Origin of the sequence: Streptomyces flaveolus (assembly GCF_000716535.1) — a bacterium.
GTDB classification, from domain to species: Bacteria; Actinomycetota; Actinomycetes; order Streptomycetales; family Streptomycetaceae; genus Streptomyces; species Streptomyces flaveolus_A.
Genome location: NZ_JNWV01000028.1, coordinates 1 through 57,331, shown reverse-complemented (window position 1 = coordinate 57,331; position 57,331 = coordinate 1). Strand labels below are relative to the sequence as shown.

Sequence of the window (57,331 nt, the reverse complement as noted above, 5' to 3'; positions counted from 1 at the left end):
GCGGGCCTCCTCGGGGGTGGTGGCGGTGACCAGGGTGAAGGTGCCGACGCGGTGGAGCTTGTCGAACACCTCGCGGCGCGGCACGCCGAAGTGGAAGGAGACCACCGGTACCGGGTCGTCGAGCAGGACGGCGAGCTTGGCGTCGTAGCCGTCGTCCCGGCCGCTGTCCGGGTCGCCCAGCTCGGTCTCGTACCAGGCGGCCTCGCCGGCCAGCTGGTGCGCGTACACCTCCACGGCACCGGACTCGGCGTGCTCGGGCTGGGGCATGAACAGGTTCACGCCGAAGGGGCGGCCCGTGAGCCCGCGCAGCTGCTTGATCTCCTGGTACATGCCGTCGGCGGTCTTGTACCCGGCGGCGAGGAACCCGAGGCCACCGGCCTCGGATACGGCGGCGGCGAGCTGCGGGACGGAGACACCGCCCGCCATGGGGGCCTGCACGATCGGGTGGGGGAAGAGATCGGTCAGCGCGGAGGACATGACCGCATGTTGTCACGTCCTCCGGACAAGTCCGAATCCGGGCATCCCCTGGCATAGGCCAACGGCATACGGGGTGCCGAAGCACCCCGTACGTCACCGCTCAGCGACCGTTGAACGCGTCCTTCAGGCGCGAGAACAGCCCCTGCTGACCCGGCTGGAACTGGCCCTGTGGCCGCTCCTCGCCCCGCAGTTTGGCCAGCTCGCGCAGCAGCCGCTCCTGCTCCGGGTCCAGCTTGGTCGGCGTGGTCACCTCGACGTGCACGATCAGGTCGCCCCGGCCGCCGCCGCGCAGGTGCGTGACGCCCCGGCCGTGCAGCGGGATCGACTGGCCGGACTGGGTGCCGGGCCGGATGTCGACCTCCTCCAGGCCGTCCAGCGTCTCCAGCGGCACCTTCGTGCCGAGGGCCGCCGCCGTCATCGGGATCGTGACCGTGCAGTGCAGGTCGTCGCCGCGCCGCTGGAACGTCGGGTGCGGCAGCTCGTGGATCTCGACGTACAGGTCACCGGCCGGGCCGCCGCCGGGGCCGACCTCGCCCTCGCCGGCGAGCTGGATCCGCGTGCCGTTGTCGACACCGGCCGGGATCTTCACGGTCAGCGTCCGCCGCGAGCGCACGCGGCCGTCGCCGGCGCACTCCGGGCACGGGGTCGGGACGACCGTGCCGAAGCCCTGGCACTGGGGGCACGGCCGCGAGGTCATGACCTGGCCCAGGAAGGACCGGGTGACCTGGGAGACCTCACCCCGGCCGCGGCACATGTCACACGTCTGGGCGGACGTGCCGGGCGCCGCGCCCTCGCCGTTGCAGGTGTTGCAGACGACGGCGGTGTCGACCTGGATGTCCTTGGTCGTCCCGAAGGCCGCCTCGTCCAGCTCGACCTCGATCCGGATCATCGCGTCCTGGCCGCGCCGGGTGCGCGAGCGCGGCCCGCGCTGCGACGCCGTACCGAAGAACGCGTCCATGATGTCGGAGAAGTTGCCGAAGCCACCGGCCCCGAAGCCGCCCGCGCCCGCCCCGCCCGACTGGGAGAGCGGGTCACCGCCGAGGTCGTAGACCTGCTTCTTCTGCGGATCCGACAGCACCTCGTAAGCGGCGTTGATCTCCTTGAACCGCTCCTGGGTCTTCGGATCCGGGTTGACGTCCGGATGCAGCTCGCGCGCGAGCCGGCGGAACGCCTTCTTGATCTCATCCTGCGACGCGTCGCGGCGCACGCCGAGAACGGCGTAGTAGTCCGTGGCCACTTACGACTCCGCCAGGATCTGTCCGACGTACCGTGCCACTGCGCGTACCGCTCCCATCGTTCCCGGGTAGTCCATGCGGGTCGGTCCGACCACGCCGAGCTTGGCAACCGCCTCGCCGCCCGAACCGTAGCCGACCGACACGACGGAGGTGGAGTTGAGTCCCTCATGGGCGTTCTCGTGGCCGATGCGCACGGTCACGCCCGGATCCTTGGCCTCGCCGAGGAGCTTGAGGAGCACGACCTGCTCCTCCAGGGCCTCCAGGACGGGCCGGATCGTGAGGGGGAAGTCATGTCCGAAGCGGGTGAGATTGGCGGTGCCGCCGATCATCAACCGCTCCTCGTTCTCCTCCACGAGTGTCTCCAGAAGGGTGGAGAGCACTGTGGAGACCGTACCGCGGTCCTCCGGCTCGAAGGCCTCCGGGAGGTCCTCGACCAGCTTCGGTACGTCCGTGAACCGCCGGCCGGCGACCCGGCTGTTGAGCCGCGCCCGCAGATCCGCCAGCGAGGCCTCGCCGAACGGCGCCGGGCAGTCGACCATCCGCTGCTCGACCCGGCCGGTGTCCGTGATCAGCACCAGCATCACGCGCGCGGGAGCCAGTGACAGCAGCTCCACGTGCCGGACCGTGGACCGGGTCAGGGACGGGTACTGCACGACGGCGACCTGCCGGGTGAGCTGCGCGAGCAGCCGCACGGTCCGCGCCACGACGTCGTCGAGGTCGACGGCGCCCTCCAGGAAGTTCTGGATGGCCCGCCGCTCCGGCCCGGTCATCGGCTTCACGCCCGCGAGCTTGTCCACGAACAGCCGGTAGCCCTTGTCGGTGGGGATCCGCCCCGCGCTGGTGTGCGGCTGGGCGATGTACCCCTCCTCCTCCAGGGCCGCCATGTCGTTGCGGACGGTCGCCGGGGAGACCCCGAGGTTGTGCCGCTCGGTGAGCGCCTTGGAACCGACCGGCTCCTCGGTGCCCACGTAGTCCTGGACGATGGCGCGCAGTACCTGAAGCCTGCGTTCACTCAGCATTCGCGCGCACCTCCAGCACGTCGTCCCCTCGTCCCCGCGGGTCGCCCGCCTGGCACTCTTCCCTTGTGAGTGCCAGCGTTCCCCGGCCCAGTGTACGGCTGCCGGGTACACCCTGGGCAAGGTCGGGCCGCCGTACCGGCTCGTACCGCTAGCGTCGCGGGTATGACCGTGACTTGGGAAGAGCTGGGGTGGGAGCGGCTGGCCGCGGGGGTGGGCCGGTGCCGGCTGCCGGGCTGGGACTGCACGGCCGGACTGGTCCTCGGGGAGGGTACGGCACTGCTCGTGGACGCCGGTTCCAGCCTCGCGGAGGGGGTCCGGCTGCGCGGCCAGGCCGAGGAGCTGGCGGGCGGCCGTGTGACCCATCTCGCGCTCACCCATCCCCACTTCGACCACGTGTTCGGCGCGGCCGTGTTCGCCGGGGCGGAGGTGTACGGGGCGGTGGGCCTGGACGCGGTGTTCGCGTACGAGCGCGCCGACCTGCGGCTGGACGCGATCCGCAACGGGCTGCCGGTGGCCGACGCCGACGAGGCGGTGGACGCGCTGGTCCCGCCCGGCCACGCGGTCTCCGGCGAGTGGACGCTGGACCTCGGCGACGGCCGCCAGGCGCTGCTGGCCAACGTGGGCCCCGGCCACACGGCGCACGATCTGGCCGTGCTGGTCCCCGGCGATCCGGAGGTGGTGTTCTGCGGCGACCTGGTGGAGGAGTCCGGCGAACCCCAGGCCGGCCCGGACGCGGTGCCGGCCCGCTGGCCGGACGCGCTGGACCGGCTGCTGGCGCTCGGCGGCGAGGACGCGCTGTACGTGCCCGGTCACGGAGCGGTGGTGGACGCGGCCTTCGTCCGCCGCCAACGGAACGCCCTGGCAACGCGGTTCGGCGTGATCTGAACGGCTCTTCCCGGCGGTTCGCGGCGTGTCGTGGGCCTCACCGCACGGCTTCTCCTATCGTCATCCGAATGCGCCAGTACTCTTCCGATCTGACCCCACCCTGGAAGAAGCCCAAGCCCGTGCCGGAGGTCCCGGCCGAGCCGGGCCTGGTGGTGGAGGAGCCCGGCACCGGGTTCTGCGGCGCGGTGATCCGCTGCGAGGCGGGCACGGTGACCCTGGAGGACCGCTTCGGCAAGCACCGGGTGTTCCCGCTGGAGCCGCGCGGCTTCCTGCTGGAGGGCCGCGTGGTGACGCTCGTCCGCCCCGCCTCCTCGGCGCCGGCGCGTCCCACCCGTACGGCGTCCGGCTCGGTCGCCGTCCCGCAGGCACGCGCGCGCGTGGCCCGCGCCGGCCGCATCTACGTGGAGGGCCGGCACGACGCCGAGCTGGTCGAGAAGGTGTGGGGCGACGACCTGCGGATCGAGGGGGTGGTCGTGGAGTACCTGGAGGGCGTGGACGACCTGCCGTCGATCGTGGAGTCCTTCGCCCCGGGCCCGGACGCGCGCCTGGGCGTCCTGGTGGACCACCTGGTGCCGGGGACCAAGGAGTGGCGGATCGCCGAGTCGGTGACGAGCGAGCACGCGCTGGTGGTCGGCCATCCGTACATCGACATCTGGCAGGCGGTGAAGCCGGCGTCGCTGGGCATCGAGGCGTGGCCGGCGGTGCCGAAGGGGCAGGACTGGAAGACGGGCGTGTGCCGGGCCCTGGGCTGGCCGGCGGAGAACACCGGGGCGGTGTGGCAGGCGATCCTGAAGCGGGTGGGCTCCTACAAGGATCTGGAGCCGGAGCTGCTGGGGCGCGTGGAGGAGCTGATCGACTTCGTCACGGGTAGCGGTGGGGCCTGACGTCGGGGGAGGTGCCGAACTCGCTGGTGTCCAGTTCGGCCCCGAGAACCTCCAGGGGCACCGGATCGCCGAACTTGACGATCTCCTGGCTGAGATAGTCGGCGTCCTCCCCCTGGCCCGCCGGCTTCGTCAGCAGAACGCACTGGGCCATGATCGGGTCGACGACGAGGTAGGCAGGGATCTTCCCCGCCGCGTAGATCGAGCGCTTGACCACGTAATCCTGGTGGACGCTGTACTTCGAGACGACCTCCAGCACCATCGTGATCAGCCGACTGGGCAACAGCCGCCCCGAACTCGGCAGGACGTCGGGCGAGAGGACCACCAGGTCCGGCACCGGCTCGCTCGACTCACCGGCGATGTCGACGTCCTGGGTCTGGAGGGGATACCACCGCTCAAGGGGCATCTGCCGCTGTGTGTGCAGCACGATCAGGTTGTGCACCAGATCAGGACTGGCCATCATCACGATGACTCCTCGGAGAAGCTCAGCCTTGACGCCCTCGGGAGGCTCGAACTCGTCGAGGTACCTGGCCATTCCACGCTCGTCCACAGCGGTCATCTCCGTGGCCTCCACATCCGCCGCGTCCCATCGGCGGCAGCCTACGAACCAGGTTAGGGACCGAACCGGCGTTCCGGGGGGATTCAGCCGCCGGGCTGATCAGTCCACCAGGTCCCGCACCACCGCGTCCGCCAGCAGCCGCCCGCGCAGGGTCAGCACGGCCCGCCCCTCCTCGTACGGGCCCTGCTGGAGGAGTCCGTCCGCCAGCGCGCGCCGGGAAGCCGCCAGCCCTTCCTCCTTCAGCAGGGACAGCGGGACCCCTTCCCGCAGCCGGAGCTCCAGCAGGACGCGCTCCACGCGCCGGTCCTCCTCCGACAGCAGCTCCCGGCCCGCGCCCGGGGAGCGGCCCGAGGCCAGGGCCGCCGCGTACGCGCCCGGATGCTTCACGTTCCACCAGCGGACCCCGCCCACGTGCGAGTGCGCGCCCGGCCCGGCGCCCCACCAGTCCGCGCCCCGCCAGTACAGCTCGTTGTGCAGGCAGCGGCCCGCCTCGGAGGTGGCCCAGTTGGAGACCTCGTACCAGTCGAAGCCCGCCGCGCCCAGCATCTCCTCGGTGATCAGGTACCGGTCGGCGTGGACGTCGTCGTCGGTCATCGGGATCTCGCCACGGCGGATGCGGCGGGCGAGCTGGGTGCCCTCCTCCACGATGAGGGCGTAGGCACTGATGTGGTCGGGGCCGGCGCCGAGGGCGGCCTCCAGGGAGGCCCGCCAGTCGTCGTCGCTCTCGCCCGGGGTGCCGTAGATCAGATCAAGGTTGACGTGCTCGAAGCCCGCCGCCCGCGCCTCCGCCACGCAACGCTCGGGGCGGCCCGGGGTGTGGGTGCGGTCGAGGATCTTCAGCACGTGCTGCTTCGCGCTCTGCATGCCGAAGGAGATCCGGTTGAAGCCGCCCTCGCGGAGCGTGGCCAGGTACGCGGGGTCGACGGACTCCGGGTTCGCCTCCGTCGTGATCTCCGCGTCCGCCGCCAGCCCGAACTCGTCCCGGATCGCCCCCAGCATCCGTACCAGATCGTCGGCGGCCAGCAGCGTCGGCGTACCGCCGCCGACGAACACCGTGCGGACCTCACGCGGGTCGTCGCCCAGCACCTTCCGGGCCAGGCGGACCTCGTCGGTCAGCGTGTCCGCGTAGTTGTCGCGGGAGGCCAGCACCCCGCCCGTGCCGCGCAGCTCGGTGGCGGTGTAGGTGTTGAAGTCGCAGTAGCCGCAGCGGGTCGCGCAGTACGGGACGTGCAGGTAGAAACCGAGCGGGCGGTCGGCGGCCCCGGCGAGCGCGTGCGCGGGCAGCGCGCCGTCGGCGGGGACGGGCTCGCCGTCGGGGAGTGCGGAAGGCATGCCTTCCATTGTCCAGCACCGTGGGCGTTGCTCCGCCTGGAGCGACCGTGGGGGTCACTCCGCCTGGAGCACCAGCAGGGCCAGGTCGTCCTCGGGCAGGCCGCCGCCGAAGTCGTGGACCAGGCGGCGGATCCTTTCAGCGATCCGCTCGGCGCCGAGCCCGGCGCAGCCGGACAGGGCGCGGGCGAGGCCGTCGCCGTCGTCGAACTGCCGGGTGCCGGAGCGCCGCTCGGTCACGCCGTCGGTGACGCAGAGCAGGCTGTCGCCGGGGCGCAGGTCGAAGGTCTCGCTGGTGTAGGTCTCGTCCTCGACGACGCCGAGGAGGGTCTGCGGGCGGGCGGCGGTGCGCACGGTGCCGTCGGGGCTGAGGACGAGCGGCAGCGGGTGGCCGGCGGAGGCGAGGGTGCAGCGGATCCCGCCGTCGTACGGCGTCAGCTCGCCGTAGAGGAGGGAGAGGAAGCGCGTCTGCGGGCCCTCCCCGGTGGCCAGCGGCCGCCCGCCGACGGCGACCAGGGCGCGGGCGGCGGCGTCGGCGGCCTCGGTGGCGTCGTCCAGGAGGAGCTGGTTGAGGCGGTCCAGGACGTCGGCGACCCGGTAGCCCTCGCGGGCCAGGAGGCGCAGCCAGGGGCGGGCGAGGCCGATCACCACGGCGGCCTCCGGGCCCTTGCCCTGGACGTCGCCGACGGCGAAGCACCAGCGGCCGTCGCCCGCCGGGAACAGGTCGTAGAAGTCGCCGCTGGGGCCGCCCTTGTCGCAGGGCTCGTAGACGAGCGCGCTGCGCACGCCGGGGATCTCGGCGACGGCGCCGGGCAGCAGGCCGCGCTGGAGGACGGCGCTGATGGTGGCCTGGCGGGCGTACTGGCGGGCCGCGCCGATGGCCAGGGCCACCCTGCGGCTGAGGTCCTCGACCAGTCCGGTGATCTCGTCCGGGAAGCCCATCAGCCCGCACCGGCCGATGACCAGCGTGCCGAGCGGCCGGCCGCCCGCGATGAGCCGGTACGACAGCGCCGTCCCGTGGGCGCCCTGCGGGCCGAGCGCGTGGCCGGGCCAGGGGTAGGGCTCGGGGCCGGAGCGCAGCCCGCCCGGCGGGCACGGCGGCTCCTTCTCCAGGGCGCAGCGCAGCTCCTCGATGCGGGCCTCGCTGGCGTGCCAGACCCGGGCCGGTCCGCCGCCGGCGCCGCCGCGGACGGTCGCCTCGTCCTCCAGCCAGACCGCGCACCAGTCGGCGAGCCGGGGCACGATCAGCTGGCCGGTGAGCGCGGCGACCAGGTTCTCGTCCAGTTGTCCGGCGAGCAGGTCGGAGGCCTCGGCGAGGAAGGACAGGGCGCCCCGGCCGAGCCAGTCGCGGTCGCCCTCGGCACGGTGCGGCTGCGGGGCGAGGTCCTCGGCGACCTCCAGGGCCGGGTCGGGGCCGGGTCCGTCCAGGGCCTCGCTGCCGCCCGGGGGCAGCCGCGCCCAGACGGTCTTGGCACCGGTGCGGTAGGTGACGCCCCAGGACTCGGCGAGCGTGGCGACGAGGCGCAGGCCGCGCCCGTACTCGAGGGTGTCGTACGGCCCCTCGCCGCTCGTGGCGTCCCGCGGGGCACGGGACGGGTGCTGGTCGCGCACCTCGACCACGAGCGCGCCGGTGTCCTCCAGCCGCCACTCGACCTGCACCTCGGTGCCGGCGTGCACGACTGCGTTGGTGACCAGCTCGCTGACGACGGCCATGGCGTCGTCGGCGAGCCGCGCGCAGACCCCGGGCATCCCGTCCAGCGCGGCCCGCACGAGCGCGCGGGCCGAGCCCGGGGCGAGAGGGCTTCCGGGCAGCGTGGCCCGCCCCCGCGTCTCACCGGGCTGCGTGCCGCTGTCCCGTTGCGTGGGTATGGCCGCCATATCCATGCGGTCAGGGTGACAGACCGGGGGCACCCATAAGCGTGCAGTTACTGAAGTGGCCGGAATGCGGACACTTTCGAGCACCGCTGAGCACAAACTCCCCAAGGGGCGCGGGGCTGTGTCGGTACGACGGCTCCGCCACGCGGGGCGCGACGAGCCACGGACGACCCGCGGCCGGCCGCGGCCCCCGCCGCCCCTCCGGGCGCGCTACGCCTCCTTGGCCCCCGCGTACATCTCCTCGATGAGGTGCTTGTACTCCCGCTCCACCACGGGCCGCTTCAGCTTCAGGCTCGGCGTGATCTCGCCGTGCTCCACATCGAGGTCCCGCGGCAGCAGCCGGAACTTCTTGATGGTCTGCCAGCGCTGGAGCCCGGCGTTGAGCTGCCGCACGTACCCGTCGACCATCTCCACCGTCTGCGGCGCGGCGACGATCTCGGCGTACGACTTCCCCTCCAGCCCGTTCTCCTTCGCCCACTCCTGGATCGCGATCTCGTCCAGGGCGATGAGGGCGGTGCAGTAGTTCCGGTCGGCCCCGTGCACGAGGATGTTGGACACGTACGGGCACACCGCCTTGAACTGCCCCTCGACCTCGGCCGGAGCGACGTACTTGCCGCCGGACGTCTTGATGAGGTCCTTCTTGCGGTCGGTGATGCGCAGATAGCCGTCGGGCGACAGCTCGCCGATGTCCCCGGTGTGGAACCAGCCGTCGGACTCCAGCACCTCGGCGGTCTTCTCGGGCAGCTCGTGGTAGCCCTCCATGACGCCGGGACCGCGCAGCAGGATCTCGCCGTCGTCGGCGATGCGGACCTCGGTGCCGGGCAACGGCTTGCCGACCGTGCCGGTCCGGTAGGCCTCGCCGGGGTTGACGAAGGAGGCCGCGGAGGTCTCGGTGAGGCCGTAGCCCTCCAGGATGTGGATGCCGGCGCCGGCGAAGAAGTAGCCGATCTCCGGGGAGAGCGCGGAGGCGCCGGAGACACAGGCCCGCAGCCGGCCGCCGAAGGCCTCGCGGAGCTTGGCGTAGACGAGGGTGTCGGCGACCTTGTGCTTGGCGGCGAGCCCGAACGGCACGGAGGCGGTGCCGGTGCGCCGGAAGTTGTCCTGGCTGGCCTTGGCGTACTCGCGGGCGACCTCGGCGGCCCACTGGAAGATCTTGTACTTGGCTGCGCCGCCCTCGCGGGCCTTGGCCGCGACACCGTTGTAGACCTTCTCGAAGATGCGCGGCACGGCCGCCATGTACGTCGGCTGCACCACCGGGAGGTTCTCGATGATCTTGTCGACCCGGCCGTCCACGGCGGTGACGTGCCCGACCTCGATCTGTCCGGAGGTGAGCACCTTGCCGAAGACGTGCGCGAGCGGCAGCCACAGGTACTGCACGTCGTCCATGGTCACCAGGCCGGTCGCGGCGATGGCCTTCGCCATGTAGGCCCAGTTGTCGTGCGGCAGTCGCACGCCCTTGGGGCGGCCGGTGGTGCCCGAGGTGTAGATGAGGGTGGCGAGCTGGTCCTTGCTGATCGCGCCGACCCGCTCCTTGATCAACTGGGGGTGCTGCTCCAGGTAGGCGGCACCGCGCCGCTCCAGGTCGGCGAGGGTGATCACCCAGTCGTCCGTCTCGACGCCCGCCGGGTCGATGACGACGACCTTGACCAGATCCGGCAGCTCGGCGCGCTTCTCGACGGCCTTGGCGAGCTGGGCCGCGTCCTCGGCGATCAGTACCCGGCTCTGGGAGTCGGAGAGGATGAACGCGGACTCGTCGGCGTTGGTCTGCGGGTAGACGGTGGTGGTGGCACCGCCGGCGCACATGATGCCGAGGTCGGCGAGGATCCACTCGACGCGGGTGGAGGAGGCGAGCGCCACCCGCTGCTCGGGCTCGACGCCCAGGTCGATGAGCCCGGCAGCGATCGCGTACACCCGGTCGGCCGCCTGCGCCCAGCTGAGTGACTTCCAGTCGTCGGGGCCCTGCCCGGCGGACGGCGGGACCGGGTAGCGGTACGCCTCGGCGTCGGGTGTCGCCGCCACGCGCTCCAGGAAGAGGGCCGCCACGGACGGCGGACGGTTCTCGATCAGGGTCTGTGTGTCGCTCACGACATCCTCCGGGGGCCCGCGACGGTGCGGCTGACTCGGTGCGGCTGGGTTAACTCACGGTGGGGATTCAGGCTGTTGTTTAACTCGCGAGTAACTATCGAGCAGGGATCAGAGTAAGGGGCGACCGCCCGCTGCGTAAGGGGCCTCGGCCTGTCACTTTCCACTCAGAGCGACGTTACGCACGCGTAGGGGCCCGCCGCACTTTCGCACGACGGGCCCCCACATGCCCGGTTTACGGGCATCACCAGTTGTTACCTCTGGTTACTTCTTGCCCTTGGCCGATCCCGCAGCGTCATCGCTGGACAGCACGGCGATGAAGGCTTCCTGCGGAACCTCCACGGAACCCACCATCTTCATCCGCTTCTTGCCTTCCTTCTGCTTCTCCAGCAGCTTCCGCTTACGGGAGATGTCACCGCCGTAGCACTTGGCGAGGACGTCCTTGCGGATGGCGCGGATGGTCTCGCGGGCGATCACCCGGGAGCCGATGGCGGCCTGCACCGGCACCTCGAAGGCCTGCCGCGGGATCAGCTCCTTGAGCTTGGCGACGAGCCGCACGCCGTACGCGTACGCCTGGTCCTTGTGGGTGATCGCGGAGAACGCGTCCACCTTGTCGCCGTGCAGCAGGATGTCGACCTTGACCAGGCTCGACGTCTGCTCGCCGGTGGGCTCGTAGTCCAGCGAGGCGTAACCGCGGGTCTTGGACTTCAGCTGGTCGAAGAAGTCGAACACGATCTCCGCGAGCGGCAGCGTGTAGCGGATCTCGACCCGGTCCTCGGAGAGGTAGTCCATGCCGAGCAGGGTGCCGCGCCGGGTCTGGCACAGCTCCATGATCGAGCCGATGAACTCGGTGGGCGCGAGGATGGTGGCGCGTACGACCGGCTCGAAGACCTCGTTGATCTTGCCCTCGGGGAACTCGCTCGGGTTGGTGACCGTGTGCTCGCTGCCGTCCTCCATGACCACGCGGTAGACCACGTTGGGGGCGGTGGCGATCAGGTCGAGGCCGAACTCGCGCTCCAGGCGCTCCCGGATCACGTCCAGGTGCAGCAGGCCGAGGAAGCCGACGCGGAAACCGAAGCCGAGGGCGGCGGAGGTCTCCGGCTCGTAGACCAGCGCGGCGTCGTTGAGCTGAAGCTTGTCCAGGGCCTCGCGCAGCTCCGGGTAGTCGGAGCCGTCCAGCGGGTACAGACCCGAGAAGACCATCGGCTTCGGGTCCTTGTAACCGCCGAGCGCCTCGGTCGCGCCCTTCTGCTGGCTGGTGACGGTGTCACCGACCTTGGACTGCCTAACGTCCTTCACACCGGTGATGAGGTATCCCACCTCACCCACGCCGAGGCCGTCCGCCGGCAGCATCTCGGGCGAGCTGACGCCGATCTCCAGCAGCTCGTGCGTGGCGCCGGTCGACATCATCTTGATGCGCTCGCGCTTGTTGAGCTGGCCGTCGATGACACGGACGTACGTCACGACACCCCGGTAGGAGTCGTAGACCGAGTCGAAGATCATCGCGCGGGCGGGGGCGTCGGCGACCCCGACCGGCGCCGGGATCTCCTTGACGACCTTGTTCAGCAGCGCGTCCACGCCGAGCCCGGTCTTCGCGGAGACCTTGAGCACGTCCTCCGGGTCGCAGCCGACCAGGTTCGCCAGCTCCTCGGCGAACTTCTCCGGCTGGGCGGCCGGCAGGTCGATCTTGTTCAGCACCGGGATGATCGTGAGGTCGTTCTCCATCGCCAGGTAGAGGTTGGCGAGGGTCTGCGCCTCGATGCCCTGGGCGGCGTCGACGAGGAGGATGGTCCCCTCGCAGGCGGCGAGCGACCGCGAGACCTCGTAGGTGAAGTCGACGTGCCCCGGGGTGTCGATCATGTTGAGGATGTGGGTCGTGCCCTGGTCGGGGCCCTCGGTCGGGGCCCAGGGCAGACGCACCGCCTGGGACTTGATCGTGATGCCGCGCTCGCGCTCGATGTCCATCCGGTCGAGGTACTGAGCACGCATCTGCCGCTGCTCGACCACACCGGTCAACTGGAGCATCCGGTCGGCGAGCGTGGACTTGCCGTGGTCGATGTGCGCGATGATGCAGAAATTGCGGATCAGAGCCGGGGCGGTACGGCTCGGCTCGGGCACATGGTTAGGGGTCGCGGGCACGCAGGGTCCTGTCTCTTGAGGCGCCTTATGCCTCGGGTCGGATCGTTACGTAGTCTCCATGGTCCCACGCGGAGGGACCGGGGGCCGTTTTGGGCCGTCCGGAGGGCCACTGGTACTGTAGATGGCTGTGCCTCATGCCCTCTCAGCGCGAGGCACGACAGGTAATTTTGGATCACCGGTACGGGACCCACGCGGTCCCGCTCCTGAACCTGAAAAGGCTCCTTCGTGGCGAACATCAAGTCCCAGATCAAGCGGATCAAGACCAACGAGAAGGCTCGGCTGCGCAACAAGGCCGTCAAGTCCTCCCTGAAGACCGCGATCCGCAAGGCCCGTGAGGCCGCTGCCGCGGGTGACGTCGAGAAGGCCACTGAGCTGCAGCGCGCTGCCGCGCGTGCGCTCGACAAGGCCGTCTCGAAGGGCGTCATCCACAAGAACCAGGCCGCCAACAAGAAGTCGGCGCTTGCTTCCAAGGTCGCGTCCCTCAAGGGCTGAACTCCTTTCTGATCTGATCGCCGGAAGGACCCAGAGCGGGCCCTCTCTCATCCGCTCCCGTCCGGCACCCCCGAGCCTGTTCGCGGCCTGCGTTCGCCACGCGGGAACGGGCTCACCAGCTTGAATCCGAGGACCCCGGTCCCCTCGCCCTTCCCCAGGGCGGGGACCGGGGTTTTTGGTTGCGGTGCGGGTCCAAGGGGTGGTTGCGCTTCCCACGGCTGGGGCTAGGGGTTTGGCAGGCCTCCGGGACGGCCTTCGCCTGACGCCGGCCCCAGTAGGGCGCGGCCAAGCCCCTGGGTCCCGGCTCCGGAGGGGTCCCGGCTTCGGAGGGTGCGAGCGAAGCTCCTGAGGCCCGGGCCTCCTCCATACCCCTCTTCCGGGGCCGAGACCCGGCGGCGTCTAACCGCGTCCGCGGGAGCGGGCGGCCCGGGCGATCGTCACGACCGCCTTCTCCAGCGCGTACTCGGGATCGTCCCCGCCTCCCTTCACACCGGCGTCCGCCTCGGCGACCGCCCTGAGGGCCACCGCCACACCGTCCGGCGTCCAGCCCCGCATCTGCTGCCGGACCCGGTCGATCTTCCACGGCGGCATGCCCAGCTCACGCGCCAGATCGGCCGGCCGTCCGCCCCGGGCCGAGGACAGCTTCCCGATCGCCCGCACGCCCTGCGCCAGCGCACTGGTGATCATCACCGGCGCCACGCCCGTCGCCAGCGACCATCTGAGCGCCTCCAGCGCCTCCGCCGTGCGGCCCTCCACGGCCCGGTCGGCGACCGTGAAGCTGGACGCCTCGGCACGCCCCGTGTAGTACCGCCTGACGACCGCCTCGTCGATCGTCCCTTCCACGTCGGCGACCAATTGCGAGACCGCCGAGGCCAGCTCCCGCAGATCGCTCCCGATGGCGTCGCAGAGCGTCTGGCACGCCTCGGGTGTGGCCGACCGCCCGAACGAACGGAACTCCCCCCGCACGAAGGCCAGCCGGTCCGCCGGCTTGGTCATCTTCGGGCAGGCCACCTCCCGCGCTCCCGCCTTGCGCGCGGCGTCCAGCAGCCCTTTGCCCTTGGCGCCGCCGGCGTGCAGCAGCACCAGCGTGATCTCCTCGGCGGGCGAACCGAGGTACGCCTTCACGTCCTTGACCGTGTCGGCGGACAGGTCCTGCGCGTTGCGTACGACCACGACCTTGCGCTCGGCGAAGAGCGACGGGCTGGTCAGCTCGGCGAGCGTGCCGGGCTGCAGCTGGTCCGGGGTCAGGTCACGTACGTCCGTGTCGGCGTCGGCGGCCTTGGCGGCGGCCACCACCTCCTGCACGGCACGGTCGAGCAGGAGGTCCTCCTGGCCCACGGCGAGGGTCACCGGGGCGAGAGGGTCGTCATTCGCAGTCTTCCTGGCCATCGCTTACAGCATCCCACGCGGCACTGACAACGAAGCGCTCCCGGCACCCTGACCGGACCCGGAGCGGGCCCTGAGTGCGGCTCGGGGACCGGCCCCGGCGCGAGCACCGCGCCGGGCCAGGGGTCACGGCTCCTCGCGCCAGCCGTCCCACTCCCCCGCGAACGCGTCCAGCTCGGCGGGGTCTAGCCGCTCGTCCTCGTCCCGCAGCACCACCAGCCACTGGGCGTCCTCGGCGTCGTCCTCGCCGGCCAGCGCGTCCCGGACCAGCCGGGGTTCCTCGTCGAACCCGAACCGCTTCCCGAGCGCCTCGGCCGCCTCCTCTGCTGCGTCGCGATCGGGCAGCACCAGCACATGTCTCACATCACTCACGGGGCCATTCTCCGGCACCGGGGGCGAGGAGAAGGGGCACGTCAGTCTCGGGGAAGGGAGGCGAAGGGACAGGTCACGTCTCGGGAAACAGGTCACGTCTCGGGGAGCGAGGCGTACGACGACGCTTCGGCAGCGCGCTCCGCCCGTCAGCACCTCTGCCCCGGTACTCGGTGTCGAGCGTGACCGTGCGGGTCACGCCGTGCGGCGACAGCGCCCCCGTGACCGCCCACCGGCTGCCGCCCTTGTGCAGGAACCGGTCGCCGTGAAACTCCAGCGTCGGGAACCGCCGCACGTCCGGCGTGCGTTGGATTCCCTTCCTATGGGCCCGTGTCGCCTCGAAAGCCGCATCGGTGACATCCGCCGGGACTGAGTCGAATCAGCCGTTCAGTCAGGGGTTGCGCACAGCCGGTACACAGCTCAACTCGATGCCGAAGCGCTCTCGGTAGACCGTCAGCACCTCCTCGTCCGTCTCCAGCTCCCGCGTCTCGTGCCTGCCGTCCACGGTGGTCGTCTTCAGCCTGCGCCCGCTGAGCGTGATCCTCCCTCCGCCCTCCGTGAGCAGCGAGCAGACCAGCGACCGGGTGAAGTGCGACCGCGGCGACGTGCTGTGCCACCAGGCGCCGGCCGCGAAGTCCCCGAGCGCCCGGGGGCGGGTCTCCAGCCGGTACTGCGGCTTGCCGTCCCGCACGACGTCCAGGTCCCCGGTGCCCGGCGCGGCACCACCAGGCACTCCGGCCGGGTCCGGCCCCGCCTCCACCACCCGGAACCTGCCACCGGGGTCGTCCTGCTCCCCGCGTGCGGCATAGGCCAGCGGACCGTGACTGTGCGCCCCGAACCCGACGTCGGCGAGCCAGGTGTCCCCGTCCGCCGTCCGCACCCGCAGCGCGAGGTGGTCGTACGGGATCCCGAGCCGCCCCTCGTCCCCGTACACGCGTCCCGCGAGCAACTCCACCTCGTAACCGAGGGCGGCGAGCAACGCCCCGAACGCGCCGTTCAGTTCGTAGCAGAAGCCGCCGCGCCTGGCCTCGGTCACCTTGTCCAGCAGCCGCTTCTCCTCCAGGGTGATCTCCTCTCCGAGGTGGACCGACAGGTTCTCGAAGGGAATGGTCCGCAGATGGCGCAGGTGCAACTCGCGCAGCGTCTCGCTGGTGGGCCGCGGTGGGCGCGCGATGCCGAGCCGGCGGAGATAGGCGTCGATCTGTACCGAGGTCATGGGCCCAGTCTGCTCCAGCCTCGTCCCGTCCTCGCCGTCCTCGCCGGGCCGGCCTTTCTCCTCCCTCTCTGGACCGGCCTTCTCGCGTGCTCCCCGGTCGTTCCCGGGTCGTTCCCCGTCGCTCTCTCGCCCCCTCCCCCCCTCCCTCCCCCGCGCCTTACGCATCCTCAGTCCTCCCTCGCCACCCCCATCCGCCCGTTCCTCCCTCCGGTCCCGGTGACCGCGAGCGCCCCGTCCCGGTCGGTTCGCAGGACCGCCGCGCCGCCGGCCCGCAGCGCGGCCATGGTCGCCGGGGCCGGGTGGCCATAGGGGTTGTCGGCGCCGGCGGACACCAGCGCCACCCGGGGTGCCGCGAGGCGCAACAACTCCGGCTCCTGATAGGCCGAGCCGTGATGGGCCACCTTCAGGACGTCCACTCCGGCCAGATCAGCCGCTGCCGGGGACCGCACCAGGGCCTGCTGGGCGGGGGGTTCGAGATCTCCGAGCAACAGCAACCGCAATCCGCCCGTGCGCACGAGTAGCGCGACGCTGGCGTCGTTGGGCCCCTCCGGCTCCCACCCGGCACCCGCGCCCTGCCACACCGGGGGCACGCGTGGGCTCTGCGGTGAGGGTGGCGGTGTCGGTTGCGAGGACGATGACGGCGATGGTGGTGTCGGCGGCGGCCACAGGACCCGCCAGGTGAGCGGTCCAGTGCGCCGTTCCTCTCCCGCGACGGCCGTCGTGACAGGGATGTGCCGTTCGGCCGCCTCTCTTCGGACGAACTCCGCCTGCTCCGCGGGTTCCGCGAACGCCGTGGTCTCGATCGCGGCCACCGAGCGGCCCCGCAGGACACCGGGCAGGCCCGCCACATGGTCGGCGTGGAAGTGGGTGAGGACGAGGAGAGGGACGCGAGTGATGCCCAGCCGCCGCAGGCAGTCGTCGACCAGTGCTGGATCCGGTCCGGCGTCCACCACCACTCCGGCGCCCTCGCCCGCCGCCAGCACGGTCGCGTCCCCCTGCCCGACATCGCACATCGCGAACCGCCAGCCCGGTGGTGGCCAGCCGGTGATCAACCGGGTCAGCGGCGCCGGCCGTGTGACCAGCAGTACGAGCAGCAATGCGAGCAGCCCGCACCACCCCGGGTGCCGCAGCAGTCTCCGGCCGGCCAGGACGACGGCCACGGTGACCACCGCCAGCGCCAGCGCGCCCGGCCAGCTCCCGGGCCAGTCCACACCCGCGCCCGGCATCGCCGCCCCGGTCCGGGCGACACCCGCGATCCATCGCGCCGGCCAACTCGCGCACCACGCCAACGCTTTGGCCAACGGCATCGCCACCGGCGCCGCCGCGAGCGCAGCGAACCCCAGGACCGTGGCGGGTGCCACCGCCACCTCGGCCAGCAGGTTGCACGGCACCGCCACCAGGCTCACCCGGGCCGCCAGCACCGCCACGACCGGCGCGCACACGGCCTGCGCGGCAGCGGCCGCCGCCAGTGCCTCGGCGAGCCGCGGGCGCACCCCGCGCCGCCGCAACGCCTCGCTCCAGCCCGGCGCCAGCACCAGCAGCGCACCGGTGGCCAGCACGGACAGCAGGAAGCCGTAACTGCGAGCCAGCCACGGGTCGTACAGCACCAGCAGCAGGACGGCCGTGGCCAACGCCGGCACCAGTGATCGACGGCGCCCGGTGGCCAGGGCGAGCAGCGCGACCGCGCCGCAGGCGGCGGCCCGCAGAACGCTGGGGTCGGGCCGGCAGACGACCACGAAGCCCAGCGTCAGCGCTCCCGCGAGCAGGGCCGTCGCCCGCAGGGAGAGCCCCAGGCGCGGCGCCAGACCACGACGCTCGGCCCGTTGAGCCAGCCCGGGCGGTCCGATGAGCAACGCGAGCAGGACGGTGAGGTTGCTGCCGGAGACGGCGAGCGTGTGCGCCAGGTCCGTCTCCTCGAAGGCGTGGTCCAGCTCGGGCGTGATCCGCGCGGTGTCCCCGACGACCAACCCGGGAAGCAGCGCCCGCGCGTCTCCCGGCAGGTCTTCGGTCGCGTCCCGCAGGCCGACTCGGAGCCGCCCCGCCAAACGTTGCGGCCCGCTGGGCCCCGCCACGACGCGTGGCTCCGGTCGGCCGCGCACCCGCAGTACGGCCGCGATCCGGTCACCTCCCGTCGACTCAGGCGCCAGTCGCCCGGTCACCCACAGCCGGGTGGACGGCAGCAGCCCGAGCCAGGCGGCTCGCCCAGCCGGTTTGCTCTGCTCGGCGCGGTCCGGTGGCGGCCCGGAACTCCGGTTTCCCGCGGCACTCTCCTCCGGTGCCGGGACGTCCGGGTCGACGATCAACAGCACGGGCGTCCGCGTCCGCACCCGTCTCCCGTCGGCCTCCTCGACGCTCCGCACCTCGGCCCGGGCCAGCACCGCCGCGGGTGCCGCGTGATCCCCGCGCACGTGTGGCCTGCTCAGCCAGGGATCGCCGCTCACCTCGACCTCGGCGGTCACGGTCGCGAACCGCCGGGCCAGCTCGGGCACCGGCCCGCGCCGCACGTCGGCCCCGTGCAGCCCGGCGGAGGCGGCCGCCGCGGCGACGCAGAGCAACACCGCGGCGACGGCGGCACGAGCCCATCCGAACCGCTCGCGCACCCGCCGGGCCCACTGCTCCCATCGGCTCTGCCCCGTCAGCGCCTTCCGTGTCAGCGCCGTTCCTGCCGACGCCCTCCCCGTCACCGCCGTTCCTGTCGACACCCTCCCCGTCACCGCCGTCCCTGCTGACGCCCTCCCCGTCACCGCCGTTCCTGCCGACGCCCTCCCCGTCACCGCCGTCCCTGTCGACGCCGTCCGCCCGGCACCAACCGCGTCATCGGCCAGCGGACCCGCACCGGTCCGCTCGCCCCCGCCCGCCCGTCCCGGCCGCCGCACCGACAGCAGGAGCACCCCGCCGACGAGCGAGACGACGGCGGTCGCTGCGATCCAAGCCGCCGGAGCGTCCACGGTCAGGGCCGCCGTGGCCCAGGCCGCGAGTGCGGGCGGCACCAGGCGCAGGTCCATGGGACCGCTCCGGTCGGTGCGCGCGGTGCCATCCCGCTCGGGCTCGGAGCGCGGACCGGTCTCGTCGAGCACGCGGCTCATGGCCGTACCAGGTCGCGCAGATCGGTGAATCGGCGGTCGCCGATGCCGTTCACCTCCCGCAGTTCGTCCACCGAGCGGAAACCGCCGTGCTGGGTGCGGTAGTCGATGATGTGCTGGGCCAGTACCGGGCCGACTCCGGGCAGGGTGTCGAGCTGCTCCGCCGTGGCCGTGTTCAGGGAGACCGGCGCCGGCGGGCCCGTGCCGGTGGATCCGGTGAGCGACCCGGCTGCCGGGGCGGGCTGAGCGGCGGCACCCGCAGGGGTGCCTACGACGACCTGTTCGCCGTCGACCAGGAAGCGGGCGCGGTTCAGTCCTTCCGTGCTCACGCCCGGCCGGACCCCGCCCGCCGCCCGCAGCGCGTCGGCCACCCGGGCACCGGCCGGCAGCCGCCGGATCCCCGGTTTCCGGACCTTGCCGCTGATGTCCACGACGATCTCCGCGCCGGGTGTCGCCGACGTACCCACGGCCGGTGCGGCGGTCGCTCCCTCGCCCTTCTTGCCGAAGGGGGCCTGGTCACGCACCACCTGGGGGGCGCTCACCTCCTGGGGCCGACCCGCCCAGAAGTGCTGCACGGCGAAGACGGCGGCGGCCACGAGCACCACGGCGAGCGCCACGACTCCCCGCCGCTCCACTCCGTACCGGGTCTGGAGCCACACCGGCATCCGCTCGCGCAGCGCCATCCCGGCCCGCTCCCGCCAGCCCGGCGCACCGGACTCCTCCGAAGCCGAAGCCAAAGCCGACTCCGATCCCGACTCCAGCTCCTGTTCCTGCTCCTGCTCCGGCTCCGGCTCCGGCTCCGACAACCGCACCGCACCGCCCGGTTCAACCGCGGCCCCAGTCGTCGCCACCCCCTCCCGGATCCCGCCCGACGCCGACGTGGCCGCTGTCGTCGTACGCCTGGGCCACGAACGCGAACTCAGGCCGGGTGCGAGGCCCGTCACCGTTGCCGTCGGTGTGCCCCCGGAGCCGTCCGGGATCGGCGGCGCGTTCCCCGACTCCCGCCACTGCACGGCCCGTTCGCCGAAGAGGAGTTCCGCCCGGCGGCGCAGTTCCTCCGCCGGTGCGGACGGGTGACGGCCGGCGTGGCGATGGCCGGTGGAGCGACGATGGTCTGAGGAGCGCCGATGGCCGGAGGAGCGGCGCCGCCTGAGTCGGCCGTCGGAGGCAGGGCCACGGCCGGGGCCGCTGGTCGCGGTTGCTGTGCGGGAACGAGATCGAAGTGCCATGCGACGAGGATGGGGTATTCCGCACCATCAGGATGATCTTGGTGAATTCCCGTGGAAGACCGCCCGGTTGTGGAAAACTCCGCCACTCACACGAGTGAAACCGACCCGCCCCCGGCAGCAACGGAAACTGTCCGTACCCCCGATCGCCGTTGTCAGCGAGGCGAGACGACCGCGCCCAGCAGCCCGGGCCCGGTGTGCGCCCCGATCACCGCTCCGACCTCGCTGACATGCAGGTCGGCCAGGCCCGGGACGCGCGCCCGCAGCCGGTCGGCGAGCGCGGCGGCACGGTCGGGGGCGGCGAGATGGTGGACGGCGATGTCGACCTCGGCACCGCCCGCCCGCTCGGCGGCCAGCTCCTCCAGGCGCGCGATCGCCCTGGACGCCGTACGGACCTTTTCCAGCAGGTCGATACGGCCGCCGTCCAGTTGAAGCAGGGGTTTGACGGCGAGCGCGGAGCCCAGCAGTGCCTGCGCGGCGCCGATACGGCCGCCGCGGCGCAGATAGTCGAGGGTGTCGACGTAGAAGAAGGCGGACGTGCCGTCGGCGCGCTTCTCGGCGGCCGTGACGGCTTCGTCCACCGTGCCGCCCGCTTCCGCGGCCTGGGCCGCGGCGAGCGCGCAGAAGCCGAGCGCCATCGCGACCATTCCGGTGTCCACCACCCGCACGGGCACCGGTGCCTCCCGCGCCGCGAGGACCGCCGCGTCGTAGGTGCCGGACAGTTCGGCGGACAGGTGCAGGGAGACGATGCCGCACGCGCCGGACTCGGCGACCTTGCGGTAGGTCTCCGCGAACATCTGGGGGCTGGGGCGGGAGGTGGTGACCGAGCGCCGCTTCTGCAGTGCCTGGGCCAGGGAGCGGGTCGAGATCTCGGTGCCCTCTTCGAGGGCCCGGGCGCCGAGAACCACGGTCAGCGGGACCGCGGTGATGCCGTGACGCTCCATCGCCCGGGGCGGCAGGTAGGCCGTTGAATCGGTGACGATCGCGACATGGCGGGACATGAGCTGGAGGTTACCTGGCGTAGTGCTCACTCGGCAGCCCGGCCCCTGTCCCGCGGCCCGGGTGCGGCTCGCTCATGTGGTGCTCTCGGGGCGGCGCTTCTTCTGCCACGGTGTGGTGGGGCGCCATGACGGCGGGGCGATCGCCTCGGGAGCGGGCTCCTCGGCGGCGGGGGCCCCGGGCGCCTTGGGCCAGGTCTGTTCCGTGGCCCGGCCCTCGGCCGGGGCGGGCGCGCCGGGCCACGGCGGGGGCGCCTGGCCGGGCTCGGTGCGCGTCCAGTGGCGCAGGGCGTCCGCTTCGATGTCGATCTGCGCGCTGAGGGTGCCCAGATCGTCCCCGGCGAAGCGGTGGGCGCGGTCGCGGACGGCCCAGCGCAGGGAGTCCGCGGACTTGGTGATCCGCTCGGTGCGGCTGCGCAGTTCGGGCAGGCGCGCGGTGAGCGTGGCCCGGTCGGGCTCGGACTCCAGGCGCTTGAGGTCGGCGTCCAGCTCGTGTCCGTGCGCGTTGAGCCGTTCGAAGAGGCCGAGGGACTCCTTCAGGGACTCGTCCTCGGCCACGCCCGCGTGCAGCGCGTCCTGTGTGGCGCGCATGGAGGTGCGCAGCGCGAGCCGTAGCTGGGCGATCTCGCCGGCCGGTCCGATCTGGGCGAAGGACTTGGCGCGCAGGGTGTGGTCCTCGACCGTGCGGCGGGCCTGCGCGATGGTCCGGTCCACACCGCGCTTCGCGGCGCCGACCGCCTTGACCGTGGCGTACGCGCCCAGGGCGACGAACAGCAGGAAGAGCAGGGCGAACACGGTCAACACGACTTCCATGACGCTCCTCCTCCGAACCGGTACGGCACAAGCCGCTTGCTCTCCACGGTAAACGCAGCGGGCAGGCCCGGAGTTCCGGAAGAACCCCGAACCTGCCCGTAGGGGACTACCCCGAGCCGGTGAAAAGCCTCCGGTTGCTACGCCGGGACGATGTTGACCAGCTTCGGCGCCCGCACGATCACCTTGCGGATGCCCGCGCCGTCCAGCGCCGCGACGACCTTCTCGTCGGCCAGTGCCACCTTCTCCAGCTCGTCCTCGGAGATGGTGGGCGGCACCTCCAGCCGGGCCTTGACCTTGCCCTTGATCTGCACGACGCAGGTCACGGTCTCGTCCACGACATAGGCCGGGTCGGCGACCGGGAAGTCCTGGTGGACGACCGAGTCGGTGTGGCCCAGCCTGCGCCACAGCTCCTCGGCGATGTGCGGGGCCAGCGGGGCGACCATCAGCACCAGCGGCTCGGCCACGGACCGAGGCACCGCGACGCCGGCCTTGGTCAGGTGGTTGTTCAGCTCGGTGACCTTGGCGATGGCGGTGTTGAAGCGCAGGCCCTCCAGGTCCTGGCGCACGCCGTCGATCGCCTTGTGCAGGGCGCGCAGGGTCTCCTCGTCGGGCTCGGCGTCGGTGACGGTGACCTCGCCGGTGTTCTCGTCGACGATGTTGCGCCACAGCCGCTGCAGCAGCCGGAACTGGCCGACCACCGCGCGCGTGTCCCACGGACGGGAGACGTCCAGCGGGCCCATGGCCATCTCGTACAGGCGCAGCGTGTCGGCGCCGTACTCGGCGGCGATCTCGTCCGGAGTCACCGCGTTCTTCAGGGACTTGCCCATCTTGCCCAGCAGGCGGCTGACCTTCTCGCCCTGGTAGTAGTAGGCGCCGTCGCGCTCCTCCACCTCGGCGGCCGGCACCGCGATGCCACGGCTGTCACGGTAGACGTACGCCTGGATCATGCCCTGGTTGAACAGCTTGTGGAACGGCTCCGCCGAGGAGACGTGCCCCAGGTCGTACAGGACCTTGGACCAGAAGCGCGCGTACAGCAGGTGCAGCACGGCGTGCTCGGCGCCGCCGACGTACAGGTCGACACCGCCGTGCGGCCGGCCCTCGCGCGGGCCCATCCAGTACCGCTCGATCTCCGGGTCGACCAGCTTCTGGTCGTTGTGCGGGTCCAGGTAGCGGAACTCGTACCAGCAGGAACCGGCCCAGTTGGGCATGGTGTTGGTCTCGCGGCGGTACTTCTTGGGGCCGTCGCCCAGGTCCAGGGTGACGTTGACCCATTCCTCGTTGCGCGACAGCGGCGTCTCGGGCTTGGTGTCGGCGTCGTCCGGGTCGAAGGTGCGCGGGCTGTAGTCCTCGATCTCGGGCAGCTCCAGGGGCAGCATCGACTCGGGCAGCGCGTGGGCGACGCCGTCCTCGTCGTAGACGATCGGGAAGGGCTCGCCCCAGTAGCGCTGGCGGCTGAACAGCCAGTCGCGCAGCCGGAAGTTGACGGTGCCCTCGCCGATGCCCTCGCGTTCCAGCCATTCGGTGATGCGCGCCTTGGCCTCGACCACGCCCAGGCCGTTCAGCCGCACGTCGCCGCTGTCGGAGTTGACGATCTTCGCGTCGTAGGAGACGAAGGCGTCGTCCCAGGCCGACGGGTCGGTGCCGCGGCCGTCGGTCGGCTCGACCACGCAGCGGATCGGCAGCTCGAAGGCGCGCGCGAAGGCGAAGTCGCGGCTGTCGTGCGCGGGGACGGCCATGATCGCGCCGGTGCCGTAGCCCATCAGGACGTAGTCGGCGATGAAGACCGGGACCTGCTCGCCGTTGACCGGGTTCGTCGCGAACGCGCCGGTGAAGACGCCGGTCTTGTCCTTGGCCTCGGCCTGCCGCTCGACGTCGGACTTCGAGGCGGCCTGCGCGCGGTAGGCGGCGACGGCCTCGGCCGGGGTGGCGTGGCCGCCGGTCCACACCTCGTGCGTGCCCTCGGGCCACGCCTCGGGGGTGAACTTCTCGACCAGCGGGTGCTCGGGCGCCAGCACCATGTAGGTCGCGCCGAACAGGGTGTCCGGGCGGGTGGTGAAGACCGTGATGCGCTCGCCGTCGATCGGGAAGTCGACGCGGGCGCCCTCGCTGCGGCCGATCCAGTTGCGCTGCTGCAGCTTGATGGCCTCGGGCCAGTCCAGCTCCTCCAGGTCCTCCAGCAGCCGGTCGGCGTAGGCGGTGATGCGCATGTTCCACTGGCGCAGCTTGGCCTTGAAGACCGGGTAGTTGCCGCGCTCGGAGCGGCCGTCGGCGGTGACCTCCTCGTTGGCCAGCACGGTGCCCAGGCCCGGGCACCAGTTGACCGGCGCGTCGGAGGCGTAGGCCAGGCGGTACTCGCCCAGGATGTCGGCTCGCTCGGTGGCGGTCAGGTCGTTCCACGCGCGCGTGGAGCCCGGAATCGCGCGCTCACCGGACTCGAACTGGGCGATCAGCTCGGAGATCGGGCGGGCCTTCCGCGCCTCGTCGTCGTACCAGGAGTTGAAGATCTGCAGGAAGATCCACTGGGTCCACTTGTAGTAGTCCGGGTCGATCGTGGCGAACGACCGGCGCTTGTCGTGGCCCAGGCCCAGCCGGCGCAGCTGGGACTTCATGTTGTTGATGGCGGCCTCGGTGGTGATCCGCGGGTGCTCGCCGGTCGTGACGGCGTGCTGCTCGGCGGGCAGGCCGAAGGCGTCGAAGCCCAGGGTGTGCAGGACGTTGTGGCCGGTCATGCGCTGGAACCGGGCATAGACGTCGGTGGCGATGTAGCCCAGCGGGTGGCCGACGTGCAGGCCCGCGCCCGAGGGGTACGGGAACATGTCCATGATGAACTTCTTGGGCTTGGCGACCAGCTCGGGGTCGCCCGCCAGGTCGCCCGTGGGGTTCGCCGCCGCGTAGGTGCCGTCGGCGTCCCAGAAGTCCTGCCAGCGTGCCTCGATCTCGGCTGCCATGGCGGCCGTGTAGCGGTGCGGCGCGGTCTCCGCCGACGCGGCGCTGGCAGCGGGGTTCGTCTCGCTCATGATCCTCAAAGCTCCATCGATCGTCTCTGCCTGCGGCTGTGACATCCAAAGAAACGAAAAAACCCCTCGCACAGGAGGGGACGCCGCGCCGATGCCGACCTCACGGGTGGACCGGGGTCGGTACTGATCAGCGCGGCCCGCTAAGCAGAAGGCGTACGGCACGCATGGCGTTAGGGTACCGCAGCCCTTGAGCAAGCCGCGAGGCGCTTCCGTATCCCTGGTGGACATGTCACGAAGCCCACCGGAACTGAACGAAGGTCAATGATTACTTCGCGTAACGTCCCCTAAGGGACACCTCTCCCAGTCGCATGGTCCGTTGATAACAACGCAATAACTCAAACCCCGTACTGATCGGTATGGCGCCACTTAGAGTGCGGCAGCGGGACCGCTTTCCCGAAACTGCTCGGAGTTGCCCCCATGAACCCTCGTCGTAGTACCAGCTCGCTCCCCAAACCGGGCCGCTCGGCCTATGGGGTGGCGTCCGCTGTCGTCCTGCTGCTCATACCCGTGATCGTGCTGGTCGGAGGCAGCCAGTTCCGCGAGTTCCTGAACTTCGGCGCGGGCGTGCTGTCCCTCGTCTCGCTGAGCTGCTCGGTGATCTGGGGCCTGTTCGCCCAGGACAGGATCTTCCTCAACACACGGCAGCGGATCATCGGACAGGCGGTGCACCGGACGACCGCGGTCGCCTCGATCGCGTTCCTGTTGCTGCACATCACCACGAAGATCGCGCTCGGCCACACGAAGCTGATCGCCGCGATCATTCCGTTCTCGCTCGGCGTCACCGGAATCGCCGGCCTGATCGGACTGGGCTCGCTCGCGGGCCTGCTGATGATCTTCGTGGGCATCACCGGCGCCCTGCGCAGCAATTTCGCCACCCCGGCCCCGGTCGCCGCCCGCTGGCGGGCCATGCACATGCTGGCCTACCCGGCCTGGTGCGCGGCGCTGATCCACGGCCTCTACGCGGGTCGCTCGGCCAAGCCGGTCTTCGTGATCCTCTACAGCCTGTCCCTGCTCGGCGTGATGGGCGCCCTCGCGCTGCGCGCCGCGCCGCGCCCGGTCAAGCGCAAGGTCGCCGACCAGCTGGTGGCCCTGTTCGGCAGCTCGGAGCGGCCCGGGCTCGACGAGCTGGACGCGAGCCGCTCGCGGGTGGCGGAGTCGGCGCTGCCCGGCTTCGAGAGCCGGCGCGAGCCGCGCATGGCGTCCGCCGACACGGCGGCGTCCCCGCTGTACCAGACCCCGGCCGCCCCCGCCGCCGACCCCACCGGCTTCGCGGCGGCCTACCGCGCGGTCTCCACGCCGGGCCGCCCCCAGCAGCCCTTCGCCGACCAGACCGCCCGCATGGACGTGCCGATGGATCTGCGGCCCACGGAGGCCGTCCCGCGCGTGGACGGCCTCTCCAGCACCTCGGGAAGCTGGCCGATCCCGTCCCCGCCGCCGGTCGGCGAGGCCCCGCCGTCCGCGTACGACCCGCTCCAGGACACCGGATACACCATCCCGGTCTACGACAATCCGGGCACGCCGGGATACGGCGGAAGTGACGTGTACGACACCGGTGAGACAAACGGCCTCTACGGCACGTACAACCCGGGTGACACGTTCAACAGCGGTCCCGCCACCGAAACGCTGCCCGGCTCGTCCTACGAGACACCGGGTTCGGGCGAACCTTGGAACACGCCTTCCGGAGGCTTTAAGTGAACGAGGCCCTGCCCGACGTCCCCGAAGTCCGCGTGGTCGGGCTTCCCCAGCTCACGTCGGGCTTCGACCTTGTGGAGCGACTCGACCTGCCCATGCACCTGAAGGTGCACGGGCCGCTCGATCCGCTGGGCGGCGAACAGCTCGCCCAGCTCGCCGAACGCATCAACCTCAGGGGCCGCGGCGGCGCCGGCTTCCCCTTCCACAAGAAGCTGCGCTCGGTCGCCGAGTCGGCGATCAAGCGCGGGGTGCGGCCGGTCGTCGTGGTCAACGGCAGCGAGGACGAACCGGCCTGCCGCAAGGACACGGTGCTGATCAACCGTGCCCCGCACCTCATCCTCGACGGCGCGCTGCTGTGCGCCGAGGCGCTCGGCGCACGCACGCTCGTCATCGGCGTCACCCGGGAGTCCACGCAGCGCTCCATGGAGGCCGCGCTCGCCGAACGCGGGCTGAGCAACAGCCGTAGATCGGCGCTGCGCGCGTGGGTGCAGCGCAATCCGGTGCGCATGGTCACCGGCGCCGCCGCCTCCCTGATCCGCTCCATCGACGGCGGCCCGGCAGTGCCGCCCGGCCGCAAGATCAGCGCCTCCAAGAGCGGCGTCGGCGGAGCGCCCACGCTGCTGTCGAACGCGGAGACGTTCGCGCAGCTCGCCATCGCCGCCCGCATCGGCCCGGAGCGCTACGGCAACACCGGTCTGTACGACGAACCGGGCACGGTCATGCTCACGGTGTCCGGCGCGGTCGCCCGCCCGATGGTGATCGAGGTCCCCACGGGCGTGCCGCTGCGCTACGTGCTGCAGCTGGCCGGCGCCCCGCCGGTGCCGCAGGGCGTGCTGACCGGCGGCTACCACGGCAAGTGGATCGACGCGGCGACCGTCAACGAGGCGATCGTCTCGCGCAACTCGCTGGACGCGGTGGGCGGTTCGCTGGGCGCGGGCGCGATCCTGCCGATCGGCCAGGACACCTGCCCGCTCGGCGAGTCGCTGCGGGTCGCGCAGTGGCTGGCCGAGGAGAGCGCCGGCCAGTGCGGGCCCTGCTACCTGGGGCTGCCCGCCGCCGCGCGCGGGATGGAGGACATCCTGAACGGCGGCGGACCGGCCGCCCTGGAGGCGCTGAAGCAGGTCGCGAAGAACGTGAAGCGGCGCGGGGCGTGTTCGCACCCGGACGGCTCGGCGATGTTCCTGGAGTCGACCATCAAGGCGTTCACCGACGACCTGGCCGCGCACGTCCTCGGGAACGGCTGCGGACGGCCCGTGGAGGGCGTCCTGCCGCTCTTCGAGGGGGGCAGGGCCCCTACCGGGGTGCCGGGCGGCGGAGAGCCCGCGGAGACCGGCGCCAGCCGCCAGAAGATCTACGTCGACTGGACGCTCTGCCGGGGCCACGGGCTGTGCGCGGACATCCTCCCGGAGGTGTTCGAGCTCGGTGCCGACGGCTTCCCGACGGTGGCCCAGGCGCAGGTGCCGCGCTACGCGGAGGCCAAGGCGCTGCGCGCGGTGCGCCGCTGCCCGGCGCTGGCCCTGCGCATCGAGGAGGACACGCGCGGGCAGGCGCCGTCGCGCAACCTGCCGGTCCTCTCCCAGGGCCGCGGCCGGCGCGCGCTCGGCCGCTGAGCACACGCGAGGGGGCGGGTCACCCGTACGGGGGTGGCCCGCCCCCCCTCGTCCGACCGCGCCGTGGCGCAACACGACGAAGGCGGACCATCCGCCGGGATGGTCCGCCTTCTATTTCTGTGGAGCTAAGGAGAATTGAACTCCTGACCTCCTGCATGCCATGCAGGCGCTCTACCAACTGAGCTATAGCCCCTTGTTCTGTTGTTCCGCCCGGTTCCCCCGGCGACGACGTAAACATTACAGGGCGGAGAGCGCAGCACAAAATCGGTTTCGGCCTCGCACCGATACGCCCGCTAATGTCGGTTTTCATGGCCGTGATCGCGTCGCCCTCAGCCCACCGCAGGGTCCCGGTCGCACTGGGCGTGTGCCTGGTGTCCTTCGCGGTGTTCTGGGCCGCCCAGCGAGCCGCGCACGTGTCCATGATCGATCTGATGGTCTACCGCGCGGAGGGCGCCACCGTGCGCGCCGGCGGCGACCTGTACGCGCTGCGCGCGACGGCCGCGCACCTGCCCACGACGTACCCGCCGTTCGCGGCGCTGCTGTTCACGCCGCTGCCCCTGCTGGACACCGCGCTCCTGCGGACGCTGGCGACGGCCGGGAACCTCGCGCTCCTGGTGGTCTTCGTCCGGCTGTCGCTGAAACTCGTCGGACACGCGCGCGTGGAGACCGCCTGGTGGGTGGCGGCCCCGGCTGTGTGGTGCGAGCCGGTGTGGACGACCGTGCGCTACGGCCAGATCAACCTGTTGCTGGCCGTCCTGGTGCTGTGGGACCTGACCCGCCGCCCCGTCGGCGGGTACGACCGCTGGACGGGGGTGGGCCTCGGGCTGGCCGCGGCGGTCAAGCTGACGCCCGCGCTGTTCCCGGTGTTCCTGCTCGCCACGGGCCTGGTCGCCCGCCTGAGGGGCGGTCACGGGGAGCCGTGGCTGCGGCACGCACGCGGGGCGGCCGTCGCGTTCGCCGGGGCGACCCTGCTGGCGGCGGCCGTCCTGCCGTACGACTCCTGGCGGTTCTGGACGGGGATGCTGTTCCGCGCGAGCCGGGTCGGTCATGCCGAGGACACCGCCAATCAAGCCCTGCGCGGCGTCCTGGCCCGCCTTCTGCACACGCCCGAGCCGGGAGCCGTCTGGATGGCCTGCGTGGCCGTGGTGGCCGTCCTGGGCCTCGCCGTGGCCGTCCGGGCGGAGTTGCGGGGGCAGCGGGCCTGGGCGGTCTGCGTCTGCGCGGTCACCGCCCTGCTGGTCAGCCCGGTCTCCTGGACCCACCACTGGGTGTGGTGCGTGCCGCTGGTGCTGCTGCTGTGGACACGCGGGCACCGGGCGGCGGCCCTGGGCACCCTGCTGGCGTTCTGCTCGTACGCCCCCTGGTGGGTGCCGCACGGGACCGGGCGGCCGGAACTGCACCAGTCGGGCGCGGAGTTGACGCTGTCGGCCGTCTACGGGGGCGTCGGCGCCGTCTTCCTCGCACTGGCCCGGACATCGTTGCCGAAGGCCGGGCCGGGCGGGGTCCGCGTCAAGCCGTGACGAACTGGTAGAACCTCTTGAGCGTGCAGTGCTCCTCCAGGAGGCGGCCGTAGATCGGCTCGCCCTCCAGTTCCCGGTATGTCTCGATCGGGTCGCCTTTTATGATCAGCGCCCGCGCGCATTCCTCGCACCAGTACTGGTAATCGGGATTGATCGGCTCCATGTCACGGACGATCGGGGTACCGCTCCCGCACCAGTCGCACTTTCGCCTGTGTGCACCCATCGATCAGCTCCAGCTGTGGCCGCAGGCCGTGCACACGTAGGAGATTCCGCCGTTGTCGCCGAGGACCTGCGCCACATGCGCGGAACCGCAGGAAGGGCAGCTCAGCCGGGTGGTGGTGTCCCGTATCAACGCCGCACCGAGGAGGTGGCCGACCTCCTCAAGGATGCTCGCAGGCATCGCTACTCCCTCCCGTCGGGACGCGCCCCCTTCCGGCCGTTTGATTCTGCCACGACCGGACCGATACGGTCAGCGACGCCTCAGTACCAGTCCGGACACGGCTCCCGCCGCGGCCGTTCCGGCCAGCGCCCAGGCGCACACCGAGAACGCCTCCGCGGAGGGATACGAGCGCAGCGCCCCGAACGACTCAAGCCGGTTCAGGAACAGTGTGCCGAAAGCCGCAACGCCGATCAGCTGACCGAGTTGCGCGACCGTCGCCAGCAGGCCGCTGGCGTCCGCCGCGTCCTCGGGCCGCACGGTGGCCAGGGCCCCGGTGAGCGTCGGGCTGAAGGCGAGCGCCAGCCCGGCACCCGTGCCCGCGTACCCCGCGTACAGGGCCGCTCCCCCGTCACCGCCGCCGTGGAAGGCGAGCCCGACGACGGCGACGGACACCGCGGTGAGCGCGAACCCGGTCGGCACGAGGGCCCGCTGCCAGGCGGCCGGCCACTTCCGCCAGGTGAGGCTCACGGCGCCGAAGACGGCCGCGGTCGGCACGAAACCCAGTCCGGCCCGCAGGGCGCTGTGGCCGAGGCCGCCCTGGACGTGCAGGGTCAGCGCGAACAGGAAACCGGCGTTGACCGACATCACGGCGAGGATCCGGAAGACGGCCGGGCCGATGCCGGGATGCCGCAGCACCCGGGGTGTGATGAGCGGGGCGCCGCCGCGCCGGGCGAGCCGGGACTCGTAGCCGCGGAACAGGGCGAACAGCACCGCGGCGGAGGCCAGCGACAGCCAGGACCACAGCGGCCAGTCCTCCTCCTGCCCGAGCACCAGCGGCACCGTCAGCAGCGATACGGCGGCGCCCAGCAGCACCAGACCGGGCAGATCGAGCGCGCGGGAGCGCTCCGGCCCGGCCGCCGGGCCCAGCGGCAGGACCCGTCGGCCCAGCATGAGCAGCAGGGCGCCCACCGGCACGTTGACCAGGAAAACCGGCCGCCAGCCGGTGCCGAACAGGTCGGCACTGACCAGCAGTCCGCCGGCGACCTGTCCGGCCGCCGCGCCGACGGCAAGGACCGCCGAGTAGGCGCCGAGCGCCCGCGCCCGGGCCTCCCCGGTGAAGGTGCGCTGGATGAGGCTGAGCACCTGCGGGATCATCAGCGCGGAACCCGCGCCCTGCACGAGCCGGAACACGATCAGCTCGGTCGAGCCCCGCGCCAGTCCGCAGGCGAGCGAGGCCGCGGTGAACAGGGCCAGTCCGGCGAAGTGGACCCGGCCGTGGCCGAGCCGGTCGCCGAGCCGGGCCCCGGTGATCAGGAGCACCGAGTAGGTGATGGTGTAGCCGGCGATGACCAGTTGCAGGTCGGCGCCGGAGGCGTGCAGTTCGGAACCGATCGTGGGGGCCGCGACGTTCACGACGAAGACGTCGAGGGCCGCCATGAACAGGGCGGTGAGCAGCACGCCGAGCAGCAGCCGGGGTCGGTTGTCGGTGGCGGGTGCTTCACTGTCCGTGAGGGGTGAGGCGGCCCGGCCGACGGTCGGGCCGTCACTGTCAGTGGCGGATGGTTCACTGATCTCGGGGTTCGGGACGGGCCCGGTGCCCGGGCCGGTACGGGATGTCGTCGTCATGGCGTCGAGCGTGACGACGGGTCGGTACCGGTGCCGAGTGCCCGCTGATGCTGGTACTGCCAGCACCTGGCAAGGGCGGGTCCGGGCGCCGACGATGAGACGGGGACGACGGGGGCATGACGATGGGGACGAGCACGCGGCGACGCAGGCCGGAACTGGCCGCCTTCCTGCGCAGCAGGCGGGCCCGGGTCACACCGGCCGACGTGGGGATGCCGCCGGGCCTGCGGCGGCGCACACCGGGGCTGCGCCGGGAGGAGGTGGCCCAGCTCTCGGGCGTGGGCGTGACCTGGTACACGTGGCTGGAGCAGGGCCGGCCGATCAACGCCTCGCCGCAGGTGCTGGACGCGGTCGCGCGGACGCTGCGGCTGGACCCGCCGGAGCGGGAGCACCTGTACCGGCTCGCGGAGGTGCCGTTCCAGCCGGATTCCGAAGGACTGACCCGGCGGATCAGCCCGGAGGTGCAGGGCATCATCGACGCCCTCGACCCGGTGCTGGCGACGGTCTACAACGCGCGGTACGACGTCCTGGCCACCAACGCGGCCTACCGGGACCTGTTCCTGGTCCCGGAGAGCCTCGGGACCGGCATGCCGAACGTGCTGTGGACGCTGTTCACGCTGCCGGAGGCGGTCAGTCCGCTGGTGCACCGGGAGAAGGAGCTGCCGCTGATGGTGGCGACCCTGCGGTCGTCCTACGGCAGACACGTGGGCGAGCCGGCCTGGGAGGAGTACATACGTGGGCTGTCGGCGGCGAGCCCCTGGTTCGCCGAGCTGTGGGCGAGCGGTGAGGTGGTGCCTCCTGGCCCCCGGGTGAAGGTGTTCCGCCACACGGCCGTGGGCGAGATGCGGATGACCTCGCAGTCGCTGTCCATCGACGGGATGCCCGAGTGCCGGATCGTGGTCTACACGCCGGAGGACGAGGACACGCGGGCGAAGATCGCGGTGCTGCGGGAGCGAAGGGAGCGGCTGTGGCCGCCGGCGCACGAGGAGGAGGCCGAGCAGAGCGTCCGCGGGTGAACCTTCGGGTGAACACGGAAAATCCCGCCCCCTGTGGGGGCGGGATCCTCATCACCGATCTTTGACAACTCAACAGAGTGTCGATCAGTGGAGCTAAGGAGAATTGAACTCCTGACCTCCTGCATGCCATGCAGGCGCTCTACCAACTGAGCTATAGCCCCTCGCGTTCCCCCCGCTCGGCGGGGCGAACAAGAAGAACTTTAGCCTGTGACCTGCCAGAAAGTGAAATCCGGGGTCGGGGACCTCGGGACGGTCAGTCGTCGTCGCCGAGGACGGGCTCCGGGAGGGTGCCCGCGTTGTGCTCCAGCAGGCGCCAGCCGCGGGCGCCCTCGCCGAGCACGGACCAGCAGCAGTTGGAGAGCCCACCGAGGCTCTCCCAGTGCCGGGCATCCAGGCCGAGGAGCCGGCCGATGGTCGTGCGGATGGTGCCGCCGTGGCTGACGACGACGAGCGTGCCGTCCTCGGGCAGCTTGTCGGCGTGCCGCAGCACGACGGGGGCGGCGCGGTCGGCGACCTCGGTCTCCAGTTCGCCGCCGCCGCGGCGGACCGCCTCGCCGCGCTTCCAGGCGGCGTACTCCTCACCGTGGCGGGCGATGATCTCGTCGTGCGTCAGCCCCTGCCAGACGCCCGCGTAGGTCTCGCGCAGCCCCTCGTCGCGGGTGACCTCGAGGCCGGTGAGGGCGGCCAGTTCGGCGGCCGTGTGCGCCGCCCGCTGCAGGTCCGACGAGACGATCGCGTCGGGCCGCAGGGAGGCGAGCAACCGGGCGGCGCGGCGGGCCTGGCCGATCCCCGTCTCGGTCAGCTCGACGTCCGTGGTGCCCTGGAAGCGGCGCTCCACGTTCCAGGAGGTCTGGCCGTGCCGCCACAGGATGATGCGGCGGCCCCGGCCCTTGCGGTCGGTCACCTCGCCGGTGGCGCTCATCACCACGCCCCGTCCGGTTCCTGGTCGGCCTCGGCGGCCTGCGCCCTGGCGTGCTCCTCCGCCTTGCCGCGGGTGGCCTTGGCGTCGGCGGGCAGCTCCAGCTCGGGGCAGTCCTTCCACAGCCGCTCCAGGGCGTAGAAGACCCGCTCCTCGCTGTGCTGGACGTGGACGACGATGTCGACGTAGTCGAGCAGGATCCAGCGGGACTCCCGGTCGCCCTCGCGGCGGACCGGCTTGGCCCCGAGGTCCTTCAGGAGGCGCTCCTCGATCTCGTCGACGATGGCCTTGACCTGGCGGTCGTTCGGCGCGGATGCCAGCAGGAAGGCGTCCGTGATCGACAGCACGTCGCTCACGTCGTAGGCGATGACGTCGTGGGCGAGCTTGTCGGCCGCCGCCTGGGCGGCGGTGTTGATGAGCTCAAGGGAACGGTCGGTGGCGGTCACTACACGGCTTTCCGTCGGCGGTCTTTTGTCATCAAGGGTCTCACGGACCACGCGGCGCACCCCACGTGATTACGGCATCACGTGGGGTGCCCCCCGGCCGCGCTGGTGCGGAGGCGGCTCGAAATCAGGAGGAGGAGGGCTCGTAGTCGCTGCCGAGGATCACCGAGACGTCCGCTCCGGAGGAGACGCTGCCCTTGGTCACGGAGCTCGCGGGCAGCCCGAGGGTCTTGGCGACCTCGGTGGCGTTCGCCTTGTCTGCGGCGTCCGCGTAGAGCACCTTCGAGGCGGACCGGGTGCCGGAGGCGGTGCCGCCCTCCAGGAAGGTGAAGCCGCCGTTGAGGAGCACGACGCGCGCCTTCTCCGTGTCGTCCTTCACACCGGTGGCGTTCTGGACGGAGACCCGGACCGAGGAGCCTGCGTCGGGGCTCTTGGCCGTGCCGCCGAGGATGTCCTTCACCACGCTGTCGCTGGTCTGCGCGGTGAGGGTGCCGTCGGACTGCACGGGCAGCAGGGCGGTCTTGTAGTCGCCGCTCTTGGCGAGGTCGGCGAGCTTGGCGAGGAAGCTGCCGAGGTCCTTGTCGGTGAGCGGCGGGTCGAGGATCTGCGCGAGGGTCTGCACGGTGGTGGTGGCGGACGACGGGTCGGAGGACAGCTTGCGCAGCACGCCCTGCATGACCTGGCCGAACCGCTCGAGCTGGGCGTTCTGGGACTCGCCGGCGGCGCGGTAGGTGGCGTAGGCGACGGCCATCTTGCCGCTGAGGGTCTGGCCCTGGCCCTTGTGGACGAGCGGCGCGGTGCCCTTCTTCTTGGTGTCCGGGTCGGGCACGTCGGTGTTGGTGTCGATCTCGATGTTGCCGACGAGTTCGACGAGGTTCTGCAGGTAGGGGGTGTCGAGGCGCCAGGTCCCCTGGATGCTGGTGCCGAGGACCGTGTCGAGCTGGTCGCGGGTGCCGGAGGCGCCGTCGTCGTCCACGGACTTGGCGAGGGTCGTGGTGGAACCGTCGTCGTCGGTCAGGGCGAGGGAGTTGGGCAGCAGGACCGTGGTGCCCTGCTTGGTGGTGGTGTTGTCGACCAGCAGCGCCGTGGAGGTGCCGCTCTTGCCGGTGTTGTGCAGGTGGACGACGATCACGTCGCGTTTCTGGGCGGTGACCGGCGTGGCGGTGCCGGCCTTGCCGTCGGACGAGGACAGGCCGGGCAGCTTCCCCGCGAACCAGAGGTAGCCGACACCGCCGACCGCGACGAGGGCGAGGACGACGAGAAGCGCGATGATCCGGCTGCGGGCGCGGCGGCGGGCCTCCTCGCGGCGCTCGGTGCGGTTCTCGGTGAACTTCAGCCAGTCGATGACGTCCTCGGAGTCGCCGTCCGGCTCCTCGACGAAGGCGAACTGCTCGGTGCGGTAGTCCTGTTCCCCCGCCGGGGGCTCGGTCTCCTCCGGCGTCCGGGTGTCCTGCGGGATCCAGGTGTCGTCCGGGACGCGGGTGTTCTCCGCGGGGCCGGCCTGCTGCGGGATGTAGGCGGTCTGCTCGGCGCCCCGGGGCTGCTGTCCGCTGTTCGCCGCCTGCCCGTAGGGGTCGTAGCCCGTGGCGTCCTGGGTGCCGGTGGCGTACGGGTCGTACGGGGCCTGGGTGCCGTAGGGGTCGTAGGCGTGCGGCTGTTGGACGGATCCGTAGGAGGGCGCCTGCGGCTGCCGGCCGGTGGCGTAGGGGTCGTAGCCGTAGCCCTGCTGCTGGGCGTACGGGTCGTAGCTCGCCTGCTGGGACTGTGGAGCCGGCTGTGCCGGGACCTGCCCGTACACGGGCCGGCCGTACTCGTCGTAGCCGACGACTTCGTACGGGCCGGCGCCGTAGCCTGCGTCTCCCGCGTCGTATCGGTCGTTCACCGGTGCCCCTCTCGGCTCACTCGCCGCGGTACAGCTCGCGCTTGTCGATGTAGCGCACGACTCCGTCCGGCACCATGTACCAGATGGGGTCCCCCTTGGCGACTCTCGCACGGCAGTCTGTGGACGAGATGGCCAGCGCGGGCACCTCGACGAGCGAGACTCCGCCCTCCGGCAGGCCCGGGTCGGTCAGGTTGTGGCCGGGGCGGGTGACGCCGATGAAGTGCGCGAGGGAGAACAGTTCCTCCGAGTCTCGCCAGGTCAGCAGTTGAGCGAGGGCGTCGGCGCCCGTGATGAAGAAGAGGTCGGTGTCGGGGTTGAGGGCGCGCAGGTCGCGCAGGGTGTCGACGGTGTAGGTGGGGCCGCCGCGGTCGATGTCGATGCGGCTGACGGAGAACTGCGGGTTCTCGGCGGTCGCGATGACCGTCATCAGGTAGCGGTCCTCGGCCGGGGAGACCTTGCGGTGGGACTTCTGCCACGGCTGGCCGGTGGGGACGAACACCACCTCGTCCAGGTGGAACTGCGCGGCGACCTCGCTGGCCGCCACGAGGTGCCCGTGGTGGATCGGGTCGAATGTTCCGCCCATGACGCCGAGGCGCCGTTTGCCGGTGTGGGCGGGGCCGTTGCCCGGTCCGTGCTGCGGGTGCTTCACCGTGTCGTCGCCCGTCTCGTGCGCCGGACCGGTAGGCATGTCCTGCTCTCCCATGCGTGCAGACCCTACCGGCCCGGCCTCGGACGTCCGGCCGGGGACGGGTTCCCCGCTCAGCGGTCGCGGTTGAAGCGCGTGGTGATCCACAGCAGCAGGAGCAGGATGAACAGGGCGCCGCCGCCGGTGAGGGCCGGGTTCAGGCTGTTGTGGTTTCCGCCGTGCTGCTCGCCCTCGGCGGCAAGGGTGACCAACTGGGCTGCTGCGCTGTGGAAGCTCATCTTCGGCAGGACCTATCGCGTGTGGGCGGAATAAAGATGTCGGCTCATCGTAAGCGGGCGACCGTGCGGCGATCACGCCGACTCCGCCGTTGGGCCCGAGGGCACCGGTGGCTCGCGCGCCGCGGGGAACGGCCGGCGCCCGGCCGCGGGGAACCTTCGCCGCTCGTCAGTCGTCCTTCCGCTTGTAGCCGCGCAGCAGGAACCATGCGGTCAGTACACAGCCGAGGACCATCACGATCAGTACGACGCGGAGCAGGTTTCCTGACCCGTGCTGCTGGACGGCGCTCGCGGCGGCCTCGGTCAGCCAGGTGGCTGCGGGGTGGTGCTCCATGGCGGGGACTCCTTCGGGTGTACTGCCCGTCCACGGTATCTCCGCCTAGGCTGGGCCCCGCCTCGGGGGCACAGTGGGCACTCACACGCACATGGGGGAAGACATGTCCGACGACGGCCACCAGCACACGGGGCACGAGCGGGTGCCGAGCAGGCAGCGCAGGCGCTTCCCGGGGATCTCCACGCGCGCGTACGAGCACCCCGCCGACCGTTCGGCCCTGGTCGCGCTGCGCAAGCTGAGCGGGTTCGACACCGTCTTCAAGGCGCTCAGCGGGCTGCTGCCGGAGCGGAGCCTCAGGCTGCTGTTCCTGTCCGACTCGGTGCGGGTCTCCGAGCGGCAGTTCTCGCACCTGCACGACATGCTGCTGGACGCCTGTTACATCCTGGACCTGCAGAAGGTCCCGCCGATGTACGTCACGCAGGACCCGCAGCCGACCGCGATGTGCATCGGCCTGGACGAGCCGATCATCGTGGTCAGCACGGGGCTGGTGGAGCTGCTCGACGAGGAGGAGATGCGGGCGGTCGTCGGGCACGAGGTCGGGCACGCGCTGTCCGGGCACTCGGTGTACCGCACCATCCTGCTGTTCCTGACGAGCCTCGCCCTGAAGGTCGCCTGGATCCCGCTGGGCAACCTGGCGGTCATGGCGATCATCACGGCGCTGCGGGAGTGGTTCCGCAAGTCGGAGCTGTCCGCCGACCGGGCGGGCCTGCTGGTGGGCCAGGACGTCCGGGCTTCGATGCGGGGGCTGATGAAGATCGCGGGCGGCAACCATCTGCACGAGATGAACGTGGACGCGTTCCTGGAGCAGGCCGAGGAGTACGACTCCGGGGGCGACCTGCGCGACTCGGTGCTGAAGATCCTGAACGTGCTGCCCCGCTCACACCCGTTCACCACCGTGCGGGCCGCCGAGCTGAAGAAGTGGGCCGAGTCCCGGGACTACCAGCGGATCATGGACGGCCACTACCCACGGCGCAGCGAGGACGGGGACGCCTCCGTCGGCGACTCCTTCCGCGAGTCGGCGGCCAGCTACGCGAGCGATGTGAAGACCTCCAAGGACCCGCTGATGAAGCTGGTCTCGGACCTCGCGGGCGGCGCGGGCGACCTGGGCGGCCGGGTCCGGAGGGGCTTCGACGGCTTCCGGAGCCCGCCTCCGGCCAAGGGGGACGCCACCCCGGGCGGCGGCGAGGAGTAGCCGCCGGGCCGGCGCAGCGAGCCACAGCCTCCGGCGCCGTTCTCCCGTACGCGCCCCTCAGCCCTCGGCCGACGCCCCTCACACCTTCGGCTGGGCCCCGGTGGCCAGCGTCCCGCACAGGGCCGTGGCGCTGTCCGTCTCGTAGGGATTGGTGCCCGCGGGGCCGCCCGTCCTGGCCGTCTGGCCGGCCAGGAGGGGGCGGAGGTAGGCCGAGGCGTCCTCGGCGCAGGCGAGGGGGCCCGCCTGGACGTAGGACGTGACCAGCCGGACCTGGTGGGTGCGCAGGTCGTCACGGTCGAAGTGGAAGGTCACCTCGCGGCGGACCGTGAAGAGGGAGGCGGGGGTGTCGGCGGTGGCGCCGGTGGGGCGCAGGGCGTAGACGAAGGTGTGGTCGGCGGTGACCTCCAGTGTCGCCGGGTCGGCCTCGGCGGCGTTCAGGCTGCCGAAGACACGGATCCTGCCGTCGGCGAGCTGGGCCCGGGCGGGGTCGATGCGGACCACCCACCCGGTGGCCGCGTGCCGGCCGTCCGCCGCCGGGTGGTCGAAGCTCTGGTCGAACTGGTCGAGCTGGTCGGAGTCGATCAGGGCCCGGGCGGGGTGGACCTCGCGGCCGGTGAGCACCTCGGGGTAGAGCGAGGAGCGGACGATGTAGTCCTTGGCGGTGGTGAGGGCGGTGACCACCTGGCTGTCGGAGAAGTGGGCCGTGGCGCGCGAGGCCGGCAGGGGGATGCCCTCGGCACCGGTCTCGTAGGGGGCGGCGGGGCTGTGCGCGTAGAGCCTCTCGGGGTCCGTGGCGCCGGGCACCTTGCCCTGGGGGGCGAGCGGGATGACGGTCGTCCTGAGGGACTCCACGGGACGCCGGGTCTGCGGGGAGCCGTAGGGGTGGCGGACACCCATGTAGATCGCGGTGGCGAAGGCGACGGCGATCAGCAGGACGAGGACGAGGGCCTGCCGGGTGAGGCCCCGGTGCAGGGGCGGGCGGCGGCGGACGGCGGGGGCGTGGTCAGCCATCCGCTCCTCGGCGGAGAACTCCTGGAGGCGGGCAGCGCGGACGAACGACTCGTCGAAGACGACGGATCGGTATTCGTCCTCCGCACCGCCGGGGCCGCCCTCGGGTGTCCCCTCCGGTGGGTCTCCAGGCCCGCCCATACTTTCAGAGTAGGTCTCCTGAGCCCCGGGTAAACGCCCCGCTGGGCGACAACTTCTGACAGGTTCTCACCAAGCGCGGGCGGGGCGCTCAGGGGGAGGGCGGGATGGCCGAGACGGCCGGCCGGGAGTGGTCGGTGGCGGAGCCCGGGGCGGACGCGCTGCCCTGTTCCAGGCCTGTGGAGGCGGGGGCGGGGACGCGGTCGCGGGTGCCCGAGGAGCCTCCCCGGTAGACGGCGGCGAAGGCCAGCGCGACCATGCCGATGCCCATCACGACCGCGAGGACCCAGGCAACGGGACGGTGCCAGCGGACCTGCTTGCCGTAGGCGCCGAAGAGGCCGTGGCGGTCACCGAGGGCGTAGGTGTCGTCCAGCTCGTCGTCGTGATCTTGGCCGAATGCGGCGCCCTCGGGGCCGTAGCCGTCGTCGTAGCGCTCGCCGCGGGCGCGGGCGCGGCGGGCCTCCGCCTCGGAGGCCTCGGCCCTGGCCTGGGCGGCGGCCAGAAGGCGCTCCACCGCGGTGGGCTCGTGGAAGGTGGCTGCCTGCACGAAGGCCTCGTCGAAGACCACGGAGGCGAACTCTTCGTCCGACACCCCGTGGTCGTGGTCGTCGTCGGGCTCCCAGCCGTCAGGGAACGGCGTGCCCCCCACGTCCTCCGGCACGGATCCAGAGTAGACCTGGGGGGTCAATTTGGGCAGACGGTATGGAAATTCGTCTGCCTGGTGAGACGCCTTCCCGGCCGGGCCGCGGGACGGTTCGCGGACGGGGCCCGGGACAGCGGGCCCGCGGCCGGACGGGTGATCGTCAGCGGCGGACGTGTCCGTCGCCGGTGACGATGTACTTGGTGCTGGTCAGCTCCGGCAGGCCCATCGGGCCTCGGGCGTGCAGCTTCTGCGTGGAGATGCCGATCTCGGCGCCGAAGCCGAACTGGCCGCCGTCGGTGAAGCGGGTGGAGGCGTTCACGGCGACGGTGGTGGAGTCGACCAGCTGGGTGAAGCGGCGGGCGGCCTGCTGGGAGGTGGTGACGATGGCCTCGGTGTGGCCGGAGGTCCACAGCCGGATGTGCTCGACGGCCTTGTCCAGGGAGTCCACCACGGCCGCGGCGATGTCGTAGGACAGGTACTCCGTCTCCCAGTCCTCGGCGGTCGCCTCGACCACGGTGGCCTTGGAGTCCTTGGCGTGGGCCATGACCCGCTCGTCGGCGTGGACGGTGACGCCGGCCTCGGCGAGGGCGTCCAGGGCGCGCGGCAGGAACTCGGGGGCGATGTCCTGGTGGACCAGGAGGGTCTCGGCGGCGTTGCAGACGCTGACCCGCTGGGCCTTGGAGTTGATCAGGATCTCGATGGCCATGTCGATGTCGGCCTGGGCGTCGACGTAGACGTGGCAGTTGCCGGTGCCGGTCTCGATCACGGGGACCGTGGACTCGTTGACCACGGTCTGGATCAGGGCGGCGCCGCCGCGCGGGATGAGGACGTCGACCAGGCCGCGGGCGCGCATCAGCTCGCGGACGGAGTCGCGGCTCTCGCCGGGCACGAGCTGGACGGCGTCGGCGGGCAGCCCGGCGCCGCCGACGGCGTCGCGGATCACCCGGACGAGGGCGGCGTTGGACTCGTAGGCGGAGGCCGAGCCACGCAGCAGGACGGCGTTGCCGGACTTGAGGCAGAGGGCGGCGGCGTCCACGGTGACGTTCGGGCGGGCCTCGTAGATGATGCCGACGACGCCGAGCGGGACGCGGACCTGGCGCAGGTCGATGCCGTTGGGGAGGGTGGAGCCGCGGACGACCTCGCCGACCGGGTCGGGCAGCTTCGCGACGTCACGGACGTCGGAGGCGATGGCGCGGACCCGCTCCGGGGTGAGGGTGAGCCGGTCGACGATGGCCTCGCTGGTGCCGTTCTCCCGTGCCTTGGCCACGTCCTTGGCGTTGGCCTCGACGATCTCGGCGGTCCGGACCTCCAGGGCGTCGGCGATGGCGAGCAGCGCGTCGTCCTTCACGGCGCGCGGGAGCGGCGCGAGGTCGGCGGCGGCGGCCTTGGCCCGGTAGGCGGCCTGGGTGACCGGGGACATCGAGTCGTACGGCGAGAGCGTGGTCATGAGGGAAGGGTAGTGCGAGGGGCGCGGCGGTTCAGCGGTCGTCCCACACCCCGAGACACCCCAAAAGGGGTGAACCTTCCCCGGCCGGGGGACGGCCGGCCCGCTCGCTCGCTCCGGCACAGCGCGCCCGCTCGGCCCCCGCTCGCCCGACGCCGACTCGCCGATCCCGGCTCACCGACCGCAGCTCACCCGGCCCCGGATCACCAGCCCCAGTTCACCGGCCCCGGCTCACCCCGCCCCGCTCAGAACGGATGCACCCCCACCGGTGTCGCCGGGGCGGGGCCGTAGCCCTCGGCGATGCGGTGGTGGTAGGTCTCGCGGTCGATGACCTCCAGGCCGACGATCTCCCAGGGCGGCAGGCCGGCGCTCTGCCGGTGCTCGCCCCACAGGCGCAGTGCCACGGCGGCGGCGTCGTGCAGGTCGCGGGCCTCTTCCCAGTACCGGATCTCGGCGTGGTCGGTCGCGTATCTGCTGGTCAGCAGGAAGGGGTGGTCGTGGGCGAGCTGTTCCAGGGCCCGCCGCAGTTCGGGCAGGGCGACCTTCTCCCCGGAGACGCTGAGGGTGACGTGCCACAGCCTGGGCAGGTCCTTGGGCTCCTCATAGGTGTCCCCGGCCGCGACGCTCGTCAGAGCACCGCGGGACGCCGCCCCCGGGCGCACTCGTCTCACGACGGCCTCCTTCACGCATGGCTCGCACGGCTCGCATGCTCGTATGGCTCGCTCGGCCCCTTGACGGAACCCCGTCCCTTCAACATGTCCCCCAGACAAAGTTGAGCAGGCCGCAGGGCTCCGCGTGGTGGTTTTACGGAACGTCCCCCACCGGGGTCGTTCCGTACGCCCCGTTTTACGAGCGGTTCCGCAAGCTTCAGGGATGCAGGAGGACCAGGTCGTCCCTGTGTACGACCTCGCGTTCGTACGCAGGGCCCAGCTCGCGTGCCAGCTCGCGGGTCGAACGCCCGATCAGGCGGGGGATCTCCTTGGCGTCGAAGTTGACGAGTCCCCGGGCCACCGCGCGGCCCGTGGTGTCCCGCAGCTCGACGGGGTCGCCCGCGCTGAACTCGCCCTCGACGGCGGCGATCCCGGCGGGCAGCAGCGACGTGCGCCGCTTGACGACCGCGTCCACCGCGCCGTCGTCCAGGATCAGGGCGCCCTGCGGGGTGGAGGCGTGCTGGAGCCACAGGAGCCGTTCGGCGGAGCGCTTGCCGGTGGGGTGGAAGTAGGTGCCGGTGTCGCCGCCGGCCAGGGCCTCGGCCGCGTGGACGGCGCTGGTCAGGACCACCGGGATGCCGGCGGCGGCGGCGATCCGGGCGGCCTCCACCTTGGTGACCATCCCGCCGGTGCCGACGCCGGCCTTGCCCGCGCTGCCGATCTCGACGCCGGCGAGGTCCTCCGGGCCCTTCACCTCCGCGATCCGGGAGGTGCCGGGCCGGCTGGGGTCGCCGTCGTAGACGCCGTCGACGTCGGAGAGGAGGACCAGCAGGTCGGCGTGGACGAGGTGGGCGACGAGGGCGGCGAGGCGGTCGTTGTCGCCGAAGCGGATCTCGTCGGTGGCGACGGTGTCGTTCTCGTTGACGATCGGGAAGGCACCCATCGCGAGCAGCTGGTCGAGGGTGCGGGAGGCGTTGCGGTGATGGGCGCGGCGGCTCATGTCGTCGCTGGTGAGCAGGACTTGGCCGACGCGGACGCCGTAGCGGGCGAAGGAGGCGGTGTAGCGGGCGACGAGCAGGCCCTGGCCGACGCTGGCGGCGGCCTGCTGGCGCGCGAGGTCCTTGGGGCGGCGGCGCAGACCGAGCGGGGCGAGGCCGGCGGCGATGGCGCCGGAGGAGACCAGCACGATCTCCTTCTCGCCGCCGCTGCGGATCTTGGCGAGGACGTCCACCAGCGCGTCGACGCGGTCGGCGTCCAGGCCGCCCGCGGCGGTGGTCAGCGAGGAGGAGCCCACCTTGACGACGATCCTGCGGGCCTCGCCCACGGCCTGCCTTGCCCTTGCCACCTGCGGTCCGTCTCCTTCACGTGCACGTTCCGGCACCGTGCTTCCCGGCGTCCTCAATCTACGGGAAGCCGGGTGTGGCGTGCCCGCGCCGCTCAACCGCCGGACAGTCCCGCGCCGGGACCCGCGGGCGTCCGCCGGGCCGGGACCGTCGTCCTCAGGGTGTCCCGGCCGCCTTCCAGGGCCTCGCCCGCTGCGGCGGCCACCTCCGCCCCAGCAGGGCGGCTCGCGGTACGGCAAGGACGGCTCCGTGTCACCGGACGGCAACACCCTCGTCCGGGTCTCGTCCCGGCGAGCCCCAAGTGGTGTGCCTGGGCGGCGGTTTCACCTCGGGGACCTCCAGGGCGGTACGGCCACGTTCGCGGCGGTCTGCGACCATGGACCCCATGCGGAGAAGAGGTTGGACACGGGCGGCGTCGGGCGGGGTCCTCGGCGGGCTGCTGGTGATGTCGGTGGCGGCGTGCGGTACTTCGAACCACGAAAGTGCCGCCCCACGGGACCGGTCCGACGACACGCAGCCGCGGAAGACTGCCTTCAAGCGCGTACCCGGCATCGGGGACCGGCTGTGGGGGCAGGTGCCGGCCGGCTCCCGTCAGGTGGTCGCGGTGTACGGCGCGGGGAAGAACTCCCCCGACTCGACCGTCGCCCTCTTCACCAAGCACGGCGCCGTCTGGAAGCAGGAACGCTCCTGGGCCGCGCACAACGGGCGGAAGGGCTGGACGACGGACCACCACGAGGGCGATCTGCGCAGCCCCGTGGGCGTGTTCACGCTCAGCGACGCGGGCGGCGTCCTCGCCGCCCCGGGGACGAAGCTGCCGTACACCCGGTCCGCGTCCTTCCAGGCGCCCCACTACTGGAAGAAGGCGTACTGGCACGACTTCGACTACGTCATAGCCATCGACTACAACCGCGTCAAGGGCACCTCGCCCAACGACCCGACCCGGCCGCAGGGCCAGTCGAAGGGCGGCAGCATCTGGCTGCACATGGACCACGGCAGCGGCACTTCGGCGTGCGTGAGCCAGTCCGAGTCGTCGATGCGGTACCTGCTGCGCACCCTCGATCCCCGGCTGCACCCCGTCGTGGTGATGGGCGACAAGGCCGAGCTGAAGGCCTGAGGGGGCATCAGGGCGCGGTCGGCCCGCGCCCTGGGCGAGGAGTGAGCCGGCGAGAGCCGGGCCGCGGCCGGCGCCCGCCTCCGCGGCGGGCCGGTCAGGCGTGCCGGTGGCGCCACCCCAGCCACGCGGACTCGATCATGTCGTCCAGGCCGAGACGGGCGGTCCAGCCCAGTTCCGCGTGGATGCGGTCCGCGGAGGCGACCACCCGCGCCGGGTCCCCGGGGCGGCGGTCGGTCACCTCGGGCGTCAGCCGCTCGTTGCCGGTCACCTTCAGGATGCGGTCCACCATCTCCCGGACCGAGCTGCCCTCGCCCCGGCCGATGTTGAGGACGAGCGAGGTCCCCTCCGGGGCGTCCCGCAGCCGTGCCGCGGCCGCCTGGTGGGCGGAGGCGATGTCCTGGACGTGAATGTAGTCACGTACGCAGGTGCCGTCCGGGGTGGCGTAGTCGTCGCCGAAGATCCGCGGTGCCTCGCCGGCCTCCAGCCGCTCGAACACCATGGGGATGAGGTTGAAGACACCCGCGTCGGACAGCTCCGGGGCGGCGGCACCGGCCACGTTGAAGTACCGCAGGGACACGGCCCGGATGCCGTGGGCCTTGGCCGCCGCGGCGATCAGCCACTCGCCGACCAGCTTCGTCTCGCCGTACGGGCTCATGGGGACGCAGGGGGTGTCCTCGGTCACGAGGTCGACGTCCGGCATGCCGTAGACGGCGGCGGACGAGGAGAAGACGATCCGGCCGACACCGGTGGCCGCCATCGCCTCCAGCAGCGTCTGCAGACCGGTGACGTTCTCGCGGTAGTAGTGGAGAGGGCGCTCCACCGACTCCCCCACCTGCTTCTTGGCGGCGATGTGCACCACACCGGTCACGGCATGGTCACGAATCGTCCGCTCCAGGAGGGCCTGGTCCAGCACGCTGCCCACGACCAGCGGGACATCGCCGGGCACCCGGTCGGCACTGCCGGTCGACAGGTCGTCGTAGACGACCACGTGCTCGCCGTTCTCCGTCATGGCGCGCACCACATGCGCACCGATGTACCCGGCGCCGCCCGTGACCAGCCAGCTCATTCCCGTGCCTCCTCGGTCTGTGTCGGTAGGAGAGCAGACTCGTTCATGGACTACGGAAAATCGAGTCGGGTAATTTCGGACAACTACGGCAAAAAACCCGGTGAGGTGACGCGGGGTGGAGTTCGCCCACCGGTCCGGATGGGACAATGTCCCGAGCAAGTAAAGGTCCGGCCTCCGCGGCTGTTCCGCGCCCCGACCGCCCCGCTACCTTGCTCACGGAAACATCAAGTGAATCCTTTACTCTGATGCGACGGCGCGCTGCGCCGCCGGCGGGCGGAGCGTGCTCTGGCCTCGGCCCACGCTCTCGTGATCAGTCTCGGAACAGGTTGTAAGGATGCCCAGACTCTCTCTCGTCATCCCTGTCTACAAGGTGCAGGGCTACCTCACCGAGTGCCTGGACTCGGTGCTCGGGCAGGACTACACGGACTTCGAGGTCATCGCGGTCGACGACTGCTCACCGGACGGCTCGGGCGCCATTCTCGATGAATACGCGGAGCGGGACGCGCGCATTCACGTGATTCACCTCACGGAAAACGTGGGTCTGGGGCGTGCGCGCAATGCGGGCATGGAGAAGGTTCAGGGCGATTACGTACTCTTCCTGGACAGTGACGACACTTTGACCGAGGGCGCGCTGCGCGCGATAGCCGAGCGGCTGGAAGCCGCCGGGGACCCCGAGATCCTCGTCTACGACTACGCCCGCAGCTACTGGGACGGCCGGGTCCGCCCCAACCAGCGCGCCGAGCTGCTCCAGCCCGACGGTCCGGAGGCCTTCCCTCTCGCCGAACGGCCGCAGCTGCTGGACCTGCTGCAGATCGTCTGGAACAAGGCCTACCGCCGGGACTTCGTCCTCCGTCACGAACTGACCTTCCCGCCCGGCTACTACGAGGACGCCCCCTGGACGTTCTGCTCCATGATCAGTGCCGAGCGCATCGCGGTGCTGAACCGGGTCTGCGTGATGTACCGCCAGCGCCGCGAGGGCGGCAACATCCTGAAGACGGTCAGCCGCAAGCACTTCGACGTCTTCGACCAGTACCGCCGGGTCTTCGACTACGTCGACGCCCACCCCCAGTTCGCGCAGTGGCGCGCACCGCTGTTCCGCAAGATGGTCGACCACTTCCTGACCATCCTGGACCGGCCCGACCGGCTGCCGGCCGACGCGCGGGCGGAGTTCTTCCACCGCGCCTCCGCCGACTACCGCGCGCGGCTCCCCGAGGGCTTCCAGCGGCCGGGCGGCGGCCGCGGCCACAAGTACGCGATGCTGGAGAAGGACGCGTACGCCGCGATGGCCGGTGCCACCGCCGCCGTGAAGCTCCGCAAGGCGGTCAGGACCCGCACCCGTACGGCCGTCAACCGGTCCAAGCGCAGCGCGATGGGCGTCTACTACCAGTCGCAGCTCCGGCTGCCGCTGGACGAGAACCTGGCGCTCTTCTCCGCCTACTGGAGCCGCAGCGTCTCCTGCAACCCGGCCGCCATCGACGCCGAACTGGCCCGGCTCGCCCCGCACGTCCGCCGGGTCTGGGCGGTCCGGCCCGACGCGGTGGACCGGGTGCCCAAGGGCGTGAGTTACGTCCGGGTCGGCTCCAAGGAGTACTGGGCCGCGCTCGCGCGGGCCAAGTACCTGGTCAACAACGTGAACTTCGCCGACAGCGTGGTCAAGCGCGAGGGTCAGATCCATCTGCAGACCCACCACGGCACCCCGCTGAAGACCATGGGCCTCGACCAGCGCAAGTACCCCGCCTCGACGGACATGGACTTCGACAAGCTCCTGGAGCGCTGCGACCGCTGGGACTTCAGCGTCAGCTCCAACCGCTTCTCCACCGCCGTCTGGGAGCGGGTCTACCCGTGCTCCTACGTCTCGCTGGAGACCGGCTACCCCCGCAACGACGTCCTCGTCAACGGCACGGCGGAGGACGTCCGCCGGGCCCGCGCGGCACTGGGGCTCGCCGACGGCGCCAGGGTGTTCCTGTACATGCCCACGCACCGCGAGTACCAGCCCGGCTTCGTGCCGAGTCTCGACCTCGCCCGCCTCGCCGACGAGCTGGGACCGGACGTGACCGTGCTGGTGCGCGGCCACTACTTCTACGGCGGCTCGGCCCACGTGGCCGAGCTGCGCCGCAGCGGGCGGATCGTCGACGTGTCGGGGCACCCCCGGGTGGAGGAGCTGTACCTCGCGGCCGACGCGCTGATCACGGACTACTCCTCCGCGATGTTCGACTACGCAGTCCTGGACCGGCCGATCATCATCTACGCGCCCGACTGGGACATCTACTCCGCCGTGCGCGGCACCTACTTCAACCTGCTCCAGGAGTCGCCGGGCGCGGTGGCCACCTCGCAGGCCGAACTGATCCACCTGCTCGGATCGGACGAGTACCGCGGGGAGGAAGCGGCCGCGCGCCGCGACGCCTTCCGCCGTCGGTTCTGCGAGTTCGACGACGGACGTGCCGCCGAACGTGTGGTGCGCCGCGTCTTCCTCGGCGAGACGGAGCCGCTTCCCTTCGTGCCGTTCGCAGAGCGTTCCCACGCACCGGCCCCCGCCCAGGCGCTCGCAGCCGTCGAGCGGGCCTGACCCCCGAGAAGGAGATCGACAAGCATGGCCCCTCGGCTCAGTGTCATCGTCCCCATGTACGACGTCGAGCACTATCTGCCGGCCTGTCTCGACTCGCTGGCGGCGCAGACGTTCGAGGACTTCGAGGTCCTCATGGTGGACGACGGTTCACCCGACAACTCGGCGGCGATAGCCGCGTCCTACGCGGAGCGTGACCCGCGGTTCCGGCTGATCCGCAAGGAGAACGGAGGACTGGGGGCCGCCCGCAACACCGGTGTCGCCCACATGTCCCCCGAGGCGGAGTTCCTGACGTTCGTCGACAGCGACGACCTCATCCCGCCGGACGCCTACCGTCTGATGGTCGGCAGCCTCGACGAGACCGGTTCCGCCTTCGCCACCGGCAACGTGTTCCACCTCAGGGGCGAGAAGACCTGGCAGGTCCCGCTGATGCGGATGCTCGCGGGCGAGGCACGCCAGCGCACCCACATCGCCGAGTACGGCAAGCTCGTCGCCGACCGAATAGCCTGCAACAAGGTGTTCCGCCGGACGTTCTGGGAGAAGCACGGCTTCGCCTTCCCCGAGGCCCGCCTGTACGAGGACATCCCCGTCACCATGCGGGCCCACTACCTCGCCGACGCCGTCGACGTGATCTCCGAGCCCTGCTACTACTGGCGGCTGCGCGAGGGCGAGTCCGCCCCCTCGATCACGCAGCGCCGCACCGACCCGGGCGCCGTGAGCGACCGCGTCACCTCGGTCCTGGAGATCAGCGACTTCCTGAGCAGGCAGCGCGGCGAGACCTTCGCGCGCCTCAAGCAGGAGTACGACGCCCGCGTGCTCACGGACGACCTCCGGCTGTTCCTCAACGTGGTGCCCGACGGCGACGAGGAGTACCGCGACGAGTTCCTGCGGTCGGCCAACCGCTTCCTGGACCACATCGACCCCAAGGTCGTCATGGCCCTGCCGACGCACCTGCGGGTGCAGTGGCTGCTGGTCCGCAAGCACCAGCTCGACGAGCTGATCACCCTGCTGGCCTCGCAGCGGCGCAAGGAGCCCATCGAGGTCAGCGGTCTGGTCCGCAAGTACGCCTCCTTCCCGGCCCTGGCCGACGCCGAGCTGGACGTCCCGCGCAAGGCCCTGCGCATCGACCCGGACCTGCGCATGCGCGCCCCGCTGAAGGACGTCAGCTGGTCCGAGGGCAAACTGGTGCTGGCCGGGCACGCCTGGATCGACAAGATCGACCTGCCCTCGAAGCGCTCGTCCGTCAAGGTCCTGCAACTGCGCAAGGACAAGTCCCGCCGGCGCATGGTGCTGCCCGCCCGGAACGTGGAGCGGCCCGAGGCGACCACCGACTCCGGCCAGGAGCGCTACAACTACGACTGGGCCGGCTGGGAAGTGACCATCGACCCGGCGAAGCTGCGCAAGGGCGGTGAGTGGCAGGAGGGTCTGTGGCACGTGGGCCTGGGCCTGTACGCCTCCGGCCTGGTGCGACGCAGCGCCGTGCAGTCCAGCGGCGGTGCCGCCTGCAACTTCCCGCCGTACCGCTGGCTGGACTCCGACTTCCGGATGCTGCCGTCGGTCGAGCGCGGCGCCCTCAAGCTGCGCATCGAGAAGGTCCGCGCGCTGATCACCGGCTGGACCATGGAGGGCGACCGGCTGCGGGTGACCGGCGACATCCGGGTCCCGCTGCACGCCGGCGAGCGGGTGGCGCTGCGGGTGAAGAACCAGAAGGGCGCCGAGGTCCACGAGTACCCGGTCGAGGTGACCGAGGAAGGCGGCGCGCGCCGGTTCTCGGTCGACATCCCGGTGGCCGACGTGGCGCTGGTCTTCAACGAGGGTGTCGACGCCCTGACCCGGCCCGAGAAGCGCATCTGGTCCACCGTGCTGGTGGCCACCGACCCCAAGGGCACCGAGCGCCAGTTCAGCACGGTCCTCCAGGAGGGCCTGGCCGACGGGCGCTACGACCTGCCCGCCTCGCTGGGTGAACACGCCGACCAGGGCGAACTGGCCGTGATCGGCGGGCACAACGGGTACCTCAAGCTGGCCGGCCGCACCCGGCGGGCCGTGATCGACCGGGTCGCCCTGGAGGACGGCCGGATCGTCATCACCGCGCGCACCGACGCCCGGCTCACCGGCTCCCGGCTGCTGCTCAAGCCCCGGGCCCGGTTCGAGGAGCGCTTCGTGGAGCCGCGCTGGTTCGAGGACGGCCGTTTCGAGGTCGCCTTCGACCCCTCCACGCTCGGTGGCGACGGCAACGTGCCGCTGCGCGCGGGCCGCTGGAACCTCTTCCTGCGCCCGGCCGACGGTCAGGGTCCCGACGTGCCCTTCGTCACCGACCGCCTCGCGTCGGCGCAGTTCCCGCTCCGTGCCGAACTGGGCGGCCGCCGCTACTGGCTGGAGAACCGCTGGGCCGACTTCCCCCAGCTCAACTGCCGTTCGGAGCTGGACGACCTGGAGCGCGGCCCGTACCGCCAGCGGCAGCTCCGCGAGACGGTGTACGAGCCGCTGCGCCAGCAGCCCCTGAAGGACCAGGTCTTCTACCTCAGCTACAACGGCAAGCAGTTCTCCGACAGCCCGAAGGCGATGTACGAGGAGCTGGTCGCCCGTGGCTCGGAGCTGAAGCACCTGTGGGCCGTGCGCGACGGCCAGGTCCTCCTGCCGGAGGGCGTGGAGCCCGTCCGCATGTGGGGCCGCGAGTGGTTCGAGGCGCTGGCCTCCAGCCGCTACATCGTCACCAACGGCCACCTGCCGTTCTGGATCGAGCGGCGCCCCGGCCAGGTCGTCGTCCAGACCTGGCACGGCACGATGCTGAAGAAGATCGGCCACGACATCGACACGCTGCACTTCGACCGCCGCTACCAGGAGAAGCTGGCGCTGGAGGCGAAGCAGTGGAGCCTGGTGGTGTCCTCCAACCGGTTCAGCACGCCGATCCTGAAGCGCGCGTTCTCCTACGACGGGGAGATCCTGGAGGCGGGCTACCCGCGCAACGACTACCTGTACTCGCCGGACAAGGACGCCATCGCGGAGCGGGTGAAGAAGCAGCTCGGCCTGCCGAAGGGCAAGAAGGTCGTGCTGTACGCGCCGACCTGGCGGGACGACCAGGCGCACAGCCAGGGCCAGTTCCGGTTCGACCTGCGCATCGACATCGAGGACGCGCAGCGGCGGCTGGGTGACGACCACGTCCTGCTGATCCGCCGCCACTCCAACGTGGTGGACCTGGTGCCGGGCGCCGGCAACGGCTTCGTGTGGGACGTGTCGGAGTACCCGGACATCGCCGAGCTGTACCTGGCGGCCGACATCATGATCACGGACTACTCGTCGGTCATGTTCGACTACGCCCACCTGAAGCGGCCGATGCTCTTCTTCACCTACGACCTGGAGCACTACCGGGACACCCTGCGCGGCTTCTACTTCGACTTCGAGCAGGACTCGCCCGGCCCGCTGGTCTTCACCTCGAAGGAGCTGGTCGACGCGCTCCTGGACATCGACACGGTGTCCGCCGAGTACCAGGACCGCTTCGACCGCTTCCACCACCTGTTCTGCGACCTGGACGACGGCCACGCCTCGGCGCGGGTCGTGGACCGGATGCTGGAGCAGGCCAAGGAGCTCTGAGCGAGCACACGAGAAGGGCGGGGCCCGGAGGATCGTCCTCCGGGCCCCGCCCTTGTGCCGTCGGGAGGACGGCGGCCGGTCAACGTCCCGGGCGCAGACGCCTCTTGAGCGCCTTGAGCACGCGAGCGGGTGCGTACCGGCCGAGCCGCCGGCTCCGTGAAGGCGCCGGCCGCGCCGGTCCGGCGGCGGTCGCGGGCTGCGGCTCCGGCCTGGGGACCAGCGTGGTGAGGGCGGTGAGTTCCTCGACGAGCCCCTGGGAGATCAGCAGGCAGCGCAGCCGGGACAGCGGCGGCAACTGGTCCACGAGCGTCTGCGGCATGTACGCGCGCAGCAGGTCCCCCGCCAGCTTCACGTGCAGGACGCGGGTCTCCTCGGGCAGGTCGGCGAAACGCCCGTCGAAGCGGCCGAGGATCTCCAGGGTGAGCCAGCGGTACAGCAGCTTGTTGCGCCGGCCACCGGGCGGGACGTGCGCGGCCACGACGCTCAGTACGTCACGCACGTTCGCGTAGAAGGGGGCGGGGTCCGGGACTTCCTGGGTCAGGTGCGGGAAGTCGTCGCGGCGGACCAGGTAGTAGCAGTCGTAGTCGGACACGACGGAGATCGACCGCGCGTGCAGGTAGGCGGGCACGACGAAGACCTGTTCCTCGGCCAGCCGGATGCCCTCCGCGAACCGCAGTCCGTGCTCCTCGACCAGCGAGCGGCGGAACAGCTTGTGCGCGGTGAGGGACCAGACGCCCTTGGAGGTGAAGATGTCACCCCCGTCGACGTTCTTCCGGAACGGGGTGACCGGGGCCTTGCGCCCCACCCCCTTGATCTTCCCCAGCACCACGTCGGAGTCGTTGCGCCCGGCGGCGGCGACCATGCGTTCCAGCGCCTCGGTGCCCAGGTAGTCGTCGGGGTCGGCGAAGAACAGGAACTCGCCCTTGGCCATCTGGATGGCCCGGTTGCGGGGGCCGCCCGGTGCCCCGGAATTCTCCTGGTGCACCACCCGGACCCGGCCGGGATGCCGCTCGGCCCAGGTGTCGAGCAGCTCGCCGCTGCCGTCGGTGGAGCCGTCGTCCACTGCGACGATCTCGATCTGCTCGAACCCGATCGACTGACCGGCGATCGACTGCAAGCACTCCGGCAGATGATCGACAGCGTTGTAGACGGGAATGATCACGGACACGACAGGACGGTTGGCGGGCGCGGAGCCCATATGTCTTCCCCCCACGGAACACGACATGCAAGCGGAGGGAAGCGCCGGTCGAACGCCCCCCATCCGCACCGGTCATGTCACCGTAGCGCCCGCCACGCGTCGGCTCGATGTCACCCGTACGACGATCAACGCGAAGTTGTGTAAAGGTGCTGTAACAGCCCAAGCACCACGCGTTCGCGCCCGAAACGGCTCGCCTAGAAGGGCTCGAAGTCGTTGAACTCCCGCTCCGGGTCGTCCCGTTCGGCCTGCCGGTCCCTGCGGCGCTGTGCCGCGGGCCGCGGCGCGTCGAAGCGGTGGTCCTCACCGCGGCGGCCGAGCATCTCCGCGCCCGCCATGGCCGTCGGCTCCCAGTCGAAGACGACCGCGTTCTCCTCCGGACCGATGGCGACGCCGTCACCCGCGCGGGCGCCCGCCTTCATCAACTCCTCTTCCACACCGAGGCGGTTGAGCCGGTCGGCGAGGTAGCCGACGGCCTCGTCGTTGTTGAAGTCGGTCTGGCGGACCCAGCGTTCGGGCTTCTCGCCGCGCACCCGGAACAGCGGCTCTCCCCCGATCTCCTCACGGGTGACGGTGAAGCCCGCGTCGTCCACGGCCTTGGGCCGGATGACGATCCGGGTCGCCTCCTCCTTCGGCTTGGCGGCACGCGCGCCGGCGACCAGCTCGCCGAGGGCGAAGGTCAGCTCGCGCAGCCCGATGTGCGCCACCGCCGACACCTCGAAGACGCGGTAGCCGCGGGCCTCCAGGTCGGGGCGGACCATCTCGGCGAGGTCCTTGCCGTCCGGCACGTCCACCTTGTTCAGGACGACGATGCGGGGCCGGTCGCCCAGGCCGCCGTACTGGCGCAGCTCCTCCTCGATGACGTCGAGGTCGGAGGCGGGGTCACGGTCAGACTCCAGGGTCGCGGTGTCCAGCACGTGCACCAGCACGCTGCACCGCTCCACGTGCCGCAGGAACTCCAGGCCCAGGCCGCGGCCCTGGCTGGCGCCGGGGATGAGACCGGGCACGTCGGCGATGGTGTACACGGTGGAACCGGCGGTCACCACACCCAGGTTCGGGACCAGCGTGGTGAACGGGTAGTCCGCGATCTTCGGCTTGGCCGCGCTCAGCACGGAGATCAGCGAGGACTTGCCGGCGCTCGGATAGCCGACGAGGGCCACGTCCGCGACGGTCTTCAGCTCCAGGACGATGTCCTGGAGGTCACCGGGCTCGCCGAGCAGCGCGAAGCCGGGCGCCTTGCGGCGGGCGGAGGCAAGCGCCGCGTTGCCGAGGCCGCCCCGGCCGCCCTGCGCGGCGATGTACGAGGTGCCGTGGCCGACCAGGTCGGCGAGGACGTTGCCCGCCTTGTCCAGGACGACCGTGCCGTCCGGCACGGGCAGGACCAGGTCCTGGCCGTCCTTGCCGGAGCGGTTGCCGCCCTCGCCGGGCTTGCCGTTGGTGGCCTTGCGGTGCGGGGAGTGGTGGTAGTCGAGCAGCGTCGTGACCGACTGGTCGACGGTCAGGATGACGTCACCGCCCCGGCCGCCGTTGCCGCCGTCGGGGCCGCCGAGCGGCTTGAACTTCTCACGGTGGACGGAGGCACAGCCGTGGCCTCCGTTACCCGCGGCGACGTGCAGTTCGACGCGGTCCACGAAGGTGGTCATGGTGGGGTGCCTCCAGAATGCCGACGGTTCTACCTGTTGTTAACACGCGAAAGGCGGACCCGCCTTCCCGCCCGGGAAGTGAGGTCCGCCTCGCGAAAGCGTTCGGTGCTGAATCAGTCGATTCAGGCGACCGGAACGATGTTCACGACCTTGCGGCCACGGTGGGTACCGAACTCCACCGCACCGGCCTGCAGCGCGAACAGCGTGTCGTCGCCGCCACGGCCGACACCGGCGCCGGGGTGGAAGTGGGTGCCGCGCTGGCGGACCAGGATCTCACCCGCGTTCACGACCTGACCGCCGAAGCGCTTCACGCCGAGCCGCTGGGCATTGGAGTCGCGACCGTTCCGAGTGGACGATGCGCCCTTCTTGTGTGCCATTTCTCCTCAGTCCCTTACTTCGCAGCCGCGGGGATCGACGTGACCTTGATCGCCGTGTACTGCTGGCGGTGGCCCTGCCGACGGCGGTAGCCGGTCTTGTTCTTGTAGCGCAGAATGTCGATCTTCTGGCCCTTGTGGTGGTCCACGACCTCGGCCTGGACCTTGATGCCGGCCAGCACCCACGGGTCGCTGGTCACGGAGTCGCCGTCGACAACGAGCAGGGTCGAGAGCTCGACCGTGTCGCCAACCTTGGCAGTGGAAATCTTGTCAACCTCAACGATGTCGCCGACAGCAACCTTGTGCTGGCGACCACCGCTGCGCACGATGGCGTACACGCGGATCTCACTTTCGCTCGAAGAAACGGCACCCCCGCAGGCCAGTCGCCCGGGAAAACCACGAACGACCTCTCCCGGCCAACCGTGTGCCCGGGAGGAAGAGGTTTACGGGGATGTGGCGTGTTCAGTGGACACGCCGACGGTCAAGGTTACGGGCCCGGACCGTAGGGGTCAAACCGGGCCCGGGCTCAGCCGGCGACCGCGGCCACGTAGGCGGCGTACGCCTTCCCGATGCCCTCCGGGGACAGCTCCAGGTGCTCCAGGATCGTGTAGCGGCCGGGCCGGGTCTGCGGCGCGAACTCCACCGCGCGGACGAACTCGTCGTCACTGAACCCGATCTCCTCCGCCACCACCGGCAGCCCGTGCCGGCGGAGCGACTCGGCCATCAGCAGGGCACGCTCGGTGTCGCCCCGCAGGTGCATGGCGAAGGCGGCGCCCAGCCCCACCTGCTCGCCATGGCTCGCCGCCCGCTTGGGGTAGAGCAGGTCGAGCGCGTGGCTGATCTCGTGGCAGGCGCCGGAGGACGGGCGGGTGTGCCCGGCGATCGACATGGCGATGCCCGACAGCACCAGCCCCTCGGACAGCACGGTCAGGAACTCGTCCTCGCCGCATCCGCCCGGGTGCCGCAGCACGGCCTCGCCCGCCTGGCGTGCCATGGCGGCGGCCAGGCCGTCGATCTTCTCCCCGTTGACGCGGTTGGCCAGCTCCCAGTCCGCGACCGCGGAGATGTTGGATAGGGCATCGCCGATGCCGGACCGCACGAACCGCATCGGCGCCTCGCGGATCACGTCCAGATCGATGAGCAGGGCGATGGGGGTCGGTACGCCGTACGAGCCACGGCCCGCGTCGTTGTCCAGGATGGAGACCGGCGAGCAGATGCCGTCGTGGGAGAGGTTGGTGGCGACGGCGACCATGGGCAGACCGACGCGCGCCGCGGTGTACTTCGCGCAGTCGATGACCTTGCCGCCGCCGAGGCCCACCACCGCGTCGTAGTGACCCGACTTCATCTCGTCGGCCAGCCGGACCGCGTCGTCCAGGGTGCCGCCGCCCACCTCGTACCAGACCGCTCCGGGCAGCGAGGGCGCGAGGCGCTCGCGCAGCCGGGCGCCGGAGCCACCGCTGACGGCGACGGCGAGCCGCCCGGAGTGCGAGATCCGCTGATCGGCGAGAACACTCGCCAGGTCGTCGAGGGCACCCGCGCGGATGTCCACCACGACCGGCGAGGGGATGAGCCGGGTCAGTACTGGCACGCGATCACCCGTCCGCGCGCGAGGTCGTCGTGGTTGTCGATCTCGACCCAGCTGACGTCGCCGATCGGCGCCACGTCGACCTTGAAGCCGCGGTCGACCAGCTCCTGGTAGCCGTCCTCGTAGTAGAGCTGCGGGTCACGCTCGAACGTCGTCCGCAGCGCGTCGGCCAGCTCCTCGGCCGCGTCGCCCTCGATCAGGGTGACGCCGATGTACTCGCCGGTCGCCTCCGCCGGGTCCATCAGCTTGGTGATCCGCCGGACGCCCTTCTCGGGGTCCACGACGACCTTCATCTCCTCGTCGGCCAGGTTCTTCACCGTGTCCAGGGCGAGGATGATCTTCTTGCCGTCGCCGCGCGCGGC

At 71.4% G+C, this 57,331-nt stretch carries 47 protein-coding genes, 2 tRNA genes and 2 pseudogenes (1 of these 51 cut by a window edge); 11 read left to right on the top strand and 40 right to left on the bottom strand.

Annotation, left to right across the window (positions count from 1 at the left end; genetic code table 11):
- From OO52_RS28640 to hrcA, 3 genes are all read right to left on the bottom strand, one after another.
- Window positions 1–477, bottom strand: partial view of a nitronate monooxygenase gene (locus tag OO52_RS28640; RefSeq protein WP_030653755.1) — the beginning only. The gene continues 600 nt to the left of window position 1, outside the view; the window shows 477 of its 1,077 coding nt (coding positions 1–477); the start codon lies at window positions 475–477; the stop codon falls past the left edge of the window.
- 100 nt (window positions 478–577) lie between these two features.
- The gene (gene dnaJ, locus OO52_RS28635; protein ID WP_030653759.1) at window positions 578–1,714 is read right to left on the bottom strand and encodes a molecular chaperone DnaJ; all 1,137 of its coding nucleotides are present in this window, start codon (window positions 1,712–1,714) and stop codon (window positions 578–580) included.
- Window positions 1,715–2,731: a heat-inducible transcriptional repressor HrcA gene (gene hrcA, locus OO52_RS28630; protein ID WP_030653764.1), complete on the bottom strand. Its 1,017-nt coding sequence runs from the start codon at window positions 2,729–2,731 to the stop codon at window positions 1,715–1,717.
- A gap of 162 nt (window positions 2,732–2,893) precedes the next feature.
- Here hrcA and OO52_RS28625 point away from each other — a divergent pair, with 162 nt between their 5' ends.
- Entirely contained in the window at window positions 2,894–3,616 is a 723-nt protein-coding gene (locus tag OO52_RS28625) for an MBL fold metallo-hydrolase (protein ID WP_030653768.1), read from the top strand.
- A gap of 68 nt (window positions 3,617–3,684) precedes the next feature.
- Complete coding sequence (locus tag OO52_RS28620) at window positions 3,685–4,500, top strand: DUF3097 domain-containing protein (protein WP_030653772.1); 816 nt, start codon at window positions 3,685–3,687, stop codon at window positions 4,498–4,500.
- Here the strand turns inward: OO52_RS28620 and OO52_RS28615 are convergent.
- The 5 genes from OO52_RS28615 to lepA form a co-directional block, all read right to left on the bottom strand.
- Window positions 4,478–5,056 (bottom strand): Uma2 family endonuclease, encoded by a 579-nt coding sequence (locus OO52_RS28615; RefSeq protein ID WP_030653777.1) that lies wholly within the window; start codon window positions 5,054–5,056, stop codon window positions 4,478–4,480. The two genes, OO52_RS28620 and OO52_RS28615, sit on opposite strands and share 23 nt — an antisense overlap.
- A 99-nt stretch (window positions 5,057–5,155) precedes the next feature.
- Window positions 5,156–6,388, bottom strand: a complete 1,233-nt coding sequence (gene hemW, locus OO52_RS28610; protein WP_030653780.1) for a radical SAM family heme chaperone HemW — start codon at window positions 6,386–6,388, stop codon at window positions 5,156–5,158.
- 54 nt (window positions 6,389–6,442) lie between these two features.
- A complete protein-coding gene (locus OO52_RS28605; RefSeq protein WP_030653783.1) occupies window positions 6,443–8,263 on the bottom strand; it encodes an ATP-binding SpoIIE family protein phosphatase in 1,821 nt (606 codons plus the stop codon).
- A gap of 207 nt (window positions 8,264–8,470) precedes the next feature.
- On the bottom strand, window positions 8,471–10,345 hold the full coding sequence (locus tag OO52_RS28600) for an AMP-dependent synthetase/ligase (protein WP_030653786.1): 1,875 nt from the start codon (window positions 10,343–10,345) through the stop codon (window positions 8,471–8,473).
- Window positions 10,346–10,606: 261 nt separating this feature from the next.
- On the bottom strand, window positions 10,607–12,481 hold the full coding sequence (gene lepA, locus OO52_RS28595) for a translation elongation factor 4 (RefSeq protein WP_030653789.1): 1,875 nt from the start codon (window positions 12,479–12,481) through the stop codon (window positions 10,607–10,609).
- A 225-nt stretch (window positions 12,482–12,706) separates the two neighbouring features.
- Here lepA and rpsT point away from each other — a divergent pair, with 225 nt between their 5' ends.
- Window positions 12,707–12,973 carry a 30S ribosomal protein S20 gene (rpsT, locus tag OO52_RS28590; RefSeq protein WP_004001350.1) on the top strand — a complete coding sequence of 89 codons (267 nt, stop codon included), beginning with the start codon at window positions 12,707–12,709 and terminating at the stop codon, window positions 12,971–12,973.
- A 399-nt stretch (window positions 12,974–13,372) separates the two neighbouring features.
- Here rpsT and holA read toward each other — a convergent pair whose 3' ends face one another.
- The 9 genes and pseudogenes from holA to leuS form a co-directional block, all read right to left on the bottom strand.
- A complete protein-coding gene (holA, locus tag OO52_RS28585; RefSeq protein ID WP_030653792.1) occupies window positions 13,373–14,362 on the bottom strand; it encodes a DNA polymerase III subunit delta in 990 nt (329 codons plus the stop codon).
- A 123-nt stretch (window positions 14,363–14,485) separates the two neighbouring features.
- The gene (locus OO52_RS28580) at window positions 14,486–14,731 is read right to left on the bottom strand and encodes a hypothetical protein (RefSeq protein ID WP_030653795.1); all 246 of its coding nucleotides are present in this window, start codon (window positions 14,729–14,731) and stop codon (window positions 14,486–14,488) included.
- 151 nt (window positions 14,732–14,882) lie between these two features.
- Window positions 14,883–15,026 (bottom strand): annotated as a pseudogene (locus OO52_RS53060) (YceI family protein); the annotation flags it as partial.
- 93 nt (window positions 15,027–15,119) lie between these two features.
- Window positions 15,120–15,944, bottom strand: coding sequence for an arylamine N-acetyltransferase family protein (locus OO52_RS28575; RefSeq protein ID WP_030653798.1), 825 nt, complete (start codon window positions 15,942–15,944; stop codon window positions 15,120–15,122).
- A gap of 167 nt (window positions 15,945–16,111) precedes the next feature.
- Complete coding sequence (locus OO52_RS28570; RefSeq protein ID WP_420711440.1) at window positions 16,112–19,030, bottom strand: ComEC/Rec2 family competence protein; 2,919 nt, start codon at window positions 19,028–19,030, stop codon at window positions 16,112–16,114.
- Complete coding sequence (locus OO52_RS47985) at window positions 19,027–20,256, bottom strand: ComEA family DNA-binding protein (protein ID WP_030653804.1); 1,230 nt, start codon at window positions 20,254–20,256, stop codon at window positions 19,027–19,029. The genes OO52_RS28570 and OO52_RS47985 overlap by 4 nt, the downstream gene beginning before the upstream one ends.
- Before the next feature lie 152 nt (window positions 20,257–20,408).
- A complete protein-coding gene (locus tag OO52_RS28555; protein WP_030653807.1) occupies window positions 20,409–21,254 on the bottom strand; it encodes a DegV family protein in 846 nt (281 codons plus the stop codon).
- Window positions 21,255–21,326: 72 nt separating this feature from the next.
- Window positions 21,327–22,064: a hypothetical protein gene (locus tag OO52_RS28550; protein WP_030653811.1), complete on the bottom strand. Its 738-nt coding sequence runs from the start codon at window positions 22,062–22,064 to the stop codon at window positions 21,327–21,329.
- Between the two features lie 137 nt (window positions 22,065–22,201).
- Window positions 22,202–25,081: a leucine--tRNA ligase gene (leuS, locus tag OO52_RS28545; RefSeq protein WP_030653812.1), complete on the bottom strand. Its 2,880-nt coding sequence runs from the start codon at window positions 25,079–25,081 to the stop codon at window positions 22,202–22,204.
- A gap of 417 nt (window positions 25,082–25,498) precedes the next feature.
- Here leuS and OO52_RS28540 point away from each other — a divergent pair, with 417 nt between their 5' ends.
- Both OO52_RS28540 and OO52_RS28535 read left to right on the top strand, forming a co-directional pair.
- A complete protein-coding gene (locus tag OO52_RS28540) occupies window positions 25,499–26,776 on the top strand; it encodes a cytochrome b/b6 domain-containing protein (protein WP_199819984.1) in 1,278 nt (425 codons plus the stop codon).
- Window positions 26,773–28,383, top strand: coding sequence for an NADH-quinone oxidoreductase subunit NuoF family protein (locus OO52_RS28535; protein ID WP_030653816.1), 1,611 nt, complete (start codon window positions 26,773–26,775; stop codon window positions 28,381–28,383). Before OO52_RS28540 ends, OO52_RS28535 begins: the two co-directional genes overlap by 4 nt.
- 120 nt (window positions 28,384–28,503) lie before the next feature.
- Here OO52_RS28535 and OO52_RS28530 read toward each other — a convergent pair.
- Window positions 28,504–28,576: transfer RNA gene (locus tag OO52_RS28530), tRNA-Ala, on the bottom strand.
- A gap of 115 nt (window positions 28,577–28,691) precedes the next feature.
- Here OO52_RS28530 and OO52_RS28525 point away from each other — a divergent pair.
- The gene (locus OO52_RS28525; protein ID WP_030938651.1) at window positions 28,692–29,903 is read left to right on the top strand and encodes a glycosyltransferase 87 family protein; all 1,212 of its coding nucleotides are present in this window, start codon (window positions 28,692–28,694) and stop codon (window positions 29,901–29,903) included.
- Here OO52_RS28525 and OO52_RS28520 read toward each other — a convergent pair.
- The 3 genes from OO52_RS28520 to OO52_RS28515 all read right to left on the bottom strand — a co-directional run bounded on the left by OO52_RS28520 (window position 29,893) and on the right by OO52_RS28515 (window position 31,737).
- Window positions 29,893–30,126 (bottom strand): hypothetical protein, encoded by a 234-nt coding sequence (locus tag OO52_RS28520; protein WP_030653820.1) that lies wholly within the window; start codon window positions 30,124–30,126, stop codon window positions 29,893–29,895. The two genes, OO52_RS28525 and OO52_RS28520, sit on opposite strands and share 11 nt — an antisense overlap.
- A 3-nt stretch (window positions 30,127–30,129) precedes the next feature.
- Window positions 30,130–30,303 (bottom strand): hypothetical protein, encoded by a 174-nt coding sequence (locus tag OO52_RS49995; protein WP_014672673.1) that lies wholly within the window; start codon window positions 30,301–30,303, stop codon window positions 30,130–30,132.
- Between the two features lie 69 nt (window positions 30,304–30,372).
- A complete protein-coding gene (locus tag OO52_RS28515; RefSeq protein ID WP_030653823.1) occupies window positions 30,373–31,737 on the bottom strand; it encodes an MFS transporter in 1,365 nt (454 codons plus the stop codon).
- 287 nt (window positions 31,738–32,024) lie between these two features.
- Between OO52_RS28515 and OO52_RS28510 the strand changes: the two genes are divergently transcribed.
- Window positions 32,025–32,921: a helix-turn-helix transcriptional regulator gene (locus OO52_RS28510; protein WP_051818852.1), complete on the top strand. Its 897-nt coding sequence runs from the start codon at window positions 32,025–32,027 to the stop codon at window positions 32,919–32,921.
- Window positions 32,922–33,009: 88 nt separating this feature from the next.
- Here the strand turns inward: OO52_RS28510 and OO52_RS28505 are convergent.
- From OO52_RS28505 to OO52_RS49990, 7 genes are all read right to left on the bottom strand, one after another.
- Window positions 33,010–33,082 (bottom strand) — tRNA-Ala (locus OO52_RS28505).
- Window positions 33,083–33,174: 92 nt separating this feature from the next.
- Complete coding sequence (locus OO52_RS28500) at window positions 33,175–33,843, bottom strand: histidine phosphatase family protein (protein ID WP_030653827.1); 669 nt, start codon at window positions 33,841–33,843, stop codon at window positions 33,175–33,177.
- Entirely contained in the window at window positions 33,843–34,286 is a 444-nt protein-coding gene (gene rsfS / locus OO52_RS28495; RefSeq protein ID WP_030653829.1) for a ribosome silencing factor, read from the bottom strand. The genes OO52_RS28500 and rsfS overlap by 1 nt, the downstream gene beginning before the upstream one ends.
- 124 nt (window positions 34,287–34,410) lie before the next feature.
- Complete coding sequence (locus OO52_RS28490) at window positions 34,411–36,165, bottom strand: LCP family protein (RefSeq protein ID WP_030653832.1); 1,755 nt, start codon at window positions 36,163–36,165, stop codon at window positions 34,411–34,413.
- Window positions 36,166–36,181: 16 nt separating this feature from the next.
- Entirely contained in the window at window positions 36,182–36,868 is a 687-nt protein-coding gene (nadD, locus tag OO52_RS28485) for a nicotinate-nucleotide adenylyltransferase (RefSeq protein ID WP_030653834.1), read from the bottom strand.
- A gap of 56 nt (window positions 36,869–36,924) precedes the next feature.
- On the bottom strand, window positions 36,925–37,089 hold the full coding sequence (locus OO52_RS51705) for a hypothetical protein (protein ID WP_014672678.1): 165 nt from the start codon (window positions 37,087–37,089) through the stop codon (window positions 36,925–36,927).
- Window positions 37,090–37,255: 166 nt separating this feature from the next.
- Window positions 37,256–37,420 (bottom strand): hypothetical protein, encoded by a 165-nt coding sequence (locus OO52_RS49990; RefSeq protein ID WP_030653836.1) that lies wholly within the window; start codon window positions 37,418–37,420, stop codon window positions 37,256–37,258.
- 103 nt (window positions 37,421–37,523) lie between these two features.
- Here OO52_RS49990 and OO52_RS28470 point away from each other — a divergent pair, with 103 nt between their 5' ends.
- The gene (locus tag OO52_RS28470) at window positions 37,524–38,612 is read left to right on the top strand and encodes a M48 family metallopeptidase (RefSeq protein ID WP_030653838.1); all 1,089 of its coding nucleotides are present in this window, start codon (window positions 37,524–37,526) and stop codon (window positions 38,610–38,612) included.
- 78 nt (window positions 38,613–38,690) lie between these two features.
- On the opposite strand, the gene OO52_RS28465 is transcribed toward OO52_RS28470, so the two are convergent.
- From OO52_RS28465 to proB, 5 genes are all read right to left on the bottom strand, one after another.
- Window positions 38,691–39,761, bottom strand: a complete 1,071-nt coding sequence (locus OO52_RS28465) for a hypothetical protein (RefSeq protein ID WP_030653840.1) — start codon at window positions 39,759–39,761, stop codon at window positions 38,691–38,693.
- Window positions 39,762–39,849: 88 nt separating this feature from the next.
- Entirely contained in the window at window positions 39,850–40,446 is a 597-nt protein-coding gene (locus tag OO52_RS28460; protein WP_196943548.1) for a hypothetical protein, read from the bottom strand.
- Between the two features lie 115 nt (window positions 40,447–40,561).
- Window positions 40,562–41,848 carry a glutamate-5-semialdehyde dehydrogenase gene (locus tag OO52_RS28455; RefSeq protein WP_030653844.1) on the bottom strand — a complete coding sequence of 429 codons (1,287 nt, stop codon included), beginning with the start codon at window positions 41,846–41,848 and terminating at the stop codon, window positions 40,562–40,564.
- Window positions 41,849–42,090: 242 nt separating this feature from the next.
- Entirely contained in the window at window positions 42,091–42,516 is a 426-nt protein-coding gene (locus OO52_RS28450; protein WP_030653847.1) for a hypothetical protein, read from the bottom strand.
- A 196-nt stretch (window positions 42,517–42,712) separates the two neighbouring features.
- Window positions 42,713–43,819, bottom strand: a complete 1,107-nt coding sequence (proB, locus tag OO52_RS28445; RefSeq protein ID WP_030653853.1) for a glutamate 5-kinase — start codon at window positions 43,817–43,819, stop codon at window positions 42,713–42,715.
- Window positions 43,820–44,223: 404 nt separating this feature from the next.
- Between proB and OO52_RS28440 the strand changes: the two genes are divergently transcribed.
- The gene (locus OO52_RS28440; protein ID WP_234339812.1) at window positions 44,224–44,952 is read left to right on the top strand and encodes a hypothetical protein; all 729 of its coding nucleotides are present in this window, start codon (window positions 44,224–44,226) and stop codon (window positions 44,950–44,952) included.
- 94 nt (window positions 44,953–45,046) lie between these two features.
- Here the strand turns inward: OO52_RS28440 and galE are convergent, their stop codons facing one another.
- The gene (galE, locus tag OO52_RS28435; protein ID WP_030653859.1) at window positions 45,047–46,018 is read right to left on the bottom strand and encodes a UDP-glucose 4-epimerase GalE; all 972 of its coding nucleotides are present in this window, start codon (window positions 46,016–46,018) and stop codon (window positions 45,047–45,049) included.
- Window positions 46,019–46,352: 334 nt separating this feature from the next.
- Between galE and OO52_RS28430 the strand changes: the two genes are divergently transcribed.
- Both OO52_RS28430 and OO52_RS28425 read left to right on the top strand, forming a co-directional pair.
- A complete protein-coding gene (locus OO52_RS28430) occupies window positions 46,353–48,584 on the top strand; it encodes a bifunctional glycosyltransferase/CDP-glycerol:glycerophosphate glycerophosphotransferase (protein ID WP_030653862.1) in 2,232 nt (743 codons plus the stop codon).
- Window positions 48,585–48,608: 24 nt separating this feature from the next.
- The gene (locus OO52_RS28425; RefSeq protein WP_030653865.1) at window positions 48,609–52,172 is read left to right on the top strand and encodes a bifunctional glycosyltransferase/CDP-glycerol:glycerophosphate glycerophosphotransferase; all 3,564 of its coding nucleotides are present in this window, start codon (window positions 48,609–48,611) and stop codon (window positions 52,170–52,172) included.
- Between the two features lie 79 nt (window positions 52,173–52,251).
- Here OO52_RS28425 and OO52_RS28420 read toward each other — a convergent pair whose 3' ends face one another.
- From OO52_RS28420 to OO52_RS28395, 6 genes and pseudogenes are all read right to left on the bottom strand, one after another.
- Window positions 52,252–53,340 carry a glycosyltransferase family 2 protein gene (locus tag OO52_RS28420; RefSeq protein ID WP_234337892.1) on the bottom strand — a complete coding sequence of 363 codons (1,089 nt, stop codon included), beginning with the start codon at window positions 53,338–53,340 and terminating at the stop codon, window positions 52,252–52,254.
- 224 nt (window positions 53,341–53,564) lie between these two features.
- Window positions 53,565–55,010, bottom strand: a complete 1,446-nt coding sequence (obgE, locus tag OO52_RS28415; RefSeq protein ID WP_030653871.1) for a GTPase ObgE — start codon at window positions 55,008–55,010, stop codon at window positions 53,565–53,567.
- A gap of 122 nt (window positions 55,011–55,132) precedes the next feature.
- The gene (gene rpmA / locus OO52_RS28410) at window positions 55,133–55,387 is read right to left on the bottom strand and encodes a 50S ribosomal protein L27 (protein ID WP_023550764.1); all 255 of its coding nucleotides are present in this window, start codon (window positions 55,385–55,387) and stop codon (window positions 55,133–55,135) included.
- A 14-nt stretch (window positions 55,388–55,401) separates the two neighbouring features.
- Window positions 55,402–55,722 carry a 50S ribosomal protein L21 gene (gene rplU, locus OO52_RS28405; RefSeq protein WP_030653874.1) on the bottom strand — a complete coding sequence of 107 codons (321 nt, stop codon included), beginning with the start codon at window positions 55,720–55,722 and terminating at the stop codon, window positions 55,402–55,404.
- A gap of 188 nt (window positions 55,723–55,910) precedes the next feature.
- Entirely contained in the window at window positions 55,911–56,972 is a 1,062-nt protein-coding gene (locus OO52_RS28400) for an iron-containing alcohol dehydrogenase family protein (RefSeq protein WP_030653877.1), read from the bottom strand.
- A pseudogene (locus OO52_RS28395) lies at window positions 56,960–57,331 on the bottom strand (phosphocholine cytidylyltransferase family protein); the annotation flags it as partial. The gene OO52_RS28400 and the pseudogene OO52_RS28395, both read right to left, overlap by 13 nt.

Excerpts from the sequence above, each read along its gene's own strand:
- hrcA (WP_030653764.1), bottom strand. The coding sequence starts at position 2,731 with ATGCTGAGTGAACGCAGGCTTCAGGTACTGCGCGCCATCGTCCAGGAC.
- OO52_RS28625 (WP_030653768.1), top strand. The coding sequence starts at position 2,894 with ATGACCGTGACTTGGGAAGAGCTGGGGTGGGAGCGGCTGGCCGCGGGG.
- OO52_RS28620 (WP_030653772.1), top strand. The coding sequence starts at position 3,685 with ATGCGCCAGTACTCTTCCGATCTGACCCCACCCTGGAAGAAGCCCAAG.
- OO52_RS28615 (WP_030653777.1), bottom strand. The coding sequence starts at position 5,056 with ATGACCGCTGTGGACGAGCGTGGAATGGCCAGGTACCTCGACGAGTTC.
- hemW (WP_030653780.1), bottom strand. The coding sequence starts at position 6,388 with ATGCCTTCCGCACTCCCCGACGGCGAGCCCGTCCCCGCCGACGGCGCG.
- OO52_RS28605 (WP_030653783.1), bottom strand. The coding sequence starts at position 8,263 with ATGGCGGCCATACCCACGCAACGGGACAGCGGCACGCAGCCCGGTGAG.
- holA (WP_030653792.1), bottom strand. The coding sequence starts at position 14,362 with ATGGCCAGGAAGACTGCGAATGACGACCCTCTCGCCCCGGTGACCCTC.
- OO52_RS28575 (WP_030653798.1), bottom strand. The coding sequence starts at position 15,944 with ATGACCTCGGTACAGATCGACGCCTATCTCCGCCGGCTCGGCATCGCG.
- OO52_RS28570 (WP_420711440.1), bottom strand. The coding sequence starts at position 19,030 with ATGAGCCGCGTGCTCGACGAGACCGGTCCGCGCTCCGAGCCCGAGCGG.
- OO52_RS47985 (WP_030653804.1), bottom strand. The coding sequence starts at position 20,256 with ATGGCACTTCGATCTCGTTCCCGCACAGCAACCGCGACCAGCGGCCCC.
- OO52_RS28555 (WP_030653807.1), bottom strand. The coding sequence starts at position 21,254 with ATGTCCCGCCATGTCGCGATCGTCACCGATTCAACGGCCTACCTGCCG.
- OO52_RS28550 (WP_030653811.1), bottom strand. The coding sequence starts at position 22,064 with ATGGAAGTCGTGTTGACCGTGTTCGCCCTGCTCTTCCTGCTGTTCGTC.
- leuS (WP_030653812.1), bottom strand. The coding sequence starts at position 25,081 with ATGAGCGAGACGAACCCCGCTGCCAGCGCCGCGTCGGCGGAGACCGCG.
- OO52_RS28540 (WP_199819984.1), top strand. The coding sequence starts at position 25,499 with ATGAACCCTCGTCGTAGTACCAGCTCGCTCCCCAAACCGGGCCGCTCG.
- OO52_RS28525 (WP_030938651.1), top strand. The coding sequence starts at position 28,692 with ATGGCCGTGATCGCGTCGCCCTCAGCCCACCGCAGGGTCCCGGTCGCA.
- OO52_RS28520 (WP_030653820.1), bottom strand. The coding sequence starts at position 30,126 with ATGGGTGCACACAGGCGAAAGTGCGACTGGTGCGGGAGCGGTACCCCG.
- OO52_RS49995 (WP_014672673.1), bottom strand. The coding sequence starts at position 30,303 with ATGCCTGCGAGCATCCTTGAGGAGGTCGGCCACCTCCTCGGTGCGGCG.
- OO52_RS28510 (WP_051818852.1), top strand. The coding sequence starts at position 32,025 with ATGACGATGGGGACGAGCACGCGGCGACGCAGGCCGGAACTGGCCGCC.
- OO52_RS28500 (WP_030653827.1), bottom strand. The coding sequence starts at position 33,843 with ATGAGCGCCACCGGCGAGGTGACCGACCGCAAGGGCCGGGGCCGCCGC.
- nadD (WP_030653834.1), bottom strand. The coding sequence starts at position 36,868 with ATGGGAGAGCAGGACATGCCTACCGGTCCGGCGCACGAGACGGGCGAC.
- OO52_RS51705 (WP_014672678.1), bottom strand. The coding sequence starts at position 37,089 with ATGAGCTTCCACAGCGCAGCAGCCCAGTTGGTCACCCTTGCCGCCGAG.
- OO52_RS49990 (WP_030653836.1), bottom strand. The coding sequence starts at position 37,420 with ATGGAGCACCACCCCGCAGCCACCTGGCTGACCGAGGCCGCCGCGAGC.
- OO52_RS28470 (WP_030653838.1), top strand. The coding sequence starts at position 37,524 with ATGTCCGACGACGGCCACCAGCACACGGGGCACGAGCGGGTGCCGAGC.
- OO52_RS28465 (WP_030653840.1), bottom strand. The coding sequence starts at position 39,761 with ATGGGCGGGCCTGGAGACCCACCGGAGGGGACACCCGAGGGCGGCCCC.
- OO52_RS28455 (WP_030653844.1), bottom strand. The coding sequence starts at position 41,848 with ATGACCACGCTCTCGCCGTACGACTCGATGTCCCCGGTCACCCAGGCC.
- OO52_RS28440 (WP_234339812.1), top strand. The coding sequence starts at position 44,224 with ATGCGGAGAAGAGGTTGGACACGGGCGGCGTCGGGCGGGGTCCTCGGC.
- galE (WP_030653859.1), bottom strand. The coding sequence starts at position 46,018 with ATGAGCTGGCTGGTCACGGGCGGCGCCGGGTACATCGGTGCGCATGTG.
- OO52_RS28430 (WP_030653862.1), top strand. The coding sequence starts at position 46,353 with ATGCCCAGACTCTCTCTCGTCATCCCTGTCTACAAGGTGCAGGGCTAC.
- OO52_RS28425 (WP_030653865.1), top strand. The coding sequence starts at position 48,609 with ATGGCCCCTCGGCTCAGTGTCATCGTCCCCATGTACGACGTCGAGCAC.
- obgE (WP_030653871.1), bottom strand. The coding sequence starts at position 55,010 with ATGACCACCTTCGTGGACCGCGTCGAACTGCACGTCGCCGCGGGTAAC.
- rpmA (WP_023550764.1), bottom strand. The coding sequence starts at position 55,387 with ATGGCACACAAGAAGGGCGCATCGTCCACTCGGAACGGTCGCGACTCC.